Below are 56,797 nucleotides of genomic sequence, written 5' to 3' on the forward strand. Positions count from 1 at the left end.
CCGGCGGCGAACCTCACGCGGAAACCCTGCCGAACCATTCATCGCCAACACCTCAATCACTCAGGTGTTGCAACGACCCTTTGAACCCAAGGGGCGCACTTGTCCGCTTCGGGAACAGTTGGGCGCGGTGAGGAGCGCGGCGAGGAGCGGGACCGGCGGCTAGAGCCGGTTGATCCCGGTCACCGTCAACGCCGGCACTCCCCGTTCGTCGGACTCGGCGAGGTCGATCGTGGCGCTGATGCCCCAGTCGTGGTCGCCGGCCGGGTCGTCGAAGATCTGCCGGGCGGTCCACACGGTGGCCCCCTCGTCGAGGATGAGCAGTCCGGCGCCGCGCGCATTCGCTCCGGCCAGCAGCTCGTCATGCTCGGCGTAGTAGCCGTCCATGGCGTCCGCCCAGGCATCCGCCCCGAAACCGCTGTCGCGGTCGAGGTCGCCCAGGGCGTCGTAGTTCTCCAGCGCGGCCAGCTGCACCCGACGGAAGAGTTCGTTCCGCACCAGGATCCGGAATGCCCGGGTGTTGGTGGTGAGCCGGTGCGGCGCGGGCGGCACCACGGCGTGCGCCGTCGACTCGTGCGCGGCCAGGTCGGGGTGGATGAGTTCCTCCCACTCGTCGAGCAGGCTGGAGTCCACCTGCCGAACGAGCTCGCCGAGCCACTCGATCAGGTCGAGCAGGTCTTCGGTCTTGGCCTCGTCGGGGATGGTCTGCCGGGCGGCCCGGTAGGCATCCGAGAGGTAACGCAGCACCACACCCTCGCTGCGGGCGAGCTTGTAGTAGGCCACGAACTCGCCGAACGACATCGCCCGCTCGTACATGTCACGCACCACTGTCTTGGGTCGCAGCGGGAAGTCGGCGATCCAGGGCTGGGACTGCTTGTAGGTCTCGAACGCGTAGCTGAGCAGCTCGTCCAGGGGCTTGGGCCAGGTGATCTCCTCGAGCAGCTCCATCCGCTGGTCGTACTCGATGCCCTCCTGCTTCATCGCGTTCACGGCCTCACCGCGGGCGGCGAACTGCTGACCCATCAGCACCGGCCGCGGGTCGTCGAGGGTGGACTCCAGCACCGAGATCATGTCGAGGGCGTAGGTGGGCGCCTCGATGTCGAGCAGGTCGAACGCGGCCAGCGCGAACGGCGACAGCGGCTGGTTGAGCGCGAAGTTCGCCTGCAAATCGACGGTCAAACGGATGCTGCCGTCCGCACCCTGCTCCACGATCCCGGCCGCACGCAGGGTCTTGTAGATCCCGAGGGCCCTGCGGGCGTGGGCGAGCTGACGTTTCCACGGCTCGTGGTTGTCGAACACCAGCGAGTGCACGTTCGCGAAAGCGTCGCCGCCGCGGGCGATCACGTTGATCAGCATGGCGCTGGTCATCTGCATGCTCGAGGTGAGGGTCTCCGGCTCGGCGTCGACGAGGCGCCTGAACGACGGCTCGCCCCAGGACACAAACCCCTCCGGGGCCCGCTTGCGGATGATCTTGCGCTTCTTCTTCGGGTCGTCACCGGCCTTCTGAATGGCCTTGAGGTTCTCGGTCTCGTGGTCGGGCGCCTGGATCATCACGGTGCCGGCGGTGTCGAAGCCGGCCCGGCCGGCCCGCCCGGCGATCTGGTGGAACTCGCGTGCGTTGAGCTGGCGCATCTTGACGCCGTCGTACTTGGTCAGGGCGGTGAACAGAACGCTGCGGATCGGCACGTTGATGCCCACGCCGAGGGTGTCGGTGCCGCAGATCACCCGCAGCAGGCCGCGCTGGGCGAGCTGCTCCACCAGGCGGCGGTATTTGGGCAGCATGCCGGCGTGGTGCACGCCGATGCCCATCCGGATGAGCCTGGAGAGGGTCTTGCCGAAGCTGGTGGTGAACCTGAACTCGCCGATGAGCTCGGCGATGGCCTCCTTCTGCTCCTTGGTGACCACCTTCACGCTGGAGAGCGCCTGGGCGCGTTCCAACGCGGCCGCCTGGGCGAAGTGCACGATGTACACCGGCGCCTGGCCGGTCTTGATCAGGTCCTCCACGGTCTCGTGCACGGGCGTGGTCTCGTAGAAGTAGTGCAGCGGCACCGGGCGCTCCACACCGGTGACGACGGCGGTGTCCCGGTTGGTGCGGCGGGACAGGTCGGCGGCGATGTCGGTGACGTCGCCGAGGGTGGCCGACATCAGGATGAACTGCACCCGCGGCAAGAGCAGCAACGGCACCTGCCAGGCCCAGCCGCGGTCGGGGTCGGAGTAGAAGTGGAACTCGTCCATCACGACCTGGTCGACCGGGGTGTCCTCGCCGTTCCGGAGCGCCAGGTTGGCCAGGATCTCGGCGGTGCAGCAGATGATCGGGGCGTCGGAGTTGACCGACGAGTCGCCGGTCATCATGCCCACGTTCTCGGCGCCGAAGATCTCCACCAGGGCGAAGAACTTCTCGCTCACCAACGCCTTGATCGGGGCGGTGTAGAAGGTGCGCTTGCCGGCCGAGAGGGCGGCGAAGTGTGCACCGATCGCCACCAGGGACTTGCCGGTGCCGGTGGGGGTGGACAGGATCAGGTTCGCGCCCGACACGATCTCGATGACCGCTTCCTCCTGTGCCGGGTAGAGCCGCAGGCCCGCATCCGCTGCCCACGCTTCGAAGGCCTCGAAAAGCTGGTCGGGATCGGTGTTGTGCGGGAGGGCGGTGAGGGTTGCCATGATCCCCCAATCCTCCCCTATCCGGCCGGAGGAGTCCTCCACCGCATCAGCCAGGCCATCAGGTAGGCGCGGCTGTTGCCGTCGTCGATCCGCTCCTCCGGCAGGCTCGCCGCCGTCGTCAGGGCGTCGGATGCGGCCTCCGGGCCGCGCAGGCCGGCGTACATCAACAGGTAGTCGCCGAACATCACGTCATAATCGCCTTCCGGCAGGGCGTCGGCGAGGTTGGCGCTCACCCTGTCGGGGTCGCCGCCGAGGTAGCCGGCAACCGGGCTCATCGGCAGCACCAGGATGCCCAACATGGCGCTGGGCTCGGCGCTGAACCAGGTGGCGTAGTCGCGCTTACCGCCCCAGACCAGCGACGTGACGGTGTGGTCGAAGCCCGCATAGACCGGATCGTCGAGGTCGAAGTCTGTCCAGTAGGCACGGGACGAGGCCGCCTCACTGGAGAGCATCCACTCGGCCTCGGCCGCGAGGTCGGCCTGGTCGCTGGCGGCGGCCCAGAGCGCCAATCCGTTCCACGCGGTCACGGCCTCTGAACTGGATTCCTGGTTGTTCCCGTCGCCGAACGGCGAGGTGCCGCTGGCCCAGGAGTGGCCCGCGTAGGCGTCGAACACCCTTCGGTCCGGGAAGTATTCGCTGCCGCCGCTGGTGGCGAGGTCGGCGGCGAGCAGATTCAGCACCGGCGCCCAGCGCTGAACGGCCTCGGGATCGTCGGCCGCGACCACCGCCGCGGCATAGAAGAAGTAGCCGTAGTGGAAATGATGGTCGTTGAACTCCTCGGAGCCGAACGACGTGGCCAGGCCCACAATCCCCTTCGCGTCCGGGTCGTAGACGAAGCACCGTTCGGTGCGCTGGGCACAGGCGTCGGGGTCCATCCAGTCGTCGAGGGCGGTATTGAGCCGGTCGGTGAGCGTGGCCACCGCATCATCGGCACCCACTTGCCGGGCCACCTCGAGCAGGTTCGCGGCCCGGTAGAGGGACTTGCCGCCGAAGTAGGTGTCGGCGGCGAAGGTCGTGGTGGCCGCTACATCCGCTCGCACCTGGTCGGTCAGCGCGGCGCGGTCCTCGTCACCGAGAGCCGAGAGGTCCAGGGCGCCGCTGGGTGCGACCGCAGGGACCGACCAGCTCAGCTGCCGGCCCGCGCACACCGTGAGCGCACCGTAGATGCTCGGGTACTCCCCTGCGCTGCACGACGCACCGTCGGCGAGACCCTGTGCCTGGTGCGGCAGCGCGGCGATCAGGGTGTCGCCGCCGTCGCTGGTGTCGTAGCGGATGGTCGTGGTGGCCGTATCCGTGCCGTCGACGTACTCGACGCTGGTGCCGATGACCGGGTGCCGGGCCGCTTCGGCGAAGGCCGTGAGCGTGCCGCCGTCCGGCAGCGCGAACCAGGTCACGGATTGGCCGGCCGTGAGGGACAGGTCGGTGCCGGACGAGAGAGTTCCCGCACTGACCAGGCCGTAGGTGCTGCCGGCCACGTCGACACTCCACACGCCTTTTTCGGCTTCGTTGAAGGCTGTCGGCATGGTGAGGGCGACGTCAGCAGCGGCCGTGAAGGACACGAACGGTGACCCTTCGGCGATCACCGTGCTGCCGACCATGGCACCGTCGATGGACTGGCCGATCGTGACGGATGCTTCGTCGTAGGCGGTCACCGCCTGCTCCAGCCCAGCGCCGTCGCCGACCTGCACGCCGATCTGCCCGGCGAAGCCGCCCCTGATCACATTGCTGTCCGCGGACACCTCCGGCAGCCCGAAGGCGAAGCCGGAGTCGCTCAGTTGGAATGAGAGGGGCAGCGGGAACACCGGCATCGACTCCTCGCCGAACACCAGGCCGGAGAACCACCGGTTGGTCGGCGGGATGAGCCCGTCGGCCAGTCGCGCTGTCGGCAGGGCCTTCAGACTCTGCTGCGGCACGGCGTCGACCAGCGGCGCGACCTCGTTGCCGGGGAAGACGGCCGCGCCGGGGGTCGAGGCCGCGGTGTCGACAGGTTCAACGGCATCCGTCGTGGTGCACCCGGAGAGTGCGGCGGCGATCACGAGGCAGGTGGCGACGGCGAGGGTGCGCGGTGTTCTCTGCACGATCACAGCCCGATCGTCCGGAGGAACCCGAACAGGCCGTCGCTGGCGCCGGCGAGGAGGCCGTCGTCGCGCAGCTCTATCGTCGCTGTGACCGGGGTGCCGGGAGCGATGAGCCCGTTCGCGGCGCCATCGACCAGGTCCGGGCTCAGGACCCTGGCCGTGGTTTCGGCGTGGCCGTTCGCCGTCTGCACGTCCAGGGTATCCATGGTGCCGGCCACCCGGGTCTGGTTCGGCAGCACGATGTCGACGGCGGCGCCGGGTTCGATCCGCGCGTAGTCACCGCTGGTGAGGACGAAGTCGGCGGACACGAACAGGGACCCGGCCTGGTCGATGACGGCGAGCACCTGCCCGGCCTGCACGAAGGAGCCGCGCTCGGTGCTGACGTCGGTGAGGGTGCCGTCGACGGCGGCGGTCAGGGTGAGCAGGCCGTCCTCGGCCACCGAGTAGGCCACGCTGTCGACCGTCACCAGCCCTTCGGCAAGGTCGGCCTGCAGGGTGGGGCTCTGCAGGGTGAACAGCGCCTGACCCGCCCGCACCTGGTCGCCGTCCTCGACGAGTCGCTCCAGGACGGTTCCGCCGTAGTCGGAGCCCACCGGATACTCCGCCGCCTGAATCGAGGCGGAGGCGCTCATCACCTGGGCCTGCCGCTGGTTGAAGACGAGCGTGAGGACCGCGACGACGCCGACGACGCCGACGAGTCCGAAGAAGAGCTTGAACCGGTTGGCCCAGGTCATCAGGACACCATCCTTCGGGTCAGGGCGCGGGTGCGACGTGCCAGGTGCGCCTCGTGCATTGCCGTGCCGACAAAAGTGCCCAGGATGAGAGTGTTGGTCACATTCCAGGCCGTGGCCAGGGTGAGGGTGCCGATCGATAGGTCACGCCACACCGCCACCACCGAGGTGAGCAGAAGGAAGACGAAGAAGAGCACCTGCGGAATCATGAAGTTGAACGGCGATCTCACCCGGGACCGGTTGCCAGTGGCGCTCCAGTGCTGTTCCTTGCCGACCAGGACGTTCATCAGCGCGGCCACGTAGATGGGGAACGACGCCGTGGCGAGCATCAGGGTCTCCCAACGGAACGAGCCCATCGTGTAGAACGCCAGAAGCACCTGCATCAGATAGAAACCCGCGTAGTACAGCAGCCAGGTCACCACGGTGGTGGAGAGGTTCATCGGGCGCAGGTCGAGGTAGATCTCCAGCGGTGGCACCAACAACAGCAGTAACGGCGCGATCCCGGTGAGGTAGAAGGATGCCGTCACCAGGTACTGCAGACGCTGATCGAAGGTGAGACGGCGCCGCGGGCTGAGCGGGTTGCTGTGCAGCAGGATCTCGAAGCCGCCCGTGGCCCAGCGCAGTTGCTGTTTTGTGTACGCCTCCACGGTGTCCGGCGCGTGTCCGGTTGCCAGCACGGTGGGGATGTAGATGGTCTTCCAGCCCGCCTCGTGCAGCTTCAGCGACGTCCACACGTCTTCGGACTTGGAGTCGGTGTACATGCCGCCGATGTCGTTGATCGCATCTCGCCGGAAGATCACGTTGGTGCCCACGCAGAACGCGGCGTTGAATCGGTTGCGGCCGGGTTGGATCAACCTGTAGAAGACCGCCTGCATGTATCCGGCACCGCGGGAGATGACATTGTGCAGATTGCGGTAGGCCTGGGGGGTCTGCACGAAGGCGACCTTGTCGTCGATGAAGAACGGCAGGGTCTCGATGAGGAACTCCCGCTTGGGCACGAAGTCGGCGTCGAAGATCACGAAGTACTCCGCAGTGCTCGCCGTGAGAGCGTGATTGACGTTGCCAGCCTTGGCGCCGTTCGAGCTCAGCCGGCGCAGGTAGCGCACGCCCAGCTCGGCGGCCAGATCACGCACCTCGTCGGAACGGCCGTCGTCCAACACCCAGGTGAGGTGCTCACCGTGCATCGCCCGCACCGCGGTCACGGTCTCCCGGATCACGTCGATGTCCTCGCCATACGTGGTGATGAACACGTCGATGGTGGCCGGGTGGTCCCCCAGCTGCAGGGGCCACCGCTCGGGCTGGTCCGTCAAGCCGTCCCTGGCCACGGATCGAGTGTGGACCAGCGTTGCCTGGGCCTGGTGCACGGTGAACTCCCGCGGGTCGCTCGAGGCCGACAGGATCGTCCACATCGACAGCAGCGCCTGGAAGATCAGGATCGACTCGGCCACGATGACCAACGAGTAGGGTAGCCAATCGCCGCGGCTGGCCGGGTTGAGCAGGAAGTGGGCGTAGGCCAGGATGCCGACGGTGGCGATCAGAACCAGCATCACGAGCGTCGGCGAGTGGGCGTGACCCGTGGGCGCTGGCTGGACGTGACGGCTGTCGGTCGCCACTCTGTGGGCGGGAACGCGGTGCATGGCCTCGGGTGGCACCACGGGATCCACGCTGGATTCTGTGCTGCCGGATACACGAGGGCGGGGATGAAGGGTGGTCATCCGTCTCTCTTTCGGTGCCGGATTCGGGTCCGGGGTTCGCGAACGGGATCTCGGGCGAGGTTCGCGGGGCTCGTACTGTGCGTGGGGCCGAGGAGCTGGTCGTTCAATCCGGAGCGCGCGGGAGAGACCATCCGCCAGGAGGTGCTGACGGGAGGGCGGTGGGCTTCGGCGTCCGGGTGTCGCGGGATCTATCGAGATCGGGATCGATGAGGATCGGGATTCGGATGGAGCGGCGAGGTGCCGAGGAAGCGGCGTAGACGACAAACGGGGAGGTCGGGTTCGACCGTTTGTCGTGGCGAGGAATTCTCACCGTATAACCGACAACGCTGATCCACCTATCGGTTCCCTCAACGTTCTCGTGTTCGTAACACGGCCGTAACCCGGCGTCAGGCCCCGCACACGCTCCCCGTCTCGTAAGGGATTCGTAAGGGCGGGTGCGCCCGTCTCACAGGCGGTAAATCTAAGCTGATCCCATGTCCAGCTCCGACTCCCCGACACCGGCTCGCGCGTTGCCCGCCCTGGCCGGCCTGGCCGCGGTCCTGGCCGGATTCGGCCTCGCCGAACTTGTCGCCGGGCTCATCGCGCCCGGGGCCAGCCCGGTGCTGGTGGTCGGTGCTCTGCTGATCGATCTGGCGCCGGTCTGGGCCAAGGAGCTGGTGATCTCGCTCTTCGGCACCGCCGACAAGGTGGCGCTGATCGTCTTCATCGCCCTGGTCGCGGCGGTCCTGGCCGCACTGGCCGGCATCCTCGAATACCGGCGTGCCCCGTTCGGCCGGTTCGTGATCGTGGCCGCCGGCCTGGTCGCGCTCGCCGCGGCGCTCACCCGCGCCGGGGCATCCCCGTTCGACGCCGTGCCTCCGGTGCTGGCGATGGTGGTGGCCGCCCTGGTGCTCACGATGCTGATCAACAGGCTGCGGGTCGGCCGGGCCCCCACGTCGGCGGCGGCCGAGCTGGACCGTCGCCGGTTTCTCGTCTACACCAGCATCAGCGCCGGTGCCGGCGTGCTCGCAGCCATCGGCGGCCAGCTGCTCACGGCCGGCAGCCGGGCAGCGGATGCGGCCAGGGCCCTGTTTCCCCTGCCGGCACCTTCCACGCCGGGCACCCCGATTCCCGCCGGAGCGTCGTTCGACATCGACGGTCTCACGCCGCTCATCACCCCCAACGCCGAGTTCTACCGCATCGACACCGCCCTCTCGGTGCCGCGCATCGACCCGTCTACCTGGACCTTGAGAATCACCGGGCTGGTCGAGAACGAGGTGGAGATCGATTTCGCCGAGCTGCTGGCCCTGCCACTGGCGGAGAGCACCACCACATTGGCCTGCGTGTCGAACTACGTGGGCGGCGACCTGATCGGCAACGCCGTCTGGCTCGGCTACCCGATCCGTGACCTGCTCGCCCGGGCGAAGCCGCTCGCCGACGCCGACATGGTGCTGTCGCGCAGCCAGGACGGCTGGACCGCCAGCACCCCGCTCGAAGCCCTCACCGACGACCGCAACTCGATCCTCGCCGTGGGCATGAACGGTGAGCCGCTGCCTCTCGAACACGGCTACCCGGTGCGGATGGTGGTGCCCGGCCTCTACGGGTACGTGTCGGCCACGAAGTGGGTCACCGAGCTGGTGGTCACCCGGTTCGACCAGGAGACGGCGTACTGGTCCAACCGCGGCTGGTCCCAGAAGGGTCCGGTGAAACTGTCCTCGCGCGTGGACGTGCCCCGCGAGAATGCGAGCGTTGACGCCGGAACGGTGACGGTGGCCGGCGTCGCGTGGAGCCAACACGTGGGCATCTCGGCCGTCGACGTACAGGTGGACGACGGTGACTGGAACCCCGCCACCCTGGCCGACGCGATCTCTGTCGACACCTGGCGGCAGTGGCGCTGGGATTGGGACGCCCCGAGCGGCTCGCACACCCTGCGGGTGCGTGCCACGGATGCCAACGGCCTGGTGCAGACCAGCAAGCTCGCCGATGTCGCGCCGGACGGTGCGACCGGCCTGCACGAGATCAGCGTGTCGATTTCGTGACCACGCCGAAGCAGGTACCCGGATTGAGCCCGAGCGATATCGCCCATTTCGAGGGCCTACTGCGCGGTCAACGGTTCGATCTCGAGCGAGAGCTGGGCCGACAGGGCGAAACCCTGAACGCCGTGCGCGCGGCGCGCAGCGGCGGGGATGCCGACGACGAGCACGATCCCGAGGGCCCGACCCTCTCCGACGAGTGGTCGCTTCGGGCGGGGGTGCACGCCGAACTGGCCGCCTCCCTGACTGCCATCGACGCGGCCCTGGTGCGCGTCGAGGACGGCAGCTACGGCCGGTGCCTGCGCGGGGGTGAGCCGATCGGCCGCGAGCTGCTCGAGGTCCGCCCTGCCGCTGAGCTGTGTATCGACTGTGCTCGGGAGGCGTGACCGATTTACTGGCATGGAGGGATAGTCCCTCCTCCACAGGGCGGACGTTGTCGACCTCTCCACAGCTTGGTTTCTGGGCCGGGGAGTGTGGGTGCTGGGTGCTTCACTGTCCCTATGGCCACCTCAGCTGCCACTCCCGATCACACCCCCGATGACCCTGCGCACCCCGCGGTGGATCCCGTCGCGGCCGCGATCAGCGCGGTCATCGACCCGCTGATCGAGAACGAGAAAGTCATCGCGGCCGGCTACGCCGAACGCAGCCGGCTGCTGACCGAGCTGGACCGGCTCGGCCACCAGCGGCGCATCATCAAGGGGCTGGGCGGTGACCCTGTCGAGTCCGGCCGGAACGACCCCGACACCGGCGCGCACGGTCCGGCCTGGGATGACGAGGAGCTCGCCCGCCGCAGCATGGCCGCCGAGGCCGCCGGGGCGTTGCGGCTGACGGCCACCACGGCGGGCATGATGATCTTCGACGCCGCCCGCCTCACCGGCCAACTGCCCGGCTTCCACCAGGCGCTGAGCCAGGGCAGCATCACCTGGGGTCATGCGGTGAAGATGCTCACCCTCACCGAGGGCGTCCCCGAAGAGATCCTGGGTGCGTTCGAAGCCAAGGTCCTGCCCGCGGCAGAGAAACTGACCTCGACCCAGTTCGTCCGGGTCGCCGGCCGGATCCTGGAGCGGATGCACCCGGTGCCGTTGCCGGACCGCGCCGACGCCGGCTTCGTCAAGCGCCGGGTGGTGCTCAGCCACATCGCCACCAACCTCGACCTCGACCTCGACCTCGACCTCGACCTCGACGCTGACGCCGCCCCGGCGCCCGGCTCCGACTCCCCCGTCATCGATGCGGCCGTCCCACCCCGCAGCAAGGACCAGCGTCGCGCGGACGCGTACCGCGCCCTGCTCCTGCACGGTGTCGGACCGAGTGGCCTCGGCCACGGCATCCGCGGCACGGTCAGCATCACGGTGCCGGCCCTGACCCTGCTGGGCCGAAGCGACGAACCCGCCATCCTCGACGGCTACGGCCCCATCGACCCCGAGACCGCCCGCCGGATCGCGGGCACGGCAACCAGCTGGTCCCGCATCCTCACCCACCCCGAAACCGGCTGTCGCCTGAGCATGGGCCGAAACACCTACAACCCACCCGCCGACATGCGCCGCTACCTCGCCGCCCGCACCGCGACTCGGACTCGACGACCCTCCCCCGTTTTGACCGCCGCCTCTGGCCGGATTCCGGTGCAGGCGCTACAACTAGGGCATGAACGAGCCCCGTGATACCCCGGACGCCACCACCCGATGGATGCAGGGGTACCTCAAGGCCTGGTCCTCGAATGATCCCGATCACATCAACGCACTCTTCACCGAAGATGCCGAGTACTACACCGACCCGTTCGGGGAACCACGGCGCGGACGCCCAGCGATTGTCGCCGGGTGGCTGGATCACGCCGACGAGCCCGACAGTTTCACCTTCGAGTGGTCGCCGCTGATGATCACCCCCGAGATGTCCATCATCGACGGCGTCACGCGCTACGCGGCCGGTCCGGTCTACAGCAACCTCTGGGTGATCCGCTTCGCTCCAGACGGCCGGGCCCGGGAGTTCATCGAGTGGTGGATGGACCAGGCCCAGCCGGCCGAGGACAGCTGAGGGCCGCGCCAGACCGGAGTCGGGACACTGGTGAATCGTCCCGGCACACGCTACAACGGGGGTGACACAGGAACCCGCCGCAGAAAGGACCCCGTCATGGGAATCGTCTCCTCAGGCTTTTTCGGTCGCGGCCGCCGCGACGACCCGGCTCTCCCACCCGGCCAGCACCTCACCGACGGGTTCCCGGTGCTTTCGGCCGGCCCCACCCCGCGGATCACTCCGGAGGAGTGGGAGTTCACCATCACCACCGAGACCGGCCGGGTGCACCGCTGGAGTTGGACGGAGTTCCTCGCGCTCCAGCAGGATGAGGTGAGCCGCGACATCCACTGCGTCACCAGTTGGTCGAAGCTCGGCACCAGCTGGCGCGGCGTCTCGCTCGACACCCTCTTCGAATCGGTCGAGTCCGACTGCGAATTCACCATGGCGCACTCCTACGGCGGTTACACGACCAACGTTCCGCTCGACGACCTGCTGGGCGGCAAGGCCTGGATCGCGCACGAGTTCGACGGTGAGGCACTCGAACCGGCCCACGGCGGCCCGGCCCGCCTGCTGGTTCCGCACCTGTACTTCTGGAAAAGCGCCAAGTGGGTGCGCGGCCTCGAGATGCTCCGGAAGGATGAACCCGGTTTCTGGGAGAGCAACGGCTACCACATGTACGGCGACCCCTGGCGCGAAGAGCGCTACTGGTGAGAACCGGTTGGAGAGTGGCGGAGGTGATCGGCGTGACCCCGGAGACCCGGACCGCTCGTACCCTGCGCCTGCGCCTGCCCGGCCTGACCGGGCACCGCGCCGGCCAGCACGTCGACGTGCGCCTCACCGCCCCGGACGGGTACACCGCCGTGCGCTCCTACTCGGTCGCGTCGGCGTTGCCCGGTGACGAATTCGACCTCACGGTCGAGGAGCTGACCGACGGTGAGGTGTCGCCCTATCTTGTGCACCAGGTTGCCGTGGGCGACCAGTTGGAGGTGCGGGGCCCGGTCGGCGGCTGGTTCGTCTGGGACCCGGCCGATCCCTCGCCCGTGCAGCTCATCGCCGGCGGCTCCGGAGTGGTACCGCTGATGGCCATGCTCCGCGCCCACGCCGCCGCCGACCCAGCTTCCCCCGGCGCCGCCGCCCCGTTCCGCCTGCTCTACTCGGTGCGCGCACCCGACGCCGTTTACTACGGTGCCGAACTCGACGCTCTGGCCCGCTCGCCGCTCACGGATGTCACCGTCGTGTACACCCGCCAGGCACCCGCCGGCAGTGGCCGGCCACCCCGGCGCCTGGATGCGGCGACCCTGGTGGAGAGCGTGCTACCGGCCGCCGGCAACCCCGCCGTCTTCGTCTGCGGAGCCACCGCCTTCGTCGAAAGTGTCGCCGACTGGCTCGTGCAAGCCGGCCATTCCCCCGATCGGATCAAAACCGAACGCTACGGCGGCACCGGGACCAGACCGTGACCGACAACCTCGACTACCTGGACGGCAACGCGGCCGCCGGTCCGCTCAGCGAGTTCTTCGCGATTGACGTCGTCAGCGCCCGCGGCCGCTGCGCCTCCTGCGGCCGCATCGATGCCCTGGCCACCGCCCGGTTGTACCCCAACTCCCACGGACTGCTGTTGCGCTGCCCCGGCTGCGCAGAGATCCTGATGCGCCTCGTCGACACCGGCGACAGCGTCTGCCTCGACCTGCACGGGCTGAGCTTCATCGAGCTGCGCCGCGGCTGACGGGCTTCCCAGCTAATACCCGCTTCCACCCGCTTAAGCTGAGTTCGGCGGGTCCTCCGCCCTTCGAGCGGGAGCGTGCATGCAGGGATCGGTCATTCTCGACGTCATTCTGGTCGTGCTGCTCCTTGCCAGTCTGGGCGCCGGCTACCGCAGTGGCCTGATCGGCAGCCTGAGCGGTGTGCTGGGCCTCGTCGCCGGCGCCGTCGCGGCGTACTTCGTGGTGCCGCTGGTGCCCACCTGGGTGCCCGCCGCCGAGTGGCGCACTCCGGCCTCCATCGCCGCGGCGCTGCTGCTGGTGATTGCCGGGCTCACCATCGGCGAGTCGATCGGTCTGGCCCTCCGCCGCCGCACCCCGCGCAAGCTGCGCGGCGTCGACAGGCTCTTCGGCGCCGTGATCGGCGTGGCCGCCGCCGCTGCCGTGATGTCGATGGTCGCGTTCAGCGTCGGCGCCCTGGGCATTCCCCCGCTCACCTCCGCCATCGCCTCGTCGGGGGTCGTGCGCACCATCGACTCGGTCACCCCCGATCCAGTGAAGAGCTTCCTCGCCCAGCTGCGTTCCACCGTCGTCGACGACGGCCTGCCCCTGATCGCGGATGCCTTCGGCGGCCAGAGCCCGACCCTGCCGGAGGCCCAGCTCGACAGCGCCGCGCTCGACACGGCCGCGGCATCCGTGCTGCGTATCACCGGCAACGCCGTCGCCTGCGGCCAGAGCCAGTCCGGGTCGGGATTCGTGATCGCCCCCGAACGCGTGATGACCAACGCCCACGTGGTGGCCGGGGTCACCGAAGCCGTCGTGGAGGTGCCGGGAGCCGGTGCCCTGACCGGCGAGATCGTCTACTTCGACCCCGTCGACGACCTCGCGATCATCGCCGTACCCGGTCTGGCCGCCGCACCGCTGACCCTGCAGGGTGACCTGGCCGTCGACAGCGAGGGCGTCAGCCTGGGCTACCCGTTCGGCGGGCCCTTCGACTCCGATCCGGCCAGGGTCATGTCGGTCGGTTCGATGCTCGTCGCCGACATCTACGGCCAGTCCCCCACCGCCCGAGCCGTGTACACGCTCGCCGCGGACGTGCAGCAGGGCGAGTCGGGCGGCCCGCTGCTCAGCGCCGACGGCCGGGTGGCCGGCGTGATCTTCGCCAAGGCCGCCAACACCGCCAACGTGGGCTACGCCCTGGCGATGTCCGAGGTGGCCCCGGTCGTCGACCAGGCCGACGGCCTCTCCGCTACGGTCAGTTCCGGTACCTGCATCCAGGGCTAGGTCCGCGGGAGCGGGGGTATGGTGACCGCATGACTTTTCGGCCAGAGGATTACCGGGCCCCGCTCGAGCAGGCGGTTCGGTTCGCCGAAGAGTGGTTGGATTCGCTGCCGTCCCGACCCGTGAAACCGGCGGCGCCGGTCGACCAGCTGGCGGCGGCCTTCGCCCGGGCCCTTCCGGAGGAACCTGCCGATCCCGCCGCGGTGGTGGCCGAGCTGGCCACGCTGGCCGAACCCGGACTGATGGCCATCGGCTCCGGCCGCTTCTTCGGCTGGGTGATGGGCGGTACCCTGCCCGCGGCCCTGTCGGCGGACTGGCTGGTGAGCGCGTGGGACCAGAACGGTGGGCTGCGCTATGCGACGCCGGCGACCGCAGCGATCGAGGAACGAGCCGGGGCCTGGATCCTGGACCTGCTGCATCTGCCCGCCTCGAGCGCGGTGGGCTTCACCACCGGCGGCACGATGGCCAACTTCGTCGGCTTGGCCGCCGGCCGAGGCGCGGTGCTCCGCGCAGCGGGCTGGGACGTCAACCGGGATGGCCTGACCGGCGCACCCCGGGTGAACGTACTGGCCGGCGCCGAGGTGCACAGTTCGGTGATCCTCGCTCTGCGCTACCTGGGCTTGGGCGAACCGACCCTCGTCGCCGCCGACCCGCAGGGACGCATCCGTCCCGGCGCCCTCGCGGACGCACTGGCGACGGTCACCGGTCCCAGCCTGGTCGTCCTTCAGGCCGGCAATCTGCACTCGGGCAGCTTCGACCCGATGCGCGAGTCGATTCGGGTGGCCCACGATGCCGGGGCCTGGGTGCACGTCGACGGCGCCTTCGGGCTGTGGGCGGCAGCGAGCCCGCGCTGGGCTCCCGCCCTGGCCGGACTGGACACCGCCGATTCGTGGGCGACGGATGCCCACAAGACCCTCAACGTTCCCTACGATTGCGGCATCGCCATCGTCGCCGACCCGGCCGCCGCGCGGTCCGTGTTCGCGGCACACACCAGCTACTTCGTCCGGGACGACGCCGGCACCGCCGACCCGATGGATCTGGTTCCTGAGCTGTCCAGACGCGCGCGCGGCGTTCCGGTGTGGGCGGCGATGCGCTCCCTCGGTCGCAGCGGCACGGTTGCCCTCGTCGAGGGACTCGCCGACAACGCCAGCGCCCTCGCCGCAGGGTTGGCGGCGCTGCCCGGTGTCGAGGTTCTCAACGACGTGGTCTTCACCCAGGTGTCGGTCTCGTTCGGCACCGATGACCGCACGGTCCGGGTGACGCAGGCCCTCATCGCGGACGGGGCGGTCTGGATGTCCGGGTCGGTCTGGTCGGGGCGGGCGGTGTTGCGCATCTCGGTCAGCAACTGGTCCACGGATGCCGCCGATGTGGCCGTGGCCGTCGACGCCGTCGCGCGCGCCCTGGCCACGGTCACCACCGCCGACCGGGAATGACCCCACTCGCACAGCTGGCAGACTGGATCCATGACTATCACCGCCGCCGCAGACGGCTCGGCCCTTGGCAACCCCGGACCGGCCGGCTGGGCCTGGTACATCGACGACAACAACTGGGCCGCCGGCGGCTGGAAGCACGCCACCAACAATCAGGGCGAGCTCAAGGCCGTCCTCGAACTGTTCCGCGCCACCGCGCACGTGGACGACGACCTGCTCGTGCTCTGCGACAGCCAGTACGTCATCAATGCCATCACCAAGTGGATGCGCGGCTGGAAGGCCAAGGGCTGGCGAAAGGCCGACGGCAAACCCGTGATGAACCTCGACCTGTTGCAGGAGCTCGACGAGGCCCTGGTGGGCCGCAGGTACCGCTTCGAGTGGGTCAAGGGTCACGCGAACCACCCGCTCAACGAGGCCGCCGACTCCCGCGCCCGCGCCGTCTCCGAGGCGTACCAGCGGAACGCCACGATCCCCACCGGGCCGGGCTTCGTGGCCGGCGGGCCTGTGCCGGCTGCCGCGGCTGGGAAGACGGCGGCAGCGACGGCCCCGGCTACGAAGACCGCGCCGGCGAAAATCGCCGCACCACGCGCATCCGCCGACCTGGGCCTGTTCGACTTCGAGGTCGAGCGCCCGCACACCGTGCAGGTGGCGCTGAGCGCCGAGGAACTCGGCCGGCTCAAGCGCCGGGCGAGCGGCCGCGGAGTCAGCCCGGAAGAGCTGCTCCGCGACCTGATCTGACTAGCGTCGCGGCTTGACCTTCGGCTTCGCGGCGTTCTTGTTCGGCAGCAGCGTGTTGGCCTCGTCCAGCGACATCCCGTTGGTCTCCGGCACCTTGGTGAGCACGAACAGGAACGACAGGCCGGCGAACAGGGCGTACATGCCGTAGGTGAGCGGCAGCGACCAGGCCGACATCGGAGGGAACGTCACGGTGATGAGGAAGTTCGCGATCCACTGCGCGGCCGCGGCCAGGCCGAGAGCCTTGGCGCGGATGGTGTTCGGGAAGATCTCCCCGAGCAGCACCCAGACCACCGGCCCCCAGGAGGCGCCGAACGAGATCACGAAGACGTTCGCAGCCACGAGCGCGATCGGTCCCCACGCCCCCTGCAGCGCGAGCTCGCCGTCGACCATGACCGACTGGCTGAACGCCACGGCCATAGTCGCCAGCGACGCCGTCATGCCGATGGAACCGGTCAGCAGGATGGGCCGGCGACCGATCCGGTCGACCAGCGCGATGGCCACCAGGGTGACCAGAATGTTCGTCACGGACGTTGCGACCGAGATGGCCAGCGAGCTGGACTCTTCGAAGCCCACCGCGCTCCACAGCGTGGTGGAGTAGTAGAAGATCACGTTGATGCCCACGAACTGCTGGAACACCGACAGGATGATGCCCACCCAGACGATGGGCTTGAGACCGAGCATCGGGCCGCGCAGCGACCCGGTGCGCTTGGCGCGGGTGTCGTCCTCGATCGAGGCCTTCATGTCGCGCAGCTCACGGTCCACGTCGCCGTGCGGCCACACCTTGTGCAGCACCTCGCGGGCCTTCTCCTCCTTGTCGTGCAGCACCAGGAAGCGCGGCGATTCGGGCAGCAGCAGCGCGATCACGCCGTATACGACCGCGGGGATGGCCGCGACCAGGAACATCCAGCGCCAGGCCTCGAGTCCCCACCAGAACATCTCGCTGGCGCCGCCGGCCGTCGACGCGAACACGGCGTCGGAGAGCAGGGCGGCGAAAATACCGATGGTGATGGAGAGCTGCTGCAGAGAGCCCAACCGGCCGCGCATCTGCCGTGGCGAGATCTCGGCGATGTAGGCGGGGGCGACCACCGAGGCGAGCCCGATACCGATGCCCCCGACGATGCGCCAGACGATCAGATCGACCACCCCGAACGCGAGTCCGGAGCCGATCGAGCTGGCGAAGAACACGATGGCGCCCACGAGCATCACCGGGATGCGCCCGAACTTGTCCGCGAACCGTCCGCCGAGGAAGGCGCCGGTGGCCGCGCCGAGCAGGGCACTGGCCACGGCGAACCCGGTGATGGCCTCGGTGAGGCCGAACTGCCCCTGGATGGCCTCGACCGCACCGTTGATCACCGACGAGTCGAACCCGAAGAGGAACCCTCCGAACGCGCCGGCGATGGCCAGCGCGATGACCTTACGATTTGTCGCCGGTTTGCCATCCCCGCCAGCCGGTGAGCCGGCCGGCGTCCGGTCTTTCTTCGGTTCTGTCCTGTTGGTCATCGCCACTTCCCCCGCATTCGCTGGTGTCTTCGCCGTCTGGGCAACCCGAAAATCCTACGCCTGCCTCGCACCGGCGGATGACACACCGCGGGATGTCGCCGTTCCGACGATCACCCGACTAACGCCGCGGCACCGGCATCGCCTTCGGCTCCGCCTTCGACTTTGCGGAGTTCTTGTTCGGCAACAGAGTGTTCGCCTCGTCCAGCGACATCCCGTTGGTCTCGGGCACCTTCGTGAGCACGAACACGAACGACAGCCCAGCGAACAGGGCGTACACACCGTAGGTGAGCGGCAGTGACAGCCCCGCCATCGGCGGGAACGTCACGGTGACGAGGAAGTTCGCGACCCATTGGGCGGCGGCAGCCAGGCCGAGGGCCTTGGCACGGATCGTGTTCGGGAAGATCTCCCCGAGCAGAACCCAGACCACCGGTCCCCAGGAGGCACCGAACGACATCACGAAGACGTTCGCCGCCACGAGGGCGATCGGTCCCCAGGCACCCTGCAGGGCGAGTTCGCCGTCGATCATGACCGACCGGCTGAACGCCATCGCCATGGTGGCCAGCGACACCGTCATGCCGATGGAACCGGCCAGCAGGATGGGACGGCGGCCGATCCGGTCCACCAGGGCGATCGCCACCAGGGTGACCAGGATGTTCGTCACCGATGTGACCACCGAGATGGTCAGCGAGCTGGACTCCTCGAAACCTACCGCGCTCCACAGCGTGGTCGAGTAGTAGAAGATCACGTTGATGCCCACGAACTGTTGGAACACCGACAGCAGAATGCCCACCCACACGATGGGCTTGAGGCCGAAGACCGGGCCACGGAGCGAGCCGGTGCGCTTGGCCCGCACATCGTCCTGGATCGAGGCCTTCATCTCGCGCATCTCGCGGTCGACATCTCCGTGCGGCAGCACCCGTTCGAGCACCTCGCGGGCCTTGTGCTCCTTGTCGTGCAGCACCAGGAAGCGCGGAGACTCGGGAAGCAGCAGAGCGACGACTCCGTAGATGAGGGCCGGGACCGCGCTGACCAGGAACATCCAGCGCCAGGCCTCCAGGCCCCACCAGAACATCTGGCCGGCACCGCCGGCGGTAGCGGCGAAGATGGCGTCGGAGAGCAGCGCGGCGAAGATACCGATGGTGATGGAGAGCTGCTGCAGCGAGCCCAAGCGGCCACGCATCTGTCGTGGCGAGATCTCGGCGATGTACGCGGGCGCCACGACCGAAGCGAGCCCGATGCCGATACCGCCGACGACCCGCCAGAGAATGAGGTCGACGACGCCGAAGGCGAGCCCTGATCCGATAGAGCTGGCGAAGAAGATGATCGCGCCGACGAGCATGACCGGGATACGGCCGAACTTGTCCGCGAAACCGCCGCCGAGGTAGGCGCCCGTCGCCGCTCCGAGCAGGGCGCTGGCCACAGCGAACCCCGTGATGGCTTCGGAGAGGCCGAATTGACCCTGAATGGCCTCGACCGCCCCGTTGATCACGGAGGAGTCGAACCCGAAAAGGAACCCTCCGAACGCGCCGGCGATGGCCAGCGCGATGACCTTACGATGTGTCGCCGGCGTGACCGCCGGTGTCGTTTCTCTCGTCAATTCCGTCGTGGCTTGCATAGAAACTTCCTCGTTTTCGCTGGTCATCGCCGTCTGGGCAATCCGTGAAGACTACGCCTGACCCACACTCGGGGGGACCAGGAGATGGAGTCCAACGTCCTAAATGTTGTGTGAGCCGCTATATTCGGTCATCTTTCGCGGGCGCACCGAGCGTGGTAGGTATGGCCCATGACGCGATTCCTCGGGGTGGATCTGGCTTGGGCAGAAGGCACGGCCGCGAAACCGGCCAATGAGAGCGGGCTCGCCTGCATCGACGAGACCGGCCGAGTGATCGACGCGGGGTGGGCCCGCGGCATCGACGAGGTCGTCGACTGGATCCAGCGGCTAGGCGAGCCGGGCGCTGTACTCGCCATCGACGCACCGCTCGTGGTGAACAACGCCACTGGAATGCGGGAGTGCGAACGGGAAACCGGTTCTCGCTACGGTCGCTGGCACGTGGCGGCCAACGCCTCAAATCAGGCCCTGCCGCGTCTCGGCGGGGTCACCCTGCGCGGTCGGCTGGAGCAGCTCGGCTGGGCCTACACCGATGGCCTTGCCCCCGTCGGTGCACACATGTGCAGCTTCCTGGAGTGCTACCCCTACACCACCCTGGTTGGCGCGCCGGAGTTCGGTTACGACGACAAACGGCCCCGATACAAGCGGATGGGGTCTGCCCTCCCGATCCTCGAACGTCGCGCGGAGCGTGCCGTGGTCTGCGACGACCTCATCGAGCGGATGTGGCGGCTGAACGCGGCCTCGCCGCCCCTGGACCTGGCCACCCACGCGGTCTCCGACAGCCTGGTCACCGAGCCGACACCGCTGGCCGACGCCGCCTACAAGCACCGCGAGGATCTCATCGACGCGTTGCTCTGTGCCTGGACGGCGTCGCTCTGGCACCGCTACGGCACCGCACGCAGCCAGGTCCTCGGCGCCGCTGACCCGCTGGTCGTGGACGGTCGCCGGGGCACCATCATCGCGCCGGCCCGTCTTGAGCAGCGCCGCGGCGACGACCGGGTCCGGGCCGCCGCGCTCGAGGCAGTCATGGTCAATTCCGCCGCGTTCAGCGCACCGGCAGCCAGCGCCCCTTCACCCGTTCGGTGACCAGCCAGCTCACCGGGGCGGCAACCAGCCGGGTCTGCGCCACGACGTGGTCGCCGATGGCCAGTGCGGCGGTGCCGTCGTCGGCGGTGAAACGCACCGTGGCGCGGGCCGACCCGGCCACCACGGCCAGGTCGGAGGCCTCCACGGTGGTGAGCTCCGCGGCGGCGCCGGCTGCGGCGGGCAGTACGGCCTCCGGTCGCACCCCCGGCTGCAGGGTGCCGATGGACATGATCACGCGGTAGGACGGCATCGCCCCAGAGTACGGGGCCTCACTCAGAAGGCGGCAGCTGTTGCAACGACCAGGTGTTGCCGTCGGGGTCGGAGAAGTACACGAATCGGCCCCAGTCCTGCTCGTCCACCTCGCTGGCCTCCACGCCCGCGGCCACCAACTGGGCCCTCGCGGCATCCGCATCGGCGACGACCATCTGCACGCCCCGCTGCGAGCCGGGCGGCATATCGGTCATGCCCTCGCCGAGCACGATCGAGCACGCGGATCCCGGCGGGGTCAGTTGTACGAACCGCATGGCCTCGTTGACCCTCTGGTCGTAGTCGGCGTTGAAGCCGACCTGGTCGACGTAGAACGCCTTGGCCCTGTCGACGTCGGTGACCGGGATGCTGACCAGTTCGATCTTCATGTCCATGGCGAACCTCCGGTTATGGGCTGAGTGTCACTCGAACGGCGCCAGCCTACGACGGGGCGGGTGCCGCCGCTAGAAGCGGATGTCGCGGCGCGACCGGGTGACCTCGGCCAGCACGTCGGGCAGCACCTGCACCCCGGTGCCCGGGCCGGTCGGCACCCGCAGGTGCCCGTCCTGGAGGACGAACGGGGCGGTGAGGTCCTGGGCGTAGTAGCGGTCGGAGGCCGAGGTGTCCCCCGGCAGCACGAAGTTGGGCAGGCCGGCGAGGGCCACATTGGCGGCCCGGCCGATGCCCGTCTCGAGCATCCCGCCGCACCAGACCGGTACCCCGTGCGCGGCGGCCACGTCGTGGATGCGGCGGGCCTCGAGGTAGCCGCCCACCCGCGACGGCTTGACGTTGATGATGCTGCACGCGCCCAGGCTGATGGCCGCGGCGGCATCCTGCGCCGACTCGATCGACTCGTCCAAGCACACCGGGGTGCCAATCAGCCGGGCCAGCGCCGCGTGCCCGAGCAGGTCCCGCTCGCCCAGCGGCTGCTCGATCAGGAGCAGGTCGAACGGGTCGAGCCGGGCGAGGTGCCGGGCATCCGCCAGCGTGTATGCGGTGTTCGCGTCGACCTGCAGCAGCAGGTCGGGGCCGAACCTCTCGCGCACGGCACGCACCGGGGCGAGGTCCCAGCCCGGTTCGATCTTGAGCTTGATGCGTAAGTAGCCCTGGGCGAGGTAGCCGGCCACGGCCTCGAGCAGCTCGTCGACGGTGTCCATGATGCCCACCGAGACGCCCGCCGGCACTCTGTCGTGCACGGCGCCGAGGTAGCCGCCGAAGGATTGGCCGCTCTGGCGCAGTTGGGCGTCGAGGATGGCCGCCTCCAACACGGCCTTGGACATCTGGTGGCCCTTGACCGGGGCGAGGGCGGAGCCCACCCGCTCGGCCGTGAGGTCGTCGCCGAGGGCCTGCAGCCGCGGGACGAGGTGTTCCCGGATCACCAGGTCGCTGGCATCGATGAACTCCGAGCTGTACAGCGGCCGCACCTCGGCGGCACACTCCGCCCAGCCCTCGGCGTGGGCGGTCGAGACGTGCACCAGGGTGATTTCCCGCTCGGTGATGGTGCCGAACGAGGTGCGGAACGGCCGCACCAGCGGCAGGCTCACCCGGCGCAGCTCGATGTTCTCGATTCTCATGTGCCGGAGTTTACGGCGCATGCCCAGCCATCCGCACGGGATCGTCGATTAGGGTTCGAAGAATGAGCAGCCTCGTTGATGGATTCGTGAGCAGTTGGCGTTCGCACCTGCTTGTCACCCTCTCGGGCAACGACGAGGGCCGGCCGGCCTGGGTCGGCACCATGGAGCTGGGCGACGACGCCGGCTTTTTCGGGCCCGGTTCGGCGTCCTGGGCGGTGCACGGCGGCATGGCCACCATGGTCGCGGGCATCCGGGCGCTGCTCATGCAGACCCTGCACCCTGGCGCGATGGCCGGGGTGCACGACTGGTCCAGGTACCGGGAGGATCCGCTCGGTCGGCTCAGTGGCACCATCCAGTGGCTGGTCACGGTGACGTTCGCCGCCACGGAACAGGCCGAGCGTGAGTCCGGCCGGGTCGGCCGGTTCCACGAGCGGGTCGTGGGCAGCTACGTCGACGCGCAGGGTGTTCAGCGGCCGTACTCTGCCGGCGACCCCGAGCTGCTGTCCTGGGTGCACGTGGTGTTCACGGATGCCTTCCTGGCCAGCCACACGTTGTGGGGCGGCCCGATCCCGGGTGGCGCCGACCGGTACGTGCGGGAGTGGGCGAAGGCCGGCGAGCTCGTCGGCGTGCAGGACCCGCCCCGGTCAGACGCCGAGCTCGCTTCGCAACTGCGGGCGTTCTCCGACGCGGGTGTGCTGATGGGCGGCGACCGGGTCGCGGAGGCCGTGCGGTTCATCAGGCACCCGCCGCTCCGGCGCGGCATGCTGCCGTTCTACCGCATCATGTTCGCCGGCGCCGTGGCATCGATCCCGGTCGAATACCGACGGATGCTGGGCCTTCGCCGCAGCCCCCTACCCGTGGTCTGGGCCACCGGCGCTGTGCTCGGCCTGGTCCGGCTGCTGCTCGGCGCGTCCTCCACCTCGGAGGACGCGGCCCGGGCCCGGATCAAGCGCCTCGCCGTGTCCTAGCCGCGCACCCGGCGGGATTCCCGGAGGAGGGTGAGGGTGATGGCTCCGGCGGTGACGGCGACCAGGGCCGCCGCGATGGCCAGGACCAGCGCACTCGGCTGCACGATCGACTGGCCGGCGAGGGCCTGGCCGGTCACCAGGGCCAGCACGCCCAGGTAGAGGCCGACCAGGGCGCGCAGAATGCCGCGGCGCGCGAGCGGACGGGCGAGGGCGGGCATCCGTCGGGCGAGGGCTTCGAGCAGCAGGGCCGCCAGCGGCAGCACCTGCAGGGCGTGCATGCCCACGAAGTGCGGGATGCGCAGGTCGCCGGCCACGGTGCTCCAGCCCAGCAACGGCAGGCTCGGACCACCGTCGGCGACTCCGACGGTGTGCGCGCCCACGATGCCCTGGTAGTCGTCGAGCTGGGCCGCGGTGGGTCCGGTCATCAGGAACGCCAGGCCCATGCCGACCAGGGCGATGAGCAGGCCGGACCGGATCGCGAGGGCCCGGCCCGGGTCGCCGAGGTCGGCGCGGAACAGCAGGAGTGCGATCGGCACGGCGGCGACCCAGACCGTGACGATGGATGCCGCCATGACCGACCAGAGGGCGGCATGGAACCCCGTCGACACATTGAAGTGGCTGGTCAGGCCCGCCGCGGCGACTCCAACGATGATCACCATCTCCACTACGAGGAACACCGCCGCGACGGTGCCGGCCCACCAGGCCAGTCGACGAGACCGAGCCTGAGCCGCTGGCAACAGCCCGATCAGCCAGGACAGGGTCACGGCGTAGATGCCCACCGAGAGGGCGAATTTGAGCGGCTTGGCCCAGAGCGGCGCACCCGTGAGAGTGCGGGGATCGACAACGAGCCCCACCAGCGCGCCAGCGGCGACGACGGCCATGGCGACGGCCAGCCAGAGCAGCGGCCGGTGCCAGCGGATGGCGGGCAGGGAACTCATGAGGCACCTCCGGAGTAGCGCTGGGACGAGACGTGCTCCTGCGCCGCTCGGCGGAGGGCGGCAAAGAGGGCATCGCCGAGCACGGTGCCCACGACCACCATCTCCGTCTTGGATTCGCGGTCGGTGCGGGCGTCGATCTCGTCAAGGTCGGCCTCGGCCACGGCGAGCGCCGCGGCCGCATAGCCGGGCACCCAGCCGCTGAGGTCGGGCTGGCCGAGCTCGGCGAAGGTCTGCAGCACCCTGGCCGCGGCCAGGCGGCCGGGATTGTCCGGCGATACGTGCCATCCGCTCAGCACCGCATCGACCTGGGCCACGGCCTCGGGCGACAGGGCCGTGCCGTCGATCTGGGGCGAGACCGTGCGCTGGGCGATGTCGAACGTGTGGGACAGGCCCAGATCCGAGTCGATGGCGTCGATCACCTGGTGGGCGGCGGCGATGCTGAGTCCGCCCACCTCGAGCAGGCCACGGATGACGCGCAGCCGGCGCAGGTGCTCCGGCCCGTACAACGACTGGTTCGGCCCCCGCCGCTCGCCCGCCGGCAGCAGGCCCTCCCGCAGGTAGTACTTGATCGTCGCCACCGGGATCCCACTGGTCGTGCTCAGCTGCGCCATCCTCATGCAGATAGTTTAGCTATCGGATAGTGGAACTGTCTATACCCGGGAGCTGCGGCGCGATCCCCGTGACACCGCGATTACAGTTGCACAGTGTCCCAACGCCCCGCCATCCCCATCCCGCCGACAGTGCGCGCCACCCTACGTCGGCCCAAGGCCCTCAGCGTCGAGGTGCTCGCCGGAGTGGTCACCACCCTGGCTCTGATCCCCGAGGTGATCTCGTTCTCGATCATCGCCGGTGTCGACCCGAAGGTGAGCCTGATCGCCTCCGTGGTTCTGGCCATCTCGATGTCGTTCCTCGGCGGCCGCTCCGCCATGATCACCGCCGCCGCGGGGGCCGTCGCCCTGGTGGTGGCGCCGCTCGTGAAGGACCACGGGGTGGAATACCTGCTGCCCGCGGTGCTGTTGGCCGGGATCGTGCAGATCCTCTTCGGTGTCACGGGCCTGGCCCGGCTGATGCGGTTCATCCCGCGGTCGGTGATGATCGGCTTCGTCAACGCGCTGGGCATCCTGATCTTCGTCGCCCAGGTGCCGCACCTTCTGGATGTTCCGTGGCTGGTCTACCCGCTGTTCGCCCTCACCATCCTCATCGTGCTCGGGCTGCCCCGCTTCACCAGGGTGGTGCCCGCTCCGCTGGTGGCCATCGTGGTGGTCACCGCGATCGCCATGACCTGGCACCTGGCCGTGCCCACCGGCGGCGACCAGGGCGACGTGTCCGGCGGCCTGCCCGGCATCACCTCGCTGCTCGTACCGCTGAACCTGGAGACCCTGCAGATCATCTGGCCCACCGCGCTGAGCGTGGCCTTCGTCGGGCTCGTGGAGACCCTGCTCACCGCCAAGCTCGTCGACGACATCACCGACACCCGCTCCCCCAAGGGCCGCGAGGCGTGGGCGCTGGGGATCGCGAACATGCTCGCGGGCCTCTACGGCGGCATCGCCGGCTGCGCGATGATCGGCCAGACCGTCGTGAACGTCAAGCTCGGCCGGGCCCGCACCCGCATCTCCACCTTCGTGGCCGGGGCCTTCCTGCTGTTACTGGTCACCGCCCTCAGCGGCCTGATGGAGCAGATCCCGATGGTGGCCCTGGCCGCCGTGATGATGGTCGTGGCCATCACCACCGTCAACTGGCACAGTGTGCGTCCGGGCACCCTGCGCCGGATGCCTGTGCCCGAGACCGTCGTGATGCTCACCACCGTCGCCGTGGTCGTGGCCACCCACAATCTGGCCATCGGCATCGGCGCCGGCGTCGTGCTGGCCATGGTGCTGTTCGCGCGGCGGGTGGCGCACGTGGTTCGGGTGGACCGGGTGCTCGCCGACGACGGCCAGTCGGTGCGCTACGCGGTGAGCGGACCGCTGTTCTTCGGCAGCAGCAACGACCTCGTCGAGCAGTTCTCCTACGGGGTCGACCCCGCCGTCATCGACGTGGACCTGTCCCAGGCGCAGATCTGGGATGCGTCCACCGTCGCGGTGCTCGACTCCGTCGAAACGAAGTACCGCCAGCACGGCGCCACGGTCACCTTCCACGGCCTGGACGAGCGGAGCCAGGCCATGCACGGGCGGCTGACCGGGCAGTTGTAGCCCGGCCAGGGTGCCGCCCCCGCTCGTGGCATGTGACGTGCGCGGCGGCACATGTTCTAGCGCGTGCCGCCGGAACCACAGCGTGCCGCGGGAGCCAACCCGTGCCGCGAGCCGCCCCTACGCCCCGGCGAAGAACGCGCCGATCGCGGCGGACAGCGAGAACGGGTCGTTCACATGAGCCAGCTCCCGCGCCGAGTGCATCGACAGCAGCGGGATGCCCACATCCACGGTGCGGATGCCCAGCCGGGTGGCCGTGAGCGGCCCGATCGTGGAGCCGCAGGGCACCGTGTTGTTCGACACGAACTCTTGATACGGCACGCCGGCCGCGGCACTGCAGCGCGCCCAGAGGGCCGCACCGGCCGCATCCGTCGCGTAGCGCTGGTTTCCGTTGATCTTGAGCAGCGGGCCCCGGCCGGCCAACGGCAGGTTGGCCGGGTCGTGCCGCTCCGGGTAGTTCGGGTGCACGGAATGGCCGGCGTCGGCCGAGACGCACCAGGAGTCGGCGTAGGCGCGCTTCCGCTCCGACATCGTGGCACCGAGGTCGTCGCCGATGCGGCTGAGGATGTCGTCGAGCATCGGCCCGCTCGCCCCCGACCTGGACTGCGACCCCAGTTCCTCGTGGTCGAACGCGGCGAGCACGTTGATGGTCTCCTCGCTGCCCGAGGACCGGATCAGCGCCACCAGGCCGGCGTGCACCGAGGAGAGGTTGTCCATCCGGCCCGCGGCGAAAAGCTCGTTGTGCAGGCCGAACCGGGCCGGCGGGTTGGTGTCGGCGGTGAGGATGTCGTAGCCGGCGACGTCCTCGGGCGCCACCCCGGCGAGCGCGGCCAGATGCCCGACCAGGTCGGCCTGGCGGAGGTCGCCCACCCCGAACACCGGGTTGAGGTGCCGCTGCCGGTCGAGGCTGAGAGCCTCGTTGGCGGTGCGGTCCAGGTGCACGGCCAGCTGCGGGATGCGCAGGAACGGGCCGGTGCGCACCAGGTGCGCCACCCCGTCGGTGCTGACCAGCCGGCCGGCGAGCTCGAGCTCACGGTCGAGCCAGGAGTTGGCCAGCGGACCGCCGTACACCTCGACGCCGGCCTGCAGCCAGCCGTAGGACCCGGTGGTGGGCTTGGGCTTGAGCTTGAAGCCCGGTGAGTCGGTGTGTGACCCGAGGATCCGGAACGGCGTGGTCGGCGTGGCCCCGGCCGGTTGCACCCACGCGACGATGGCGCCGTCCCGCACGACGTAGAAGCGGCCGGCGCTCGTGCCGGCCGTCCAGTCATCCGCCTCGTCGCGGCGCTCGAACCCGGCGTCGTCGAGCCGCCGGGCGGCCTCGGCTGCCGCGTGGTACGACGACGGCGACGCGGTGATGAAGCTGGCGAAGTCGTCGATGTATGCCGAGAGTGAAGTCATGACTCCATCCAACCACCCGCACCTCGACAAGCGCGGCCAGCGGTGCGACTCTCGGGACCAGACGAGGAGGCCACCGTGACCGAGACGGAGAACGAGAACGACAACCCGGTCGACCCGTGGCTGCTGCGCTTCGACGGGTTCGACCCGGAGGCGGAGGGCTACCGCGAAGCGCTGTGCACCCTGGGAAACGGCTACTGGGGCACCCGCGGCGCCGCTCCGGAGGCGCGCACGGATGCCGTGCACTACCCGGGCACCTACCTCGCCGGGGTCTACAACCCGTTGAGCACCGAGGTGCACGTGGGCGAAGCCATCGGTGAGACCGTGGCCGCCGGCGAGCCCGGTATCCGCACCCCGTTCGAGCCCGCGCCAGGCGCGCCGACGGCGGGGGTTCCCGGTGAGCACGTGCGCGACGACGAACACCTGGTGAACGCCCCCAACTGGCTCTCCCTCTGGTTCCGCACCGGCGGGGGCGGCAGCAGTGTGGGCGACTTCACCGCCCCCGACACCGGCTGGTTCCACCCGGAGACCGCGGACCTTCTCGACTACAACCAGGAACTCGACCTGCGCCGTGGTCTGCTCACCCGGCTGATGCGGTTCCGTGACGCGCGCGGCCGCGTCACCCGGGTGCAGAGCCGACGGTTCGTGTCCCAGGCGTCGCCGCACGTTGCGGTGCTCGAGACCACCTTCGTCGCCGAGGACTGGTCGGGGCCGCTGACTGTGCGTTCGGCCATCGACGGCCGGGTGGCCAACCGCAACGTGGCCACTGACAGGCTGCTCGCCCACCTGCACCTGATGCCCCGCACCACGCGGGAGCTGAGGGGGGACGCGGTGCTGCTCGAGGTGGAGACCACCCGTTCGGGCATCCACATCGCCATGGCCGCCCGCACCCGCGCGTATTCCGGCGGCGCCCTGCTCGAACCCGAGAGACGTTTTCTCACCGACTCCAGCCGCTGGGTCGCCCACGAGTTCGACCTCACCCTCGAGAGGGGCGTCCCGCTACGGGTTGAGAAGGTCGTCGTCGTGAGCACCTCCAGGGACCGTGCGATCCTCTCCCCCTCGATGGCGGTGGCCACCTGGCTCGGCCGGCTGCCGGAGACCGCCGAGCTCCTGGGCGCGCACGAGCGGGAATGGGAGATTCTCTGGGACGAATTCGCGGTGCACCTGCACGATGGTTCCCGACAGTCGCTCGCGCTCAACGTCAACACCTTCCACGTTCTGCAAACCGTGGCCGCGGTGGATGCCGACCTCGACGCCGGTGTGCCCGCCCGCGGACTGCACGGTGAGGGGTACCGCGGCCACGTCTTCTGGGATGAGATGTTCGTCTACCCGGTGCTCACCCTGCGCCGGCCCGACCTCAGCCGCATTCTGCTGGGCTACCGGTACCGTCGGTTGGGCGAAGCCAGGGCCGCCGCGACTGCCGCCGGCCACGAGGGCGCCAGGTTTCCCTGGCAGAGCGGCATCGACGGCCGCGAGGTCACCCCCACCGAGCTGTTCAACCCGCGCACCAACCGGTGGATGCCCGACCACTCGGGCCTGCAGCACCACGTGGGCCTGGCGATCGCGTACAGCGTGTGGGGCTACTACCAGGCCACCGGCGATGTCGAGTACCTGATCGAGCAGGGCGCCGAGCTGCTGCTGGAGATCGCCCGGTTCTTCGCCTCCCTCACCGATTATGACGACGTGTTCGACAGGTTCGACATCGGCGGGACGATGGGTCCCGACGAGTTCCACGACGGGCTCCCCGGCCACCCCGGCGGCGGTGTGCGCACCAACGCCTACACCAATGTGATGGTCGCCTGGCTGATGCGCCGCGCCGTCGACACCGTCGCCGTGCTCGAGGGCCGGGCCTGCCGGCCGTTGTGGAACCGGCTGCGGATCGGGCCCGACGAGGTGGACACCTGGGAGAGGATCGGCCGGCGCCTGCGGCTGGCCTTCCATGCCGACGGGGTGATCAGCCAATTCGACGGGTACGAGGCCCTGCCCGAGCTGGACTGGGCGCACTACCGGGACACCTACGGCAGCACCGACCGTTCGTTGGGCCGCCTGGACCTGATCCTCAATGCCGAGGGCGACAGCAGCAACAACTACAGGGTCGCCAAGCAGGCCGACGTGCTGATACTGCTCTACCTGTTCTCGGCCGAGGAGCTGCGCGACCTGGTCGAGGAGCTGGGCTACTCTCTCTCCCCCGACCAGATCCGGCGCACGGTCGAGTTCTACCGCACCAGGTCGACGCACGGCTCGACGCTGAGCAACGTGGTGCACTCCTGGGTGGATGCCCGTGCCGACCGCGAACGCTCCTGGGACTCGCTCTGCCGGGCGCTGACCAGCGACCTCGACAACGGCCGGGGCGGCACCACCCACGAGGGCATCCACCTGGGCGCGATGGCGGGGTCCGTCGACATGGTCGTGCGCTGCTACACCGGCCTGGAGATCCGCGACGACATGCTCTGGCTGCACCCCGTGCTGCCGGCCCGGCTCGAGAAGATCGCCTTCAGCATCAACTACCGCGACCAACCGGTGCACGTCGAGATCACGCCGACCACCCTCAGGCTTCAGCTGCCCAGCGGCGGGGCCACGCCCATCCGGGTGCGCGTCGAGGGGCGGGAGGCGCAGCTGTATCCGGGGCAGACCCACGATTTTGTGCTCGGCACGGCGTGAACCGTGTCAGGGGGTCCCGTTAGCCTGAGGGTATGGCCAGAAACGTCGCAACCAGCACCACCGTCTCCCTGCCCGACCTGCTCGATTTCGTGCGGCCGCGGCACCGGATGCTGCTCGCCACTACCCGCAGCGACGGCCGGCCGCAGATGTCGCCGGTCTCCGGCGGCGTCGACGATGCGGGCCGCCTGGTGATCTCCTCCTACCCGTCGCGGGCGAAGACCCGCAACGCCGAACGCGACCCGCAGACGTCGGTGCTCGTGCTCTCGGACGAGTGGGACGGCGCCTGGGTGCAGGTCGACGGCACCGCCGAGATCCTGCACATGCCGGCTGCCGGCGACGGGCTGGTCGACTACTACCGTTGCATCGCCGGCGAACACCCGAACTGGGCGGAGTACCGCCGGGCCATGGCCCTGCAGGACAAGTCCTTGATCCGGATCACGCCCACCCGGTGGAGCCCGATCGCGACCGGCGGGTTCCCCGCCGATGTGGCCGCCAGGCTCGACGCGCTGTGACGCCGAATACCCGCGAGGCCGCCCTCGAGATCCTGCGCACCCTGGTGGGCCGGCCCGACGCCGACTTCCACGAGGGCCAGTACGAGGCCATCGAAACCCTCGTCGATCAGCGCCGCCGAGCCCTCGTGGTTCAGCGCACCGGCTGGGGCAAGTCGGCGGTCTACTTCGTCGCGACCCTGTTGCTGCGCCGCCAGGGTGCCGGCCCCACCATCCTGGTGTCCCCGCTGCTGGCCCTGATGCGTGACCAGGTGGCCGCCGCTGCCCGCGCCGGCGTGCGGGCCGTGTCGATCAACTCCGCCAACGCCCACGAGTGGACCGACGTGCTCGCTGCGCTCCGCGCGGACGAGGTCGACGTTCTGCTGGTCTCCCCCGAACGCCTGAACAACCCGTCCTTCCGCGACGAACAGCTGCCCGCGCTGCTCGAGCGGGTGGGGCTGCTCGTGGTCGACGAGGCGCACTGCATCTCGGACTGGGGCCACGACTTCCGGCCGGACTACCGGCGCCTGCGCGACCTGATCGCGGCGATGCCGGCCGGGGTGCCGGTGCTGGCCACCACGGCCACGGCCAACAGCCGGGTGGTGACGGATGTGGCGGAGCAGGTAGCCGTCGGGGGCAGCGACGTCGTCACCATCCGCGGCCCGCTCGCCCGCGCGTCGCTGCGCCTGGGCGTGTTGCGCCTGCCGGATTCCCGCGCCCGGTTGGCCTGGCTGCTCAGCCACCTCGCCGAGTTGCCCGGCAGCGGCATCATCTACACCCTCACGGTCTCGGCCGCCGAGGACACCGCCCGGCTGCTGCGGGATGCCGGCCACGCCGTCCGCGCGTACACCGGCCAGACCGACACCACCGAACGCGAGGAGTCCGAGGGGCTGCTCAAGGCCAACCAGGTGAAGGCCCTCGTGGCCACCAGCGCCCTGGGCATGGGCTTCGACAAGCCCGACCTGGGCTTCGTGTTGCACCTCGGCGCCCCCAGCAGCCCGGTCGCCTACTACCAGCAGGTCGGCCGTGCCGGCCGCGCCACCGAGAACGCCGACGTGTTGCTGCTGCCGGGTGTCGAAGACGAGGCCATCTGGCAGTACTTCGCCACCTCGTCGATGCCCAGCCAGCACAAGGCCGAGGCCGTGCTGCAGGCGCTGCACGCCAACGGTGGCGCCCCGCTGTCCACGCCCGCCCTGGAGTCCCGGGTCGACCTCCGGCGTTCCCCGCTGGAACTGCTGCTCAAGGTCCTCGACGTCGACGGCGCCGTGCGCCGGGTGACCGGCGGCTGGCTCGCCACCGGACAGCCCTGGGTCTACGACAGCGACCGCTACGAGCGCATCGGCGCGGCCAGGGTGGCCGAGCAGAACGCCATGCTCGACTACGAACGCATCACCGGCTGCCGGATGGAGTTCCTCCAGCGCACCCTCGACGACGACACCGCCGTGCCCTGCGGCCGCTGCGACAACTGCACGGCCCCCTGGTACCCCACCGACGTTCAGGCCGATGCGGCGAGCACCGCGGCCTCGGCCCTGGACCGGGTGGGCGTGGCCCTGGAACCCCGCGCCCAGTGGCCCACCGGCGCCGACAGGCTCGGCGTGAGCGCCAAGGGCCGCATCGACGCCGGCGACAGGGTGCTGCCCGGTCGCGCCCTGGCGCGACTCACCGACCTGGGCTGGGGCAACACCCTGCGGGATACTTTCGCGCCCAACACCCCGGATGCGCCCGCCTCGCCGGCGCTGCTGGCCGCCTGCGTGCGGGTGCTTGCCGAGTGGGGCTGGGCCGAACGGCCCGTGGGCGTGGTGGCCATGCCGTCCCGCCGGCATCCGCTGCTGGTGGCCTCGGTGGCCGCCGAACTCAGCCGGGTGGGTCGGCTGCCGCAACTGGGCACGCTGAGCCTGGTGGGCGCAGGGCCCACCGGCGAATCCGGCGGCAACAGCGCCTATCGGCTCTCCAGCGTCTGGGGCGCCTTCGAGGTCGGCCCGGAGCTGGCCGCGAACCTGGCCGGAGCCGACGGGCCGGTGCTGCTGGTCGACGACCTCGGCGACAGCCGGTGGACCCTCACCGTCGCCGGCCGGCTGCTCCGCCGCGCGGGCGCGCCGGGCGTGCTGCCGTTCACGCTGGCGCTGCGGTCGTAGCTACGCCTAGTTCAGGGCGCTCATTTCACGGCGTGGAGCCGAAAACTCTCCCGCTCGCCGGCCTCGTTGGTGTCCTGGCTGTGCGCGGCGAGCACCGACAGACGCACCAGGTCGGCTCCGCGCAGGCCGGGCCAGCCCTGCACCAGTCGGCGCCATTCGCTGGGCACCGCGGCCAGGCCCCACTGGGCGGCGAGCAGCGCACCGGCTATGCCGGCCACAGCGTCGGTGTTGCCGCCGCCGCGCACGGCCGCCTCGATGCCCAGACGGTACTGGCCGGCATCCGCTGTCGCGCCGGGCTCGTCACGGGTGTGCACGATGGCCGACCAGGCACCCTGCACCGCCTGCACGACCCAGCCGTTGCGCGTGAAATCGCGGGGCTGGCGGCGTTCGGCGTGGTTGATGCGCGCCGACCAGAGTTCACGCCGGCCCGGCGACAGGGTGCCCAGACCCACCCGCAGGTCGAGTTCTCCGGTCAGGACGGTGTGGCGGATGGCCAGCCCCCAGAGCACGCAGGCGTCCCCGGCGTCGGTCTCGCAGTGGGTGAGCTCGCTCAGCCGGCGTGCGGCATCGGCCAGGCCGTCGGGATCGTGCAGGAACGCCAAGGCCACCGGGGCGGTGCGGAGCAGGCAACCGTTGCCGGCGCTTCGGCCCACTCTGTCGTGCCGCGCGCGGGCGGCGGAGCGGACGGCGGCGGCCGTCCGGTCCGGTCCGGACAAAGCGGCGTCGAGCTGGTTGCCGGCGTACGGCGCGGTGTCGGCCCAGTCCACCCACTCCGCGGTGATGAGGTCGAGAGTGGACTCCTGGCGCAGATCGAGTCCGTCGGCCACGGCGCGCGCCACCGGGACGGCCAGGGCCGTGTAGTCGGTCCACTCCCCTCGGGCCCAGGTCGTGCCGGCTCCACCACGCATCCCCACCACCGCGGTGGGCGGCAGCGGACCCGCGTAGGCGTATCCGGCACCCAGGGCATCCCCACAGGCCATGCCGAGCAAAACAGCGGCCGAACGATCGTGCTGAGCCGTCGACAGTTTCATGCGTACTCCTTCGGGTTGAGTGCGACGGCGGCAGCATATGCCGAAAGGCCCGGAGCCGACAGGTTCTCGAACGGGGGGGGCACGGGAGTCGTCACAGCGTCATCCGGCGTCATCGGAATATTCAGAACCGGGCCGGGCTTGTTAACCTGGTACGTACGCCCGCATCTTGATCAGCACATTGGATGAACACATACATGAAGCGCCACCTCGTCTCCGCCACCGTCCTCACCATTGCCGCCGCGGTGGCCCTGACCGGGTGCAGCGCCTCCGCCGGTGATTCCGGCAGCGACGGCGCCGCGGCCGGCACCGACGAATCGCTGAGTTCGGTCCTCGAATCCGGCACCCTGACCATCGGCACCGAGGGCACCTACCGGCCGTTCTCGTACCACGCCGACGGTTCCGGCGAGCTCACCGGCTATGACGTCGAGGTGGCCCGCGCCGTCGCCGACCAGCTGGGCGTTGAGGCCGAATTCGAAGAGACCCAGTGGGACGCGATCTTCGCCGGCCTCGAAGCCGGCCGTTTCGACACCATCGCCAACCAGGTGTCGATCACCCCGGAGCGCGTGGAGGCTTACACGTTCTCCACCCCGTACACCTACTCCACCGGCGTCATCGTGGTGCCGGAGGACAACACCTCCATCGCGTCGTTCGCCGACCTGGCCGGCAAGACCACCGCCCAGTCGCTCACCAGCAACTGGTACACGCTGGCCACCGAGAGCGGCGCCACCGTGCAGTCCGTTGAGGGCTGGGCCCAGTCCGTCGCCCTCGTCGAGCAGGGTCGCGTCGACGCCACCGTCAACGACAAGCTCACCTACCTCGACTACAAGAAGCAGACCGGCGCCGCGGGCCTGAAGATCGCCGCCGAAACCGAGGAGCGTTCCGAGAGCGCCTTCGCCTTCGCCCCCGAGGGCACCGCCCTGGCCGAGGCCGTGTCGGAGGCCCTCGCCACGCTCAGCGAGGACGGCACCCTGGCCGCCATCTCCGACACCTACTTCGGAGCTGACGTCTCGCAGTGAGCGAGTCCACCTGGCAACTCCTGCTTGATTCGCTGTGGCCCCTGATCCACGGTGCCATCACCGGAACGATCCCGTTGGCCTTGGCGTCATTCGCGATCGGGCTGGTGCTGGCTCTGGGCCTGGCGTTGATGCGCCTGTCGAAGCGGCGATGGCTGTCCTCGATCGCGCAGGTCTACATCTCGATCGTGCGTGGCACCCCGCTGCTGGTGCAGTTGTTCGTGATCTTCTACGGACTGCCCTCGCTGGGCATCGTCATCGACCCGTGGCCCAGCGCCATCGTCGCGTTCTCGATCAACGTCGGCGGCTACGCGGCCGAGGTGATCCGCGCCGCCATCCTCTCGGTGCCCAAGGGGCAGTGGGAGGCCGCGTACATGATCGGCATGTCGCACCGGCGTGCCCTCACCCGCATCATCCTGCCGCAGGCGGCCCGGGTGTCGGTGCCGCCGCTCTCCAACACCTTCATCAGCCTGGTCAAGGACACCTCCCTGGCCTCGCTGATCCTGGTCACCGAGCTGTTCCGCGAGGCTCAGCAGGTGGCAGCCTTCAGCCAGCAGTTCATGGCCCTGTACCTCGAGGCCGCCCTGCTCTACTGGGTCATCTGCCTGGTGCTCTCCAGCGGCCAGGGCGTGCTTGAAAAGCGATTGGACCGCTATGTCGCCCACTGACCAGAAGCTGCTCACGGTTCGAGGCCTGCAGAAGAGCTTCGGCGACAACCAGGTTCTCACATCCATCGACCTCACCGTCGCACGCGGCGAGGTCCTCGCGCTGATCGGGCCGTCAGGCTCGGGCAAGACCACCGTGCTCCGCTGCCTGAACGGTCTGGAGATCGCCGACGGCGGCACCATCGAGATCATCGGAGCAGATGACGCGACTCACGCACCCGTGACCATCAACTTCGCCGCTGCCCACGGATCCCGCGCCGGCGTTCCGAAGAAGACCCTCGGCGCGTTGCGGGACCGCTCGGCGATGGTCTTTCAGCACTACAACCTCTTTCCGCACAAGACCGTGCTCGAAAACGTGATGGAGGGACCCGTCGTCGTGCAGCGGCGTCCCCGCGCCGAGGTCGAGACCGAGGCCCTGGCGCTGCTGGAGCGGGTCGGCCTCGGGGAGAAGCGCGACAGCTACCCGTTCGAACTGTCCGGTGGGCAGCAGCAGCGGGTGGGCATCGTCCGGGCCCTGGCCCTCCGACCGACCCTGTTGCTCTTCGACGAGCCGACCAGCGCCCTGGACCCCGAGCTTGTCGGTGACGTGCTGCGCCTGATCAAGGAGCTCGCCGCCGAGGGCTGGACGATGGTTATCGTCACCCACGAACTCGAATTCGCCCGGGAGGTGGCCACCGAGGTGGCTTTCGTCGACGGCGGCACCATCGTGGAGCACGGCGATCCCAAGGAGATGCTGCGGAACCCCCAGCACGAGCGCACCCGCCAGTTCCTGCACCGGTTGCTGTTCCCCTTCTGATCTGCACGTGCACTTTTGGGCCCTGCACTAACCTGATCAGGTGAATTCCGCTGCTGTGCCCGCCGGGCTCGACGACTCCCCGACCCCCTTCCGACGCGCCGTGGGGGTGCTGCGCATCCTGCTCGCCGGGCTCGTGCTGGCCGCTATCGTGACCCAGATCACCGACCAACTCCTCAACGACGCGTTCGACCCTGCCACGTACTTCGGATTTTTCACGATTCAGTCCAGCCTGATGAACGTGGTGGTGCTCTTCGTCGGCGGTGTTCTCGCGCTGCGCCTGGCTGCCGAACCCGAGCTGCTGGCGCGGGTGCGGATGTCGACGCTCGCGTACGCCGTGATCACCGGGGTGGTGTACAACCTGTTGCTGCGCAACCAGCCCGCCGACGGCACGTTCGAGGGGCTCACCTGGCCCAACGAGGTCCTGCACGTGTGGGCGCCGGCCCTGATCCTGCTGGACTGGCTGCTGGCACCGGGCCGCCCGGCGCTGGCCTGGAAGCGGATCTGGTTCGCGCTGATCTACCCGCTGGTGTGGCTGGCCTACGCGTTGTTGCGTGGCACGTTCACCGACTGGTGGACCTACCCGTTCCTCAACCCCGACGAGCCGGGCGGCTGGCCGTCAGTGTTCCTCTACGTCCTGGTGATCGCCGTCGTCATCGCGGGCATCTCCGCCATCGCGATCGGGCTGAGCCGGCTGGGTCGGCGCACCTCGCCGGATCTGGAGCCGGGATTGGCCTGAGCGTCACCTGCCGTTCACCTCGGCGACGGAGACTGCAGCATGACTAATCCCGTCACGCAGCGAGAACAGGACTACACCGACCTGGTCGCCCATGGCGGCCGTGAGCTGACGGATGCCGTGGCCGTTCTCGCCGCGGGCGACGGACCGCTCGTGGCGCACGGCCCGGGCGGCGAACATCCGGCCGGCCTGGTTCTCGCGTTGACCCTGCTCGCCGCGGGTCTGCCGCACGACGAGGCCGTCGCCGCCGCGCTGCTCGCCGAGCCGCAGCCGGACGCCCTGCGGGCGGCCCTGGCCGCCATCGACGGTCTCGGCGGTGCCGAGCCGTACCTGCTCCGGCACGGACTGACCGTGTCGCACTTCCACGCCCTGCGGGAACGGTTCGCGGGCGACGACGCCGGCCTCGCGGCCGGCGATGTGAGCTGACGGCTCAGGTCGTCATCACCAGCCGGCGCTGCCGCATGGCCAGGAACAACGGGAACGTGAACGCGAACGCCGTGACCAACCCGAAGACGACGTAGGCCCAGCCGGCGCGCATGCCGAGCCGGCGGGCCTCCACGATGATGAAGACGCTCCCGGCGATCGCCGCCACGAGCAGGTCGGTGGTCAGCGACGACACCGCCGGTCCGCTCATGGTCCAGTCGCCGATGAAGTCGCTGGCCTGCATGATCGCCTGGATGTTCCAGGTCCAGGTACCGATCAGGCCCACGATGGCCAGGGCCAGGTAGACGAACGTCAGGGTGGTCCAGCCCGCGGCGGGCTCAGAAGGTGTGCGGCTCATGAACACAGTGTGCCGCGATCCGCCCGATAGCGGCGTGCCTACGGGACTATTTCGCTGTAGCCCTGCGCGGTCACCCTGATCGCGAGCTTCGCCGGGATCTGCTCCTTCATCGACTCGACGTGGCTGATCAGGCCGATGGTGCGGCCGCCGGCCCGCAGGCTGTCGAGGGTGCTCATGGCCGTCTCGAGGGTCTCCCCGTCCAGCGAGCCGAATCCCTCGTCCACGAAGAGGGTGTCCAGCGCGATGCCGCCGGCCTGGTTGGAGACCACCTCGGCAAGCCCGAGTGCCAGGGCGAGCGACGCGAGGAAGGTCTCGCCGCCGGACAGCGAGTGAGTCGCCCGGGCCCGGCCGGTGTGCTCGTCCCGGATCGCCAGCCCGAGTCCGGCCTGGCTGCCACGGTATTGCAGGGCGTCGTCGTGTTCGAGCGCGTACCGGCCGCCGGTCATGGTGCGCAGCCGGTTGTTCGCCGCGGCGATGATCTCCTCGAGCTGCGCGGCCAGCACGTAGGTCTCCAGCTTCATGCGCTTGGTGTTCGGGTCGTCGCCGTGCACGACGGCGGCGAGCTGACGCACCTGGGCCTGGGTGGTGAGCAGGTCCGCGGCGAGGGCGAACCGGGTCCGGGCATCCGCCACCAGGGCGGTGAGCGCGGTGGCGCGTTCACGCAGCGATTCCCGGCGAGCCAGGGCGTCGTCGCGGGCGGCGCCGGCGGCCTGATGGGCGAGCCGGGTCGGGTCGAGGTCGATGGGGTCCTCGGGCAGCCCGGCCAGGTCGGCCTCGGCCAGCACCCCGCGGGCGCCGGCGAGGTCGTCGTCGTAGGCGCGGATGGCGGCCTGACCGGCCTGCATCTCGGCCGGGCTGAGCCGGGCGAGTCCGGCGGCGGCCTCGTCGGCGAAGCCTTCCTCCTGCAACTGTGCCGCCAGCGTCTCGGCGCGGGCCTCGGCCGTGCGCCGGGCGGACGCGGAGGTGGCCAGCGCGTCGGCCAGTGCGCGGGCGGCGTCGAGCTCGCTGCGCAGCCGGCCGGCCCGCTCGGTGACGCTGTCGAACCCGGCCCGCTGGGCCTGGACGCGGCCGGCGATGCCGTCGCGCTCGGTCCGGCGTTCCGCCAAGTGCACGGTGGCTTCGTCGCGCGCCAGTTGCAGCGGGACCAGGGCGGCCTGGGCCTCGGCCTGGCCGGCGCGCAGGCGGGCCAGCTCGGACTCGAGGGCGGGCACCCTGGCGCGGTGGTCGGCAGCAACGGCGAGGGCATCCTCTGCCTGCCGGAGTGTCGCATCGAGCGTGTCGGCATCATCGTCGCCGGCCCGGGTGCGGGCGGCGGTGAGCAGGGTATCGACGTCCCGGGACTGAGTGCGGGCGGCGTCGACGGCCCCCTGCCGGCGACTCATCAGGTCGCGGGCGTCGTCGAGGTCGTCCTCGGTGACGGGTGCGGCGTCGCCGGTCATGGGCGCCGGGTGTTCGGTGGCCCCGCAGACCGCGCAAGGCTCACCGTCGACGAGACCCGCGGCGAGCTCAACGGCGAAGCCGCCGAGCCGGGCGTCCACGAGCTGCTGGTAGTGCAGGGCGGCCGCGGTGTTCTCAGCCACGGCCTCCCGTTCGGCGCGGTGTACCCCCACCAGTTCGGTTTCCAGCCGGCGCACGTCGTCGGCCGCGGCCAGTGCCGCCTCGGCCCGGGCCAGTGTCGCTTCGGCCTCCGGGGCGCGGGCGGCGCCGAGGGTGGCCGCGGCGAGGGCATCCGTTGCCGCGTCGATGCGCTCGGGCAGCGCGAGCAGCAGCAACCTGGCGGCGTCGAGCGCCTCGATCTGGGCGGCCGTGCGGCGCTCGAGATCGGTGATCTGCTCGTCGAGGGCGGGCAGCCTGCGTTCCTCGACGAGCAGGTCGTCCAGGCTGCCGAGCTGGCGCAGCCTGTCGTCGATCAGGGTGCTGAGGCCGGCGGCATCTGCTGAGTCTGCGTCGTCGTCGGCGGCAAGCCGCTGCCAGGCGGCCCGGGCGGCGGTCGCAGTGGCCTCGGCCGTACCGACCGCGGCCTCGGCGTCGATGCGGCCGCACACCTGCGGCCAGACCCTGGCGGCGTGCTCGGCCAGGCGCAGGGCTTCCCGGCTGCCGAGGATCTCGTCCCCGCGCTCCTCGAGAGCGGTCAACGTGCGGGCGGCCGCATCCCGGCGGTCCTGGCGTCGGCGCCGGTCCTCGGCGGCCTGGTACTCGGCGGTGGCCGCGGTCAGGGCCGCGGAGGCGGTTTCGGCGTGCCGGGTGGCGGCCGCCAGCCGGGCATCGACGGTGTCGAGCGCCGCGTCGAACCAGCCGAGGTCGGGGTCGGCCGGGGACTCGGGTCGGGGGTCTTCGTCGTCGTCGCGCCACAGCTGGCGCAGGGTCGCGGCCACGATCCCGTCGATCTCGTGCCGCACCTGCGTCAACTCGTCGTCGAGAACCTTGCGCCGCGTGAGCAGCTCGGTCTCCAGCTGCTGGAACCGCAGGGTGCCGAACAGGGTGCGGAGCACGGTGAGTCTGTCGTCGGTCTTGGCCAGCAGGAAGCGCTGGAACCGGTTCTGGGCCAGCAGGATCACCTGCAGGAACTGGTCTTGCTTCAGCGGCAGGATCCGGCTGAGCTCGGTGCCCACATCCACCGGGCGGGCGGCGATGCCCACCCAGTCGCCGGTGCCGTCGGTGCCGGCGCTGAGCCGCTCGAGGCGCGCATCCGGCTGCGCCGTGGTGGTGCCCACGCCACGCTTCTTGGCCTTCTCATAGCGCGGGGTGCGGTAAACCCGGTAGGTGTCGCCCTTGAGGGTGAACTCGAGCTCGACGAAGCTCGGGTCGGCCGGGTCGCAGTGGTCGCTGCGCAGCCGCAGTTCGCTGCCGTCGAAGCGGGGCACCGAGCCGTACAGGGCGAAGCAAATGGCGTCCAGGATGCTGGACTTGCCCGCGCCGGTCTTGCCGGTGATCAGGAAGATTCCGTCGGCGTCGAAGCGGGTGAAGTCCACCTCCTGCTCGGTTTTGTACGGGCCGAAGCCGGCGATGCGCAGCCGGGTGATCTTCATACGGTGGCCTCGGTGGCATCGCCCAGGACCTCGGCGACCAGCTCACGCTCGAAGGCGCTCAGGCCCACGCCGTTGCGCACGAACTCCAGGAAGCCGGCCACGATTTCGGGGTCGCTCTTGTGCTTGACCCGGTCGGAGTAGGTGGACTCCTCGGTCGCCTGTGCGATGGTCGGGCGGTGCTCGAGGGCCACACAGTGCGGGAAGCGCTTCTGCAGGGTGCGCATGCCGTCCAGCGGCCGCACCCGGTCGGTGAGCACCGCGGCGACCCAGTCGTTCTCGAACGAGGTGAAGGCGTCGTCGTGAGCGAGGGACTCAAGCTCCCCCGTGAGCACCCTCAGGCGCCGGGGAATCGGTAGGTCGACCCACTCGGTCTCGGCCAGTCCGTCCGCGTCGAGATCGACGAGCCAGCCGCCGCGGGGCTTGTCGGCCTCGGCGAAGGAGTAGTGCAGCGGGGCTCCCGAGTAGCGCACCCTGTCGGTGATCTGTGCGCGACCGTGGATGTGACCCAGCGCGACGTAGTCGGGGCCGTCGAAGACGCTCACCGGAACGAGGTCCAGGCCGCCGGCGCTGATGTCGCGCTCCACATCGCTGGCGGCGACTCCCGCTGCGAAGCAGTGCGAGAGCACCACCGAGCGGCCGCCGCGGTCAGCGAGGTCGGCGCGCACCTGCCGCATGGCCAGGCCCAGCACCTGTTCGTGGGTCTTGAGGAGCTCGTCCGGGTAGTGGTGGCGGACCAGGGCCGGTTCGAGGAAAGGGATGCCGTAGAAGTGCACGGGGCCGTGTTCGTCGTCGATCGAGATCGGGGTGCGGTACTGGTCGAACCCGGTGACCACGTGGATGCCGGCGAGCCCCGCCCACTCCGACTGGAAGCCGAGCCGGGTGGCCGAGTCGTGGTTGCCGCTGGTCATCACCACCCGGGCGCCGGTGGCGTGCAGGCGCGCCAGGGTGCCGCTGAGCAGGGCGTAACTGTCGGCGGACGGTGTGGCCGAATCGAAGATGTCACCGGCCACGGCGACCACGTCGACCCGGCGTTCGCGCACGATGTTCACGAGGGCGTCGAGCACGAGCGCCAAGTGGTCGAGGGTCGAGTGGGTGTGGAAGGTGCGCCCGATGTGCCAGTCACTCGTGTGCAGGATCTTCATATCACTCACGCTACCGTCGGCCACCGACAGTACTGGCCAGAGCCCCGCGCGTGTACATTCCCCGTCGAACTCGTTTGTCGAACGTCGACTCGAATGGAGGTAACACCATGGCTCGTGTCAGCGGCAAGGTCGCACTCATCAGTGGCGGAGCACGGGGACTCGGTGCCGCGATGGCCCGTCGCCTCGTCGAGGAGGGTGCGCAGGTGGTCATCGGGGATCTGCTCGATGAGGAGGGCAAGGCCCTCGTCGCCGAACTGGGCGAGGCCTGCCGGTACGTGCACCTCGACGTGACCCGCGCCCAGCACTGGGACGCCGCCGTCGCCGTCGCGGTGGACGACTTCGGCGGACTCGACGTGCTCGTGAACAACGCCGGGATCGTGAACTTCGGTCCCATCGAGGAGTACACCCTGGAGTCCTGGAACACCATCATCGCGGTCAACCTCACCGGGGTGTTCCTCGGCATCAAGGCGGCGGTGCCGATGATCATCCGGTCGAAGGCAGGCTCGATCATCAACGTGTCCTCGACCGCCGGCCTGCAGGGCTACGAGGCGCTCCCCGGCTACGTGGCGGCGAAGTTCGGGGTGCGCGGGCTCACCAAGTCGGTCGCGCTGGACCTCGGCAAGTACAACGTGCGGGTCAACTCGGTGCATCCGGGCGCCATCGCCACCCCGATGACCGCCGGGCTCGATGTGCCGCAGAACCACGTGGCGCTGCACCGGATCGGCCAGGCCACCGAGGTGGCGAACCTGGTGTTGTTCCTGGCCAGCGACGAGTCGAGCTTCTCCACCGGAGCCGAGTTCCTCACCGACGGCGGCGAGCTGAGCGGCCTGTCGCACTATCAGTAGCGTCACCACCCGCGCTGGGTCAAGCGCCGCCTGATCCGTGCCACCAGCGCCGTCGGGTCGTTCAGGTCGTCGTCGGTGAACTGCAGCACCTGCCAGCCGTGGTCTTCCAGTCGACCGACACGACGGATGTCCGAGCGCCACTGCGCGCGATCGGTGCGGTGGTGATCACCCTGGTATTCGAGCAGCAGCTTGTACTCGGGGTAGACGAGGTCTCCCCTGGCCAGAAACCGTGCCTGCTCGTCGAATACGTTGTAGTTGCATTCGGGTTCCGGCAGCCCGGCGAGCACGATGATCACCCGGAGCATCGATTCCCGCGGCGATTCCGAGCGTGTGCGAAGGAGCGGGAGTGCGGCTCTGGCTCGCTTCAGGCCCCGGCGACCCGAAAAGCCCTCTATCGCAGCAGAAAGCTCCCCTCGCGTGACAATCGGTGATTCCCAGTACAAGAGGTAGTCCCCGATGGCTACCAACTCCCCCAGGGTGAGTACTGCCGCGAGATCGAGCCAGGTGCGCGCCGGGCCGGTGAGAACCAGTACACCGCGCTCGACGAGGTCGTCCGGCGGGAGCCTGAGCCGATGGCCTACGACGTCGCGAGCATCCATCGCCCGGGCCGGGGCGAGAACGCCCACGTGCACTGGCCTCAGCCTCACGAGCCGGCCAGGCACCGGCAGTCCCAGCAGTAGTGCCGCCGTGGCGTGGGAGAAAAATGCCCCATGTGGCATCCTCACGAGCAGTGCCTGGCACAGAGTCTCGACCTCGAATCGGCTGACGTACGGCCTGCCAGTTGCGGCTCTCGCCGGGGCTCGAATGCCCCAGAACGGCCGGTCGAGGTCGCCTCCGTCCAGCCGGGAGGTTCCCACTCCGGCACGCACGGCATCACCGACCCGGATGGGACGGCCTGCCCAGCCATCGGGAAGCGGGATGCGTGCGGTCATCGCTCGAGAATCCCCTATTAGCGCGTTTCCCGCCGAAGTTCTCCACACCGCACCCCGACCAGAATCGAGTTGCGGACATCCCGCCTTCGTTTCGTCCGCGAAGGCGGGATGTCCGCAACTCAACTCTGGAAACGTCCTGCCCGCATTCAGGGATCTTTGTTTATCTGCGTTTGTGTTGACAAGCAAAAACAAACGGGTCTAAAGTCAGGGATACAAACTTTTGCGCGACTCCCCCGGGCCGCGTTCTCACCGTCGAGGAGGCCCGATGTTCGCCGAAGAGCGTCAGTCGATGATCGCCGAGATGGTGTCCGACCGCAGCCGGGTCACCGTGAACGAACTGGCCGTGCGCTTCGACATCACCCCGGAGACCGTGCGCCGCGACCTCTCCGCCCTCGAACTGAGCCGGCACCTGCGCCGCGTGCACGGCGGCGCCGTGGCCATCGACCGGCTGAGCATGTCCGAGGCCAGCCTCGAAGAGCGGCAGACCCAGCGCCACGACGAGAAGGCCCGCATCGCCGACGCCGCCCTGGCCATGATTCCCGCGAGCACAACGGGGTCGATCATCCTGGATTCCGGCACCACCACCGAGCTCTTGGCCGACCGGCTCCTCGACTGGACGCCGGCCAACGCGGGTGACCAGCTCCTGGTGATCACCAACGCCCTCCCCATCGCCTACAAGCTGGCCGGCAACGAGGCCATCTCGCTGCAGATCCTCGGCGGGCGGGTGCGCGGCCTCACCCGGGCCATCGTGGGTACCCGCACCACCCAGATGCTCGACGCCATGCGCCCCGACATCGCCTTCGTCGGCGCCAACGGCGTGGCCGCCGACTTCGGCTTCAGCACCCCCGATTCTGTCGAGGCCGCCGTGAAGACCGCGATCGTGCGCTCCGCCCGCCGCGTTGTCGCGCTGGCCGACTCCTCCAAGCTCGACCAGGAAACCCTGGTCAGGTTCGCTGCTCTGAGCGACATCGACGCGCTCATCACCGATGCTCCCCCTTCCGCTGAACTTGCCGCAGCCCTGGCCGCGGCGGATGTCGAGGTCGTAATCGCATGATCGTCACACTCACCCCCAACCCCAGCCTGGACCGCACCATCGAACTCGCCGGCCCGCTCGCGCGCGGCGACGTTCAGCGCGCCCTGGACGCCCATCAGGAACCCGGCGGCAAGGGTGTCAACATCTGCCGCGCCCTGGCAGCCTCGGGCATCGAAAGCCTCGCGATCCTGCCCGGCGACGCGGATGACCCGGTGCTGCTCGCGCTGACCGCTCAGGGCATCCCGCACCTCGGCCTGCCGATCGGCGCGACCCTGCGCAGTAACATCGCGATCACCGAACCGGACGGCACCACCACCAAGGTGAATGAACCCGGTCCGGTGTTGACCGACGAGCAGCAGGCCGCCCTGGTGGAGCTCGTCCTCGAGAAGGCCGAGGGCGCCAGCTGGCTGGTGCTGGCCGGTTCGCTGCCACCCGGGGTGCCGGACACCTTCTACGCCGACCTCACCCGGGAGCTCAAGACCCGCTTCGGCGCCGCAGCCCCCAAGGTCGCCATCGATTCCTCAGGTGCTCCCCTGGCCGCAGCCATCAGCGCCGGCCCCGACCTGCTCAAGCCCAACGCCGACGAACTCGCCGAGCTCACCGGCATCTCAGACCCGGACAGCCTCGAGGCCGACCCGCACCTGGCCGCACGCGCCGCGCAGACCCTGATCACCGCGGGAGTCGGCGCCGTGCTGGCCACCCTCGGTTCCCAGGGCGCCCTGCTGGTCACCGCTGAGGGCTACTGGCTCGCCACTCGTCCCCCGATCGTCGCGGTCTCGACCGTCGGCGCCGGAGATTCTTCGCTGGCAGGTTTCCTGCTCAGCGACCTGGCCGGAGCATCCGCCCCGGACTGCCTGCGTCAGGCCGTCGCCCACGGCGCCGCTGCCGCATCCCTGCCCGGCTCAACCGTGCCGGCCGTGACCCAAACCGACCCCAGCGCCGTCACAGTGACGGCATTTGCTACACATCCAAAGGAGGATGACCAGTGAGTGCACTGATTACCCCAGAGCTCGTTGCTTTGGACCAGAACCTCGGTGCCGCGCCGGCGACCGTGATTCGGCACCTCGCCGAGCTCGTCGTCGGAGCCGGCCGAGCCACCGAGATCGACGGGCTGTACGCCGACGCCCTCGCCCGCGAAGCCAAGACCTCCACCGGCATCCCCGGTGGACTCGCCATCCCGCACTGCCGTTCGAGCGCGGTCACCGAGCCGACGCTGGCCGTTGCCCGTCTGTCCCAGCCGGTCGACTTCGGCTCGGCCGACGGACCCGCCGACCTGATCTTCATGATCGCCGCCCCCGAAGGCGCCGATCAGGACCACCTGAAGATCCTGTCCAAGCTGGCCCGGTCGCTGATGAAGGCCGACTTCACCGCAGCCCTCCGCGCCGCGAAGACCCCCGAGGAGATCGTGACCCTGGTCACCGACATCGTCGCACCGGTCACCGCGGCGGCCACAGCCGGAGCGCACTCCAGCTCCGCCGCCCCGCGCGTCACCGCGGCGCCCACCGGAGCCGGCACCGAGGGCACCCCGGCCAACGGGGCCCGCCGTCTCGTCGCCGTCACCGCCTGCCCCACCGGCATCGCTCACACCTACATGGCAGCGGATGCGCTCGTCGCAGCCGCCAAGGAGATGGGCATCGACCTGCAGGTCGAGACCCAGGGTTCCGCCGGAGCGACCCCGCTGGCCGCCTCGGTCATCGACACCGCCGACGCCGTCATCTTCGCCGTTGACGTCGACGTGCGCGACAAGGGCCGGTTCGCCGGCAAGCCACTCGTGCAGTCCCCCGTCAAGCGCGCCATCGACGACCCGAAGAAGATGATCCAGGAGGCTCTCGCCGCCGTGGACAACCCGAACGCCCGCCGCGTCAGCGGTGGCGGCGCCGCGGCATCCGACTCGGTGTCCGAGAACGAACACATGGGCCAGAAGATCAAGCGTGCCCTGCTCACCGGTGTCAGCTACATGATCCCGTTCGTCGCCGGTGGAGGCCTGCTCATCGCCCTGGGCTTCCTGCTCGGCGGCTATGACGTCACCGACGTCGCCGACGACGTGGTGCTGCAGAACAGCCTGTGGAACCTGCCCGAGGGAGGCCTGGCCATCTACCTGGGCGCGGTCTTCTTCAAGATCGGTGCCCTGTCGATGGGCTTCCTGGTTCCGGCCCTGGCCGGATACATCGCCTACGGCATCGCCGACCGTCCCGGCATCGCTCCCGGCTTCGTCGCCGGTGCGGTCTCGGGCTTCATGGGTGCCGGCTTCCTCGGCGGCATCGTCGGTGGCCTGCTCGCCGGTATCGCTGCGGCCTGGATCGGCTCGTTCGACGTGCCGCGCTGGCTCCGTAGCCTGATGCCCGTCGTGATCATCCCGCTGCTGGCCTCGATCTTCGCCTCCGGACTGATGTTCCTGGTGCTCGGTGGACCGATCGCCTGGCTGACCGTCGCCCTGAACGACTGGCTCAGCGGAATGACCGGCGCGTCGGTTGTCATCCTCGGCATGATCCTCGGCCTGATGATGGCGTTCGACCTCGGTGGCCCGGTCAACAAGGTGGCTTACTCCTTCGCCGTCGCCGGCCTGGGTGCCGCAACGCTGGCCAACCAGGCGCCGTGGCAGATCATGGCCGCGGTCATGGCCGCCGGCATGGTGCCGCCGCTCGCGATGGCCCTGGCCACCGTGCTCGACCGCAAGCTGTTCAGCCCGGTCGAACGCGACAACGGCAAGGCAGCCTGGCTGCTGGGTGCGTCGTTCATCTCCGAGGGCGCGATCCCGTTCGCCGCGGCCGACCCGCTGCGCGTGATCCCGGCGAGCATGCTCGGCGCGGCCACCACCGGTGCGCTGACCATGGCCTGGGGTGTCACGTCGAAGGCGCCGCACGGTGGAATCTTCGTGTTCTTCGCTATCGAGAACGTTTTGGGCTTCATTCTGGCGATCCTGATCGGCACCGTCATCTCGGCCATAGCGGTAATCGTGCTCAAGCGCTACGTCCGAAAGGCCCCGACTTCGGGGTCCATCCAGCAGAACAACACCCTGGTGACCGCCTAACATTAGTGGGCACCATTAACGCCGAAGAATAGAGGAAGTTCCGTGCAGAGTTTCACAGGAGTAGGGGTCAGCCCCGGACGAATCGTAGGATCCGTCCGGCAGATGCCCAAAGCCGTGAGCGAGCCGCCAGCAGGAGAACAGCTGGCCTCGTCGACGACGGCAGAGGATGCCGCCGTCACACTGCGCGCAGCCGCGAAGGCGGTGCAGGCCGAGCTCAAGCAGCGCTCGGTCAGCGCCACCGGAGCGGGTAAGTCGGTTCTCGAGGCCACCGCACTGATGGCCGCGGACCCCATGCTCATCAAGGGCGCCGTGAAGTTGATCAACACCGGCACCTCCGCTGAGCGGGCAATCTGGGAGTCCGCGGCATCCGTGGCCGAAATGCTGCACAACCTCGGCGGCTACATGGCCGAGCGGGCCACGGACGTCCTCGACGTGCGCTCCCGGATCGTCGCGGAACTGCGTGGGGTGCCCGCACCGGGCATCCCCGCCTCCGACGAACCCTTCATCCTCGTCGCCGACGACCTGGCGCCGGCCGACACGGCCACGCTGAACCCGGCCGTCGTGCTGGCCCTGGTCACCTCCGGCGGCGGACCGCAGTCGCACACCGCGATCATCGCCCGCGCCCTCGGCCTGCCGGCCGTCGTCGCCGCGGTCGGTGTGGAAGCCATCGCTGACGGCACCCAGGTCTACGTCGACGGCGCCGCCGGCAGCATCACCGTCGACCCCGACGCCGACCAGCTCGAGGCCGCCACGGCCTGGGCCGCCAACGCCGCCACCCTCGCGGTGTTCTCCGGCGAGGGCGTCATGGCCGACGGTCACCTCGTGCCGCTGCTTGCCAACGTTGGCGGGGCAGCGGATGCCGTCAAGGCCGCCGCCGCCGGCGCCCAGGGCGTTGGCCTGCTGCGCACCGAGTTCTGCTTCCTCGACCGCGACGAAGAACCCACCCTCGACGAGCAGGTCACCGCGTACCGCGGTGTCTTCGACGCGTTCCCCGGCAAGAAGGTCGTCGTGCGCACGCTCGACGCCGGCGCCGACAAGCCGCTCCCCTTCCTCACCGACGCGTCCGAGCCGAACCCGGCTCTCGGCGTGCGCGGCTACCGCACCGACTTCACCTCGCCCGGCGTGCTCAAGCGTCAGCTGGCCGCCGTCGCGACCGCCGCAGAGGGCACCGAAGCGGATGTCTGGGTCATGGCCCCGATGATCTCCACCGCCGAAGAGGCCGCAGACTTCGCCCGCATGTGCGGCGAGGCCGGGCTGAAGAACCCGGGTGTCATGGTCGAGGTTCCCTCCGCCGCATTGACGGCCGAGACCATCCTCGGCGAGGTGAACTTCGCGAGCCTCGGCACCAACGACCTCACCCAGTACGCCATGGCCGCCGACCGCCAGCTCGGCCCGCTCGCCGCGCTGAACACGCCGTGGCAGCCCGCCGTGCTGCGCCTGATCCAGCTCACTGTGGCCGGCTCCGTCGCCGAGGGCAACAACAAGCCCGTCGGTGTCTGCGGCGAGGCCGCGGCCGACCCGGCTCTGGCCGTGGTGCTCGTCGGCCTGGGCGTGAACACCCTGTCGATGACCGCTCGCGCCCTCGCCGCTGTCGCGGCAGTGCTGGCGAAGGTCACCGTCGAAGAGGCCCAGCGCCTCGCCGGCATCGCCCTGGCTGCCCCGAGCGCCCTCGAGGCACGTGCCCGGGTTCGCGCCGAGCTGCCCATTCTCGACGAACTGGGGCTCTAAGCCCTACGCGTCAACCGCGCGATGTGCTGCCGCCTCATGGCGTGCGCACATCGCGCGGGCAATACAGTTGTAATCCGTACAGTTTCAGGAGGAACCATGTCAGAACGTACCGCCACCATCGCCAGCCGCGTCGGCCTGCACGCCCGTCCCGCAGCGATCTTCGCTGAGGCCGTCGGTGCATTGCCGATCGAGGTCACCATCGCGCTCGAGGGCGACCCGGCCGACGACGCCATGGACGCGTCGAGCATCCTGTCGCTCATGAGCCTGGGTGCCGCAAACGGCCAGGTGGTCGTGCTGCGCGCAGAGGGCGACGGAGCGGATGAGGCCCTCGAAGGCCTCGTCAAGATCCTCGAGACTGACCTCGACGCCGAGTAGAACCCGCGCCACCGAAAACAGCTCGCTCGCCTCCGGCGGGCGGGCTGTCTTCGTATGTGCTGCCAGGTGCGCCGTGATTTAGGCAGATACCCAGTTCCGCGCCGCCGGCCCCGGCTATCGTGTCCCCTATCCTCAACGACGAGCGAAAAGGACCTGCCTCATGACCGATCTGCAGAATGACCCCGCGCCGGCCTCTGGACCGGACGCACACAGCATCCAGGACTGGACCGACCTGGGCAAGGAAATGTGGTCGTACCTGACCGGCAAGAGTGCCGTCATCGACTACAGCTTCATCGACATGACGGTCGAGGTTCCCCGCGATATCGGGCCAGACGCGCCACGGGCAACCTGGAAGCTCAATGGCACCCTGAGGGTGACCACGAGCGAGAATCCGGCCGACTAGACCCATGGGCAGCACCCGGCTCGATATCGATCTGGTCTTCTCGATCGACCCGGCCGACGGTGAACCGGCCGAGGACCAGGCCCACGGCACCATCCGTGCGAACGGCCTGGAGATCGAGGTGTTCCTCAGCGATCCCGAACGATTCGTGCGTGCTCGGATGTCGTCGCTGCCGGCCCTCCGCACCCTCGCCGCCGATCTGGCTGAACGTGGGCTCGTTGTCTCGGTGAGCGGGCCCGACGGGGTGATCGCGCGGATGGGCGCCGTGCAGGCACCCATTGCCCAGCGTCTGGTCACGAAGTCTCCGCACCTCATAGTGGGCAGCACCGCCGCGGTAAGCCCGTTGCTGCGGCGCTGGCGGCAGCCCACCGCACCGGAGCGGACGCTGCCGCTGCCTCCCGCGACCCCGTTCCCGCTGGTGCCCACCCTGGCCCGGCGCATCCGACGAAGCGTCACGACAACGCACTACGCCCCCGGAGCCGGCCGGCCGCGCTTGATCTTCGTGGTGGGGTCGGAGTACTGGAATGGCCAGCCGCCTCGGGAATTCGACCTCTTGCCCGGCGTGACCCGGATCGGCAGCGCTGAAGACGCAGACCTGCGTTTGGAGGGGCTGGACGCGGTGCACGCCGAGATCCGGCACGACGAGAACGACGAGTATCTCCTCGTGGCCCTCGGCCCGGTGGGCGGCGGCGCCCGAACCGACGAGCCGTCGTCGGGCCAGATTCTGCGCACCGGCGCCCGCCTCGAGATGGGTAACTGGCGGATGGGGTTCTTCCGGGAGGAATACGCCGACCACGGCCGCCCGTTCGGCGGCCGTCTCGGCGGGGAGCTGTCGGTACAGAAGCCGCAGCCGCCCCGGGACCGGGCTACCCGGCGACCTCCGCCGTGACCGGCAGTTCCTCGCGTTCGAGGGGTCTGCCCGTCAGTCGCAGGCTGGCGAGCAGCCCCACAACCAGGAACCCGGCGGCCGCGTATGCCGAGTAGCGGGTGCCCTCGCTGAATGCTTCGCGGGCCGCGTCTGCCACTGCCGGGCTCTGCGCATCCAGCGACGGGATGGCCGCTCCCGCGCTGTCGACGACGACATCGACGATCTGCGCGCTCGTCGCCGCCGGCACCTCGAGTTCGGCGAGCCTGGCGTCCAGGGACAGCCCGACCGAGGTGAACAGCACGGTGCCGAGCACGGCGATGCCGAGCGCCGAGCCGATCTGTCTGGCCGTGCTCGAGGTTCCCGAGCCCTGGCCGCTCTGGTCTACCGGAACGTCGCCGAGCACCACGCCGGTGAGTTGGGCCGTGGCCAGGCCGACGCCCATGCCGTAGACGAACAGGAACGGAACGATCGACAGCCACGTCGCATCCACCGTGATGACGGTGCCGAGGCCCGCCACCCCGAGGATCTCGGCGACGATGCCCACCCGCACGATGGTGAGCGGCGAGACCCGGTTGCCCAAGGCCCCGGCAACGCCACTGGCCACGAACGATCCGATGGCCAGGGCCAGCAGCACGAACCCGGTCTGCAGGGCGTCGTAGCCGAGCACGTTCTGCAGCCAGAGCGGCAACGACAGGATGATGCCGAATTCGCCGAGCGACACGATCAGCGCGGCGATATTGCCGTTACGGAACGACGGGATGCGGAAGAGCGAGAACGCCAGCAGGGTGGATTTGCCCTGCCGCTGCCGGCGGAGGCCCCACCGGATGAAGGCGGTGCCTGACACCAGGGTGACGAGGAAGACGACCGGGATGATCGACAGGTCGAACGGCCAGGTCCAATCGCCCAGGGTCGGTGCCGTCTCGGTGAGCCACCAGCCGTAGGTGCGTCCCTCGATGAGGCCGAACACCAGGGTGGCGCTGGTGATCACCGAGAGCACCGCGCCGACACCGTCGATCCGGCGCGGTTCGCCGGCGTCGCGGGATTCGGAGACGAAGACCAGGATCCCGGCAACGATGAGGATGCCCAGCGGCACGTTGATGCCGAACGCCCAGCGCCAGGAGAAGTAGGTGGTGAGCCAACCGCCCAGCAGCGGGCCGACGGCGACCATCCCGCCGATCGTGGAGCCCCAGATGGCGAAGGCGATGCCGCGGTCCCGACCGCGGAAGGTGGCGTTGATCAGCGACAGGGTGGTGGGCAGCACCATGGCGCCGCCGATGCCCTGCACCAGCCTGGCGGCGATGAGCAGGTCGCCGGTCTGGGCCATCGCGGCCAGCACCGACGCCAGTGCGAAGATCACCACTCCCGTGAGGAGGATGCGCCGGCGCCCGTAGCGGTCGGCGAGGGTGCCGAAGACCAGCAGCAGGGCGGCGAACACCAGGGTGTAGCTCTCCTGCACCCACTGCACCTGGGTGGAAGTGATGTCGAGGTCGTCGATGATCGAGGGGATCGCGACGTTGACGATGGTGGAATCGACGATGATCAGGGCGACGGCGATGCTGATGAAGACCAGGCCCAACCAGCGGCGGCGTGCCCCGTTCATGCGGTGGCCGATTCTGCGGTGTTCAGCCGGCGCGGCGCGCGGATGCGGAGGACCAGCGTGACGACGAGCACCACGACGACCGCCACGATCGCGGTGATCGCGGTGGGGGTGGAGAGCAGGTCGCCGGTGAGCCTCGCGAACGCCACCCAGCCCAGGCCCCAACAGAGGGCGAGGGTGGGGGTGAGCCTGCCGCGGCCGACCACGGCCAGGAGCACGCCGACGAGCCCGGCCACCGCGATGATCAGCACGCCCCAGGCGTCGGCGGCCAGGCCGAACCCGTCGAAGCCGGCGGCGACGAGGGCTGCCGTGATGTTGGCGGCGGTGGCCACGCAGACCCAACCGAGGTAGAGGCCCATGGTGCCGTCGACCAGAACTGTTTCCAGCAGGGACCGCGGGTGGGTGTCCAGGATGATGAGGAACGCCCAGACCAGCACGGCCAGAAGCAGGACAATCACCGGCACGCTCAGCCAGAGCAAGTCGAACTGCACGCTGAGGATCCAGGCCGCGTTCAGCAGCAGCGAGGCGGCCACGGGGTAGCCGAGCCGGCGCTGGCGGGGGTCGGTCTTCTGCCTCGGCAGGAACTGCCAGATGGCGTAGAGCACCAGGCCGGCGTAGATCGGCGTCCAGATGGCGAAGGCCGGTCCGCCCGGGGCGATCGGAGTGGCATCGGCGGCCAGCGCTCCCCCGGAGGCGTTCTGGATGGGCGTGCCGCCCGCGGCGCCAGAGCCGATGAACGACCCGACGAGGGCGAGGATCGCACTGATCAGGACGGTGCTCTGGCGGAGCAGATCGCGGGATGTGGACATGGGGTTCTCCTCCGTCGCGGCGAATTGGTCAGCTAGCTGACTAACCCACGGTAGCAGTACATTGAGGGGGTGACCACTCCCGATGCCATGGCCCAGTGGCCGAACGGTCGACTGCTCTCCACGGCCGCCCGGCTGGTGGAACATGCCTGGGTCGATGCCCTCGATTCCCTCGGCCTCACCCATGCCGGCCTGATCGTGTTGCACCTGCTCGGCGACGGAGCCCGGAGTCAGACCGAACTGGCCCGGCAGGCGCGGGTGCAGACTCAGACCATGTCGCGCACCCTGGACAGGCTGGAGCGGGAGGGTCTGGTGGCACGCATCCGGGACGAGCGCGACGCCCGGCGCCACCTGGTGACCCGCACCGACGCGGGCACCGCCGCCTGGCAGCAGGCCCGCACCCTCGAGGCCGACGTGTTTCCGACGCTCGAGAACGCCGACGAGCTGCGCGCCGCCCTGCTGCAGATCATCACAGCGTCGTCGGCAGAGCGCTGGTAATCCGGCTCGCTCAGTCCCTGCTGACTCAGAGCCCGCCGACGAGTCGCTTGAGCTGCTGCACCGATCGGGCGGTGTCGTCGAGGACCACGGGGACCGTGGCGTCGCTGCGCTCGGCCCGGGCGACGAGCAAGCCGTAGACCAGGGTGTTCTCGCCGCTTTCGTGGGCCGCCTGCGCGGCCTGGCCGAGCTCTTCGATGTACAGCAGCCTGTCGTGCCGGTCGCCGAGCCGCTTCACCAGCGGTTTGGCCGCCCGGGCGACGTGCGCGTAGCGCTGACGGAGCTTGGCGAATCGGGCGGCAGCGCGGGCGCGCTTCGCGGCCGCTTTCTTCGCTGCGGTCCTGGCCGACTTCTTGGCGGCCGACTTCTTTGTGAGTGGCTTCGTTCTCGTCGCCTCGGCCACGGGGTCGGCAGACGCCACCGCGGCGGCGGCGTAGCGCAGCCGGCGGGCGGCCTTGCGCACCTCGTGCAACGCCGGCTCCGGCTCATCCGCCTCGGATACCGTGGCGGTGAGCTGCTCGAGCGCGGCGACGGCCCTGCCGAGGTCCCGCTTGATCTCGGCGGCGGCGGGTCGGTCCGCCTTCGGAGTGATCGGCGGCCAGGCCGTGAAGCTCTCGAGGGCATCAAGAAGCCGGTAGTAGCGCGTACTGAGGAGATAGTCCCGCACCGAGGCGAGGCCCTCCGCGTAGTCCCGGCGGGCTCCACCGACGAGCCGGGTTCGCGCATCCTCGGTGGGGTATTCGGCGACGCCGGCAAGTTCGTCGACCAACCGGGCGGCGCGCACTTCGGCGTCGCGGGCTCGACCCAGCTCGACTCCGAGGTGCTTGAGCTCGAAACGCAGCTCCTTCACCGGGGCCTTGTCGAACAATCTCGCGTAGACCGCGAGGACGCTGCGCAGCCGGCGCACCGTGGTCCGCATGTGATGGATCGCGTCCGGGGCATCCGCTCGCGCCCGGGAATCGGCGTCGACGAGGGTCGCGGTCAGGTCGCGGAGGGCTCCGACAACGACGGCACCGGCGGAGTCCGGCTGCTGCAGGGCGGGGGCGGGGAGCAGCCCCGGCAGCACCTCGGCGCCGTCGAGCTCGGTCAGGGACTCCACGCCCACGGCACGAGCGATCTTGGCCGCACTCGTGGACGGGGTGGCTCCGGCGGTGAGCAGCACCTGTTCGACCGAATCGAGCAGTCTGGTGCGCTTCTTGCGGGTGTCGGGGGCGCCGTCCAGAAGCTCGAGCTCCCATTCGCGCCACTTGCGGTATGTTCCGCCGCGCACATCGGAGGCGGAGACGAGGTCGTCGGCGATCTCGGCGAGAGCCTGGCCGTCGGTGTCGGTGAGTCGCACCGTGGTGCGCACAGTGCTCACCCGGGCCAGTGGGGTGAGCGGCCGGTCGCGCACAATCGCGCGAACGGGCTCGAGTACCTCGTCGGGGATGTCTTCAGTACCGTCGGCGTCGCCGATGTCCAGTGGCCAGTGCACCTCGATGCGCCCCTCGGCAGCCGGCATCTTGAGGTGCCAGCCGGCATCGCCGCCACCCTCACGGCGCCGCAGAACAATGCGGTGGCGGGCCAGGTCATGATCGGCAGTGTCGTAGTACACGGCCGTGAGCACAAAAGGCACCTCGGCCGGGTCGGCGGTGATGCCGTCGAGCCCCTGCAGCGACGGAACGGGCCGCAACCCCTCGACGTCGTACTTGCGCTCGATCTCGGTCTGCTCTCGCCCTGTCATGTGTCCTGTCTACTCCCTCGGCTGGGTCTGGAGAACAAAGACCACGCCGTGATCGTGCAGTTCGATGCTCAGGCGGTCGAGGCTGGACACAACGAGGTCGGCGTCCAGTTCGTCGGCCGAGTGAGTGCCGACAACGCCGATGGTTGCGCAGCCGGCTGCGCGACCCGCGGCGAGTCCGGCGGGAGCGTCTTCGACGACCACGCACTGGCGGGCGTCGAGGCCGAGCCTGTCGGCGGCCTCGAGGAACGGATCGGGCGCCGGCTTTCCCTTGACCGTGTCTTCGACGGTCACCACCGTGGCCGGGGCCGTGAATCCGGCGGATGCGAGACGGGTGCGGCACAGCTCCCGAGGACAGGACGTCACGATCGCTCGGCGTTCTTCGGGGATGACGGCCATCAGCTCGGCAGCCCCGGGCAGGATGGTGATGTCGTCGGTGTCGCTGAGTTCGAGCTCGTTGACCCGGGCGAACGACGTTTCAACCTGGTGAGCCGGGACCAGATCGGCGATCATCTCGCGGCCCGGACGGCCATGCTGCACGCCGGCGAAGAGCGCACCCAGACCCATCTCGTCGGCCCACTGCTGCCAGGACCGGTTCACGGCCTTGGTCGAGTCGACCAGGGTGCCGTCCATGTCGAAAAGCA

The 56,797-nt window shown here is 69.6% G+C and carries 51 protein-coding genes (1 of these 51 cut by a window edge); 30 read left to right on the forward strand and 21 right to left on the reverse strand.

Annotation, left to right across the window (positions count from 1 at the left end):
* Positions 1–159: 159 nt before the first annotated feature.
* From RCH12_RS12695 to RCH12_RS12710, 4 genes are read right to left on the reverse strand one after another with little or no spacing between them, the layout of a single operon-like run.
* Positions 160–2,658 (reverse strand): DEAD/DEAH box helicase, encoded by a 2,499-nt coding sequence (locus RCH12_RS12695; RefSeq protein WP_103429594.1) that lies wholly within the window; start codon positions 2,656–2,658, stop codon positions 160–162.
* Between the two features lie 17 nt (positions 2,659–2,675).
* The gene (locus tag RCH12_RS12700) at positions 2,676–4,742 is read right to left on the reverse strand and encodes a glycosyl hydrolase (RefSeq protein ID WP_327017081.1); all 2,067 of its coding nucleotides are present in this window, start codon (positions 4,740–4,742) and stop codon (positions 2,676–2,678) included.
* Entirely contained in the window at positions 4,739–5,470 is a 732-nt protein-coding gene (locus tag RCH12_RS12705; protein WP_327017082.1) for an HlyD family efflux transporter periplasmic adaptor subunit, read from the reverse strand. The genes RCH12_RS12700 and RCH12_RS12705 overlap by 4 nt, the downstream gene beginning before the upstream one ends.
* Complete coding sequence (locus RCH12_RS12710) at positions 5,470–7,182, reverse strand: glycosyltransferase (protein WP_243398972.1); 1,713 nt, start codon at positions 7,180–7,182, stop codon at positions 5,470–5,472. The genes RCH12_RS12705 and RCH12_RS12710 overlap by 1 nt, the downstream gene beginning before the upstream one ends.
* Positions 7,183–7,655: 473 nt before the next feature.
* Between RCH12_RS12710 and RCH12_RS12715 the strand changes: the two genes are divergently transcribed.
* From RCH12_RS12715 to RCH12_RS12760, 10 genes are all read left to right on the forward strand, one after another.
* Complete coding sequence (locus tag RCH12_RS12715; protein ID WP_327017083.1) at positions 7,656–9,200, forward strand: molybdopterin-dependent oxidoreductase; 1,545 nt, start codon at positions 7,656–7,658, stop codon at positions 9,198–9,200.
* A complete protein-coding gene (locus RCH12_RS12720; protein WP_327017084.1) occupies positions 9,197–9,580 on the forward strand; it encodes a TraR/DksA family transcriptional regulator in 384 nt (127 codons plus the stop codon). The genes RCH12_RS12715 and RCH12_RS12720 overlap by 4 nt, the downstream gene beginning before the upstream one ends.
* 114 nt (positions 9,581–9,694) lie before the next feature.
* Positions 9,695–10,852 (forward strand): DUF222 domain-containing protein, encoded by a 1,158-nt coding sequence (locus RCH12_RS12725; protein ID WP_327017085.1) that lies wholly within the window; start codon positions 9,695–9,697, stop codon positions 10,850–10,852.
* Positions 10,836–11,222: a nuclear transport factor 2 family protein gene (locus RCH12_RS12730; protein WP_327017086.1), complete on the forward strand. Its 387-nt coding sequence runs from the start codon at positions 10,836–10,838 to the stop codon at positions 11,220–11,222. The genes RCH12_RS12725 and RCH12_RS12730 overlap by 17 nt, the downstream gene beginning before the upstream one ends.
* A 96-nt stretch (positions 11,223–11,318) precedes the next feature.
* Positions 11,319–11,912 (forward strand): sulfite oxidase-like oxidoreductase, encoded by a 594-nt coding sequence (locus tag RCH12_RS12735; RefSeq protein WP_327017087.1) that lies wholly within the window; start codon positions 11,319–11,321, stop codon positions 11,910–11,912.
* 32 nt (positions 11,913–11,944) lie between these two features.
* Positions 11,945–12,658, forward strand: coding sequence for a ferredoxin reductase (locus tag RCH12_RS12740; protein ID WP_327017088.1), 714 nt, complete (start codon positions 11,945–11,947; stop codon positions 12,656–12,658).
* Positions 12,655–12,924, forward strand: a complete 270-nt coding sequence (locus RCH12_RS12745; RefSeq protein WP_327017089.1) for a DUF6510 family protein — start codon at positions 12,655–12,657, stop codon at positions 12,922–12,924. Before RCH12_RS12740 ends, RCH12_RS12745 begins: the two co-directional genes overlap by 4 nt.
* Positions 12,925–13,003: 79 nt before the next feature.
* Complete coding sequence (locus RCH12_RS12750) at positions 13,004–14,182, forward strand: MarP family serine protease (protein WP_327017090.1); 1,179 nt, start codon at positions 13,004–13,006, stop codon at positions 14,180–14,182.
* 29 nt (positions 14,183–14,211) lie between these two features.
* Positions 14,212–15,612: a pyridoxal phosphate-dependent decarboxylase family protein gene (locus RCH12_RS12755; RefSeq protein ID WP_327017091.1), complete on the forward strand. Its 1,401-nt coding sequence runs from the start codon at positions 14,212–14,214 to the stop codon at positions 15,610–15,612.
* A 30-nt stretch (positions 15,613–15,642) separates the two neighbouring features.
* Positions 15,643–16,347 (forward strand): RNase H family protein, encoded by a 705-nt coding sequence (locus tag RCH12_RS12760; RefSeq protein ID WP_327017092.1) that lies wholly within the window; start codon positions 15,643–15,645, stop codon positions 16,345–16,347.
* Here the strand turns inward: RCH12_RS12760 and RCH12_RS12765 are convergent, their stop codons facing one another.
* Positions 16,348–17,847 carry a sugar porter family MFS transporter gene (locus RCH12_RS12765; RefSeq protein ID WP_327017093.1) on the reverse strand — a complete coding sequence of 500 codons (1,500 nt, stop codon included), beginning with the start codon at positions 17,845–17,847 and terminating at the stop codon, positions 16,348–16,350.
* 118 nt (positions 17,848–17,965) lie between these two features.
* Positions 17,966–19,462: a sugar porter family MFS transporter gene (locus RCH12_RS12770; protein ID WP_327017094.1), complete on the reverse strand. Its 1,497-nt coding sequence runs from the start codon at positions 19,460–19,462 to the stop codon at positions 17,966–17,968.
* A gap of 168 nt (positions 19,463–19,630) precedes the next feature.
* Here RCH12_RS12770 and RCH12_RS12775 point away from each other — a divergent pair, with 168 nt between their 5' ends.
* Positions 19,631–20,542, forward strand: a complete 912-nt coding sequence (locus RCH12_RS12775) for a DUF429 domain-containing protein (protein ID WP_327017095.1) — start codon at positions 19,631–19,633, stop codon at positions 20,540–20,542.
* On the opposite strand, the gene RCH12_RS12780 is transcribed toward RCH12_RS12775, so the two are convergent.
* The 3 genes from RCH12_RS12780 to menC all read right to left on the reverse strand — a co-directional run bounded on the left by RCH12_RS12780 (position 20,502) and on the right by menC (position 22,362).
* The gene (locus RCH12_RS12780; protein ID WP_103430619.1) at positions 20,502–20,792 is read right to left on the reverse strand and encodes a hypothetical protein; all 291 of its coding nucleotides are present in this window, start codon (positions 20,790–20,792) and stop codon (positions 20,502–20,504) included. The two genes, RCH12_RS12775 and RCH12_RS12780, sit on opposite strands and share 41 nt — an antisense overlap.
* A 19-nt stretch (positions 20,793–20,811) precedes the next feature.
* Positions 20,812–21,183 (reverse strand): glyoxalase superfamily protein, encoded by a 372-nt coding sequence (locus tag RCH12_RS12785; RefSeq protein ID WP_103430620.1) that lies wholly within the window; start codon positions 21,181–21,183, stop codon positions 20,812–20,814.
* Positions 21,184–21,252: 69 nt separating this feature from the next.
* Complete coding sequence (menC, locus tag RCH12_RS12790) at positions 21,253–22,362, reverse strand: o-succinylbenzoate synthase (protein ID WP_327017096.1); 1,110 nt, start codon at positions 22,360–22,362, stop codon at positions 21,253–21,255.
* A 62-nt stretch (positions 22,363–22,424) separates the two neighbouring features.
* On the opposite strand from menC, the gene RCH12_RS12795 reads away from it, so the two are divergent.
* Entirely contained in the window at positions 22,425–23,330 is a 906-nt protein-coding gene (locus RCH12_RS12795) for an oxygenase MpaB family protein (RefSeq protein ID WP_103430622.1), read from the forward strand.
* Here the strand turns inward: RCH12_RS12795 and RCH12_RS12800 are convergent.
* Both RCH12_RS12800 and RCH12_RS12805 read right to left on the reverse strand, forming a co-directional pair.
* A complete protein-coding gene (locus RCH12_RS12800) occupies positions 23,327–24,268 on the reverse strand; it encodes a hypothetical protein (protein ID WP_327017097.1) in 942 nt (313 codons plus the stop codon). The two genes, RCH12_RS12795 and RCH12_RS12800, sit on opposite strands and share 4 nt — an antisense overlap.
* Positions 24,265–24,885: a MerR family transcriptional regulator gene (locus RCH12_RS12805; protein ID WP_327017098.1), complete on the reverse strand. Its 621-nt coding sequence runs from the start codon at positions 24,883–24,885 to the stop codon at positions 24,265–24,267. The genes RCH12_RS12800 and RCH12_RS12805 overlap by 4 nt, the downstream gene beginning before the upstream one ends.
* A gap of 87 nt (positions 24,886–24,972) precedes the next feature.
* On the opposite strand from RCH12_RS12805, the gene RCH12_RS12810 reads away from it, so the two are divergent.
* Positions 24,973–26,457 carry a SulP family inorganic anion transporter gene (locus tag RCH12_RS12810; protein WP_327017099.1) on the forward strand — a complete coding sequence of 495 codons (1,485 nt, stop codon included), beginning with the start codon at positions 24,973–24,975 and terminating at the stop codon, positions 26,455–26,457.
* Positions 26,458–26,574: 117 nt separating this feature from the next.
* Here RCH12_RS12810 and RCH12_RS12815 read toward each other — a convergent pair whose 3' ends face one another.
* Positions 26,575–27,852, reverse strand: a complete 1,278-nt coding sequence (locus RCH12_RS12815; protein WP_327017100.1) for a M18 family aminopeptidase — start codon at positions 27,850–27,852, stop codon at positions 26,575–26,577.
* Positions 27,853–27,927: 75 nt separating this feature from the next.
* On the opposite strand from RCH12_RS12815, the gene RCH12_RS12820 reads away from it, so the two are divergent.
* From RCH12_RS12820 to RCH12_RS12830, 3 genes are read left to right on the forward strand one after another with little or no spacing between them, the layout of a single operon-like run.
* On the forward strand, positions 27,928–30,510 hold the full coding sequence (locus tag RCH12_RS12820) for a glycoside hydrolase family 65 protein (protein ID WP_327017101.1): 2,583 nt from the start codon (positions 27,928–27,930) through the stop codon (positions 30,508–30,510).
* 32 nt (positions 30,511–30,542) lie between these two features.
* Positions 30,543–31,022 carry a PPOX class F420-dependent oxidoreductase gene (locus RCH12_RS12825; protein WP_103430628.1) on the forward strand — a complete coding sequence of 160 codons (480 nt, stop codon included), beginning with the start codon at positions 30,543–30,545 and terminating at the stop codon, positions 31,020–31,022.
* Positions 31,019–33,133 (forward strand): RecQ family ATP-dependent DNA helicase, encoded by a 2,115-nt coding sequence (locus tag RCH12_RS12830; protein WP_327017102.1) that lies wholly within the window; start codon positions 31,019–31,021, stop codon positions 33,131–33,133. The genes RCH12_RS12825 and RCH12_RS12830 overlap by 4 nt, the downstream gene beginning before the upstream one ends.
* Before the next feature lie 20 nt (positions 33,134–33,153).
* On the opposite strand, the gene RCH12_RS12835 is transcribed toward RCH12_RS12830, so the two are convergent.
* Entirely contained in the window at positions 33,154–34,164 is a 1,011-nt protein-coding gene (locus tag RCH12_RS12835; protein WP_327017103.1) for an ADP-ribosylglycohydrolase family protein, read from the reverse strand.
* Positions 34,165–34,346: 182 nt separating this feature from the next.
* Here RCH12_RS12835 and RCH12_RS12840 point away from each other — a divergent pair, with 182 nt between their 5' ends.
* From RCH12_RS12840 to RCH12_RS12860, 5 genes are read left to right on the forward strand one after another with little or no spacing between them, the layout of a single operon-like run.
* On the forward strand, positions 34,347–35,180 hold the full coding sequence (locus RCH12_RS12840) for a transporter substrate-binding domain-containing protein (RefSeq protein WP_442784578.1): 834 nt from the start codon (positions 34,347–34,349) through the stop codon (positions 35,178–35,180).
* On the forward strand, positions 35,177–35,845 hold the full coding sequence (locus tag RCH12_RS12845; RefSeq protein WP_088456791.1) for an amino acid ABC transporter permease: 669 nt from the start codon (positions 35,177–35,179) through the stop codon (positions 35,843–35,845). Before RCH12_RS12840 ends, RCH12_RS12845 begins: the two co-directional genes overlap by 4 nt.
* Positions 35,832–36,638, forward strand: a complete 807-nt coding sequence (locus tag RCH12_RS12850) for an amino acid ABC transporter ATP-binding protein (RefSeq protein WP_327017104.1) — start codon at positions 35,832–35,834, stop codon at positions 36,636–36,638. Before RCH12_RS12845 ends, RCH12_RS12850 begins: the two co-directional genes overlap by 14 nt.
* Positions 36,639–36,678: 40 nt before the next feature.
* Positions 36,679–37,374 carry a Pr6Pr family membrane protein gene (locus RCH12_RS12855; protein ID WP_133163763.1) on the forward strand — a complete coding sequence of 232 codons (696 nt, stop codon included), beginning with the start codon at positions 36,679–36,681 and terminating at the stop codon, positions 37,372–37,374.
* Between the two features lie 39 nt (positions 37,375–37,413).
* The gene (locus tag RCH12_RS12860; RefSeq protein WP_103430634.1) at positions 37,414–37,797 is read left to right on the forward strand and encodes a hypothetical protein; all 384 of its coding nucleotides are present in this window, start codon (positions 37,414–37,416) and stop codon (positions 37,795–37,797) included.
* A 4-nt stretch (positions 37,798–37,801) separates the two neighbouring features.
* Here the strand turns inward: RCH12_RS12860 and RCH12_RS12865 are convergent, their stop codons facing one another.
* From RCH12_RS12865 to RCH12_RS12875, 3 genes are read right to left on the reverse strand one after another with little or no spacing between them, the layout of a single operon-like run.
* A complete protein-coding gene (locus tag RCH12_RS12865; RefSeq protein ID WP_103430636.1) occupies positions 37,802–38,152 on the reverse strand; it encodes a DUF2834 domain-containing protein in 351 nt (116 codons plus the stop codon).
* Between the two features lie 38 nt (positions 38,153–38,190).
* Positions 38,191–41,181, reverse strand: a complete 2,991-nt coding sequence (locus RCH12_RS12870) for an AAA family ATPase (protein WP_327017105.1) — start codon at positions 41,179–41,181, stop codon at positions 38,191–38,193.
* Entirely contained in the window at positions 41,178–42,323 is a 1,146-nt protein-coding gene (locus RCH12_RS12875; protein ID WP_327017106.1) for an exonuclease SbcCD subunit D, read from the reverse strand. Before RCH12_RS12875 ends, RCH12_RS12870 begins: the two co-directional genes overlap by 4 nt.
* Before the next feature lie 107 nt (positions 42,324–42,430).
* Between RCH12_RS12875 and RCH12_RS12880 the strand changes: the two genes are divergently transcribed.
* Positions 42,431–43,168 carry a glucose 1-dehydrogenase gene (locus RCH12_RS12880; RefSeq protein WP_327017107.1) on the forward strand — a complete coding sequence of 246 codons (738 nt, stop codon included), beginning with the start codon at positions 42,431–42,433 and terminating at the stop codon, positions 43,166–43,168.
* Between the two features lie 2 nt (positions 43,169–43,170).
* On the opposite strand, the gene RCH12_RS12885 is transcribed toward RCH12_RS12880, so the two are convergent.
* On the reverse strand, positions 43,171–43,794 hold the full coding sequence (locus RCH12_RS12885; protein WP_327017108.1) for a DUF559 domain-containing protein: 624 nt from the start codon (positions 43,792–43,794) through the stop codon (positions 43,171–43,173).
* Positions 43,795–44,365: 571 nt separating this feature from the next.
* Here RCH12_RS12885 and RCH12_RS12890 point away from each other — a divergent pair.
* The 7 genes from RCH12_RS12890 (at position 44,366) to RCH12_RS12920 (ending at position 51,556) form a co-directional block, all read left to right on the forward strand.
* Positions 44,366–45,154, forward strand: a complete 789-nt coding sequence (locus tag RCH12_RS12890; RefSeq protein ID WP_103430016.1) for a DeoR/GlpR family DNA-binding transcription regulator — start codon at positions 44,366–44,368, stop codon at positions 45,152–45,154.
* Complete coding sequence (locus RCH12_RS12895) at positions 45,151–46,122, forward strand: 1-phosphofructokinase family hexose kinase (RefSeq protein ID WP_103430017.1); 972 nt, start codon at positions 45,151–45,153, stop codon at positions 46,120–46,122. Before RCH12_RS12890 ends, RCH12_RS12895 begins: the two co-directional genes overlap by 4 nt.
* On the forward strand, positions 46,119–48,164 hold the full coding sequence (locus RCH12_RS12900) for a PTS fructose transporter subunit IIABC (protein ID WP_327017109.1): 2,046 nt from the start codon (positions 46,119–46,121) through the stop codon (positions 48,162–48,164). Before RCH12_RS12895 ends, RCH12_RS12900 begins: the two co-directional genes overlap by 4 nt.
* A 42-nt stretch (positions 48,165–48,206) precedes the next feature.
* Positions 48,207–49,892 (forward strand): phosphoenolpyruvate--protein phosphotransferase, encoded by a 1,686-nt coding sequence (gene ptsP / locus RCH12_RS12905; protein WP_103430019.1) that lies wholly within the window; start codon positions 48,207–48,209, stop codon positions 49,890–49,892.
* A gap of 96 nt (positions 49,893–49,988) precedes the next feature.
* On the forward strand, positions 49,989–50,267 hold the full coding sequence (locus RCH12_RS12910) for an HPr family phosphocarrier protein (RefSeq protein ID WP_088456803.1): 279 nt from the start codon (positions 49,989–49,991) through the stop codon (positions 50,265–50,267).
* 160 nt (positions 50,268–50,427) lie between these two features.
* The gene (locus RCH12_RS12915; protein ID WP_103430020.1) at positions 50,428–50,670 is read left to right on the forward strand and encodes a hypothetical protein; all 243 of its coding nucleotides are present in this window, start codon (positions 50,428–50,430) and stop codon (positions 50,668–50,670) included.
* A 4-nt stretch (positions 50,671–50,674) separates the two neighbouring features.
* A complete protein-coding gene (locus RCH12_RS12920; RefSeq protein WP_327017110.1) occupies positions 50,675–51,556 on the forward strand; it encodes an FHA domain-containing protein in 882 nt (293 codons plus the stop codon).
* Here RCH12_RS12920 and RCH12_RS12925 read toward each other — a convergent pair.
* Both RCH12_RS12925 and RCH12_RS12930 read right to left on the reverse strand, forming a co-directional pair.
* The gene (locus tag RCH12_RS12925; protein WP_327017111.1) at positions 51,534–53,135 is read right to left on the reverse strand and encodes an MFS transporter; all 1,602 of its coding nucleotides are present in this window, start codon (positions 53,133–53,135) and stop codon (positions 51,534–51,536) included. The two genes, RCH12_RS12920 and RCH12_RS12925, sit on opposite strands and share 23 nt — an antisense overlap.
* On the reverse strand, positions 53,132–53,941 hold the full coding sequence (locus tag RCH12_RS12930; RefSeq protein ID WP_103430023.1) for a tryptophan-rich sensory protein: 810 nt from the start codon (positions 53,939–53,941) through the stop codon (positions 53,132–53,134). Before RCH12_RS12930 ends, RCH12_RS12925 begins: the two co-directional genes overlap by 4 nt.
* Positions 53,942–54,010: 69 nt before the next feature.
* Here RCH12_RS12930 and RCH12_RS12935 point away from each other — a divergent pair, with 69 nt between their 5' ends.
* Entirely contained in the window at positions 54,011–54,436 is a 426-nt protein-coding gene (locus tag RCH12_RS12935; RefSeq protein ID WP_327017112.1) for a MarR family winged helix-turn-helix transcriptional regulator, read from the forward strand.
* Between the two features lie 25 nt (positions 54,437–54,461).
* Here the strand turns inward: RCH12_RS12935 and RCH12_RS12940 are convergent, their stop codons facing one another.
* Together RCH12_RS12940 and RCH12_RS12945 are read right to left on the reverse strand one after the other, a co-directional pair.
* The gene (locus RCH12_RS12940; RefSeq protein WP_327017113.1) at positions 54,462–56,156 is read right to left on the reverse strand and encodes a CYTH and CHAD domain-containing protein; all 1,695 of its coding nucleotides are present in this window, start codon (positions 56,154–56,156) and stop codon (positions 54,462–54,464) included.
* 9 nt (positions 56,157–56,165) lie between these two features.
* Positions 56,166–56,797: the 3' portion of an HAD-IA family hydrolase gene (locus RCH12_RS12945; protein ID WP_207795427.1), read on the reverse strand. 151 nt of this gene lie beyond the right edge of the window; only the last 632 of its 783 coding nucleotides appear in the window; its start codon lies off the right edge, out of view; it ends in the stop codon at positions 56,166–56,168.

The sequence above is a fragment of the Cryobacterium sp. MP_3.1 genome, assembly GCF_035984795.1.
Classification (GTDB): domain Bacteria; phylum Actinomycetota; class Actinomycetes; order Actinomycetales; family Microbacteriaceae; genus Cryobacterium; species Cryobacterium zongtaii.

Coding starts and splice junctions, on each gene's coding strand:
- RCH12_RS12815 (WP_327017100.1), bottom strand. CDS start 27,852: ATGACTTCACTCTCGGCATACATCGACGACTTCGCCAGCTTCATCACC.
- RCH12_RS12725 (WP_327017085.1), top strand. CDS start 9,695: ATGGCCACCTCAGCTGCCACTCCCGATCACACCCCCGATGACCCTGCG.
- RCH12_RS12850 (WP_327017104.1), top strand. CDS start 35,832: ATGTCGCCCACTGACCAGAAGCTGCTCACGGTTCGAGGCCTGCAGAAG.
- RCH12_RS12755 (WP_327017091.1), top strand. CDS start 14,212: ATGACTTTTCGGCCAGAGGATTACCGGGCCCCGCTCGAGCAGGCGGTT.
- RCH12_RS12735 (WP_327017087.1), top strand. CDS start 11,319: ATGGGAATCGTCTCCTCAGGCTTTTTCGGTCGCGGCCGCCGCGACGAC.
- RCH12_RS12785 (WP_103430620.1), bottom strand. CDS start 21,183: ATGGACATGAAGATCGAACTGGTCAGCATCCCGGTCACCGACGTCGAC.
- RCH12_RS12865 (WP_103430636.1), bottom strand. CDS start 38,152: ATGAGCCGCACACCTTCTGAGCCCGCCGCGGGCTGGACCACCCTGACG.
- RCH12_RS12915 (WP_103430020.1), top strand. CDS start 50,428: ATGACCGATCTGCAGAATGACCCCGCGCCGGCCTCTGGACCGGACGCA.
- RCH12_RS12825 (WP_103430628.1), top strand. CDS start 30,543: ATGGCCAGAAACGTCGCAACCAGCACCACCGTCTCCCTGCCCGACCTG.
- RCH12_RS12695 (WP_103429594.1), bottom strand. CDS start 2,658: ATGGCAACCCTCACCGCCCTCCCGCACAACACCGATCCCGACCAGCTT.
- RCH12_RS12775 (WP_327017095.1), top strand. CDS start 19,631: ATGACGCGATTCCTCGGGGTGGATCTGGCTTGGGCAGAAGGCACGGCC.
- RCH12_RS12890 (WP_103430016.1), top strand. CDS start 44,366: ATGTTCGCCGAAGAGCGTCAGTCGATGATCGCCGAGATGGTGTCCGAC.
- RCH12_RS12760 (WP_327017092.1), top strand. CDS start 15,643: ATGACTATCACCGCCGCCGCAGACGGCTCGGCCCTTGGCAACCCCGGA.
- RCH12_RS12730 (WP_327017086.1), top strand. CDS start 10,836: ATGAACGAGCCCCGTGATACCCCGGACGCCACCACCCGATGGATGCAG.
- RCH12_RS12705 (WP_327017082.1), bottom strand. CDS start 5,470: ATGACCTGGGCCAACCGGTTCAAGCTCTTCTTCGGACTCGTCGGCGTC.
- RCH12_RS12780 (WP_103430619.1), bottom strand. CDS start 20,792: ATGCCGTCCTACCGCGTGATCATGTCCATCGGCACCCTGCAGCCGGGG.
- RCH12_RS12805 (WP_327017098.1), bottom strand. CDS start 24,885: ATGAGGATGGCGCAGCTGAGCACGACCAGTGGGATCCCGGTGGCGACG.
- RCH12_RS12840 (WP_442784578.1), top strand. CDS start 34,347: ATGAACACATACATGAAGCGCCACCTCGTCTCCGCCACCGTCCTCACC.
- RCH12_RS12870 (WP_327017105.1), bottom strand. CDS start 41,181: ATGAAGATCACCCGGCTGCGCATCGCCGGCTTCGGCCCGTACAAAACC.
- menC (WP_327017096.1), bottom strand. CDS start 22,362: ATGAGAATCGAGAACATCGAGCTGCGCCGGGTGAGCCTGCCGCTGGTG.
- RCH12_RS12920 (WP_327017110.1), top strand. CDS start 50,675: ATGGGCAGCACCCGGCTCGATATCGATCTGGTCTTCTCGATCGACCCG.
- RCH12_RS12930 (WP_103430023.1), bottom strand. CDS start 53,941: ATGTCCACATCCCGCGATCTGCTCCGCCAGAGCACCGTCCTGATCAGT.
- RCH12_RS12750 (WP_327017090.1), top strand. CDS start 13,004: ATGCAGGGATCGGTCATTCTCGACGTCATTCTGGTCGTGCTGCTCCTT.
- RCH12_RS12800 (WP_327017097.1), bottom strand. CDS start 24,268: ATGAGTTCCCTGCCCGCCATCCGCTGGCACCGGCCGCTGCTCTGGCTG.
- RCH12_RS12795 (WP_103430622.1), top strand. CDS start 22,425: ATGAGCAGCCTCGTTGATGGATTCGTGAGCAGTTGGCGTTCGCACCTG.
- RCH12_RS12715 (WP_327017083.1), top strand. CDS start 7,656: ATGTCCAGCTCCGACTCCCCGACACCGGCTCGCGCGTTGCCCGCCCTG.
- RCH12_RS12895 (WP_103430017.1), top strand. CDS start 45,151: ATGATCGTCACACTCACCCCCAACCCCAGCCTGGACCGCACCATCGAA.
- RCH12_RS12835 (WP_327017103.1), bottom strand. CDS start 34,164: ATGAAACTGTCGACGGCTCAGCACGATCGTTCGGCCGCTGTTTTGCTC.
- RCH12_RS12860 (WP_103430634.1), top strand. CDS start 37,414: ATGACTAATCCCGTCACGCAGCGAGAACAGGACTACACCGACCTGGTC.
- RCH12_RS12880 (WP_327017107.1), top strand. CDS start 42,431: ATGGCTCGTGTCAGCGGCAAGGTCGCACTCATCAGTGGCGGAGCACGG.
- RCH12_RS12910 (WP_088456803.1), top strand. CDS start 49,989: ATGTCAGAACGTACCGCCACCATCGCCAGCCGCGTCGGCCTGCACGCC.
- RCH12_RS12710 (WP_243398972.1), bottom strand. CDS start 7,182: ATGACCACCCTTCATCCCCGCCCTCGTGTATCCGGCAGCACAGAATCC.
- RCH12_RS12925 (WP_327017111.1), bottom strand. CDS start 53,135: ATGAACGGGGCACGCCGCCGCTGGTTGGGCCTGGTCTTCATCAGCATC.
- RCH12_RS12770 (WP_327017094.1), bottom strand. CDS start 19,462: ATGCAAGCCACGACGGAATTGACGAGAGAAACGACACCGGCGGTCACG.
- RCH12_RS12940 (WP_327017113.1), bottom strand. CDS start 56,156: ATGACAGGGCGAGAGCAGACCGAGATCGAGCGCAAGTACGACGTCGAG.
- RCH12_RS12875 (WP_327017106.1), bottom strand. CDS start 42,323: ATGAAGATCCTGCACACGAGTGACTGGCACATCGGGCGCACCTTCCAC.
- RCH12_RS12765 (WP_327017093.1), bottom strand. CDS start 17,847: ATGACCAACAGGACAGAACCGAAGAAAGACCGGACGCCGGCCGGCTCA.